Source organism: Noviherbaspirillum sp. FW303-A3 (assembly GCF_058788695.1).
This window is the reverse complement of sequence record NZ_JBYTAZ010000001.1, coordinates 3,962,843-4,018,603: the sequence shown is the minus strand read 5'-3', so window position 1 is coordinate 4,018,603 and position 55,761 is coordinate 3,962,843. Positions and strand designations below refer to the sequence as shown.

Genomic DNA, 55,761 nt, shown 5'->3' with positions numbered 1-55,761 from the left:
TCGGACATGAATCGTTTTACCTGTGCGGCCACGACCGCGGCGGCCGCGTGTCGCACCGGCTTGCGCTCGACCACAAGGCGGCGGTCAGGAAACTGATGATCCTGGATATCTGTCCGACGCGCACCATGTACGAGGCGACCGACAAAACCTTTGCGACGCTCTATTACCACTGGTTCTTCATGATCCAGCCGGCCCCGGTTCCGGAAACGCTGATCGGCAACAGCGGCGCCTTTCTGCTCGAAGCCTCGCTCGCCAACTGGGGGTCCAACGGCGAGAAATTCATCGACGACGCGACGATGGCCGAGTACCGCCGCTGCTTCTGCCGCCCGGATGCGATCCATGCCGCGTGCGAAGACTATCGCGCCGCGGCCAGCATCGACCTTGAACATGACCGCGACCATGAGACCAACCGGATCGCATGCCCGGTCCATGTGCTATGGGGCGAGCATGGCGTGGTGGGACGGCTGTTCAAGCCGCTGGAAGACTGGCAGGTGAAATGCGAGCTGCCGGTGACGGGGAAGGCGGTGCCGGGCGGGCATTTCATCCCCGAGCAGGTGCCGGACCTGCTGCTGGAAGAAATGCTCGCGTTCTTTGCGTGAGGCCCGGCCTGAGGATTACTTCCGGAAGGCGTTGATGGCGTCGCGCGTCTCGATGGCGACGCGGCGCGCTGCCTTCGCAAAATCCTCGCCCGCCTGTTCATCGGCCTTCGCGTACAGGATCGCGCGCGAGGAATTGATCATCATGCCGGTGCCGGCCACCGTCCTGCCGGCCTTCACCGTCGCCTCCACATCCCCGCCCTGCGCGCCGACGCCCGGCACCAGGAGCGGCATGTCGCCGACGATATGGCGCACCTGCGCCAGCTCGTTCGGGAAGGTCGCGCCGACCACCAGGCCGCACTGGCCGTTGGTGTTCCACTTGTCCGCAACCAGTTGCGCGACATGCTGGTAGACGGGTTTGCCATCGGCAGTCAGGAATTGCAGGTCGGAGCCGCCGGGATTGGACGTGCGGCACAGGACGATCACGCCACGGTCTTTCCATTCGAGATACGGTGCCACGGAATCGAAGCCCATGTACGGGTTGACCGTCACGGCGTCCGCGCCGTAACGCTCATACGCTTCGCGCGCATATTGCTCGGCGGTGGCACCGATGTCGCCGCGCTTGGCATCGAGCACGATGGGAATCTGCGGATAAGTCTTGCGCAGGTAATCGCAGATCGCTTCCAGCTGGTCTTCTGCACGCAACGCCGCGAAATACGCAATCTGGGGCTTGAAGGCGCAGGCGGTGTCCGCCGTTGCGTCGATGATCGCCTTGCAGAAGACATAAATGGCGTCCGGTTGCTGCTTGAGATGCGCGGGGAACTTCGCCACGTCCGGATCGAGGCCGACGCACAGCAGGGAATTGTTGGCCGTCCACGCGGCGGAAAGTTTGTCGATGAAGGTCACGGTAACCCTTGGGGGAGAACAGTTGGCACAAAGCGCATTGTAACGCGCCATGCTATCGTTTCGGCATGACTTCCCTTTCCCGCAAGGACTGGATCCTTCTCGTCCTGCTGACCCTGTGCTGGGGCATCAACTGGCCGATCATGAAGTTCGGCGTGCAGGATTTCCCGCCGCTGACCTTCCGTACCGTGAGCATGATCGGCGGTCTTCCCGTGCTCTGGCTCGCTGCGCGGGTCCAGGGTGCGCCGCTCGCGATCCCGCAGGGCAAGCTTACGCAGATCATGCGGCTGGCTGTACCGAACATGCTGATCTGGCACGTATTCATGATTCTCGGCGTCAAAATGCTTTCGTCCGGACGTGCCGCCATCCTTGGTTATACGATGCCGGTATGGGCGGTGCTCTGCGGCCTTGCATTCTTTGGCGAACGCCCTTCACGTTCTGCCTGGGTCGGTATTGGCTGCGCGCTGGCGGGGGCTCTGCTCCTGCTGTCGAGCGAATTCGCCGCCCTCGCCGGCAATCCGCTCGGCACGGTATTTGCGCTCATCGCCGCTGCGGGCTGGGGATACGGTACGGTAGTAATGAAACGCAGCGCGCTCCCGATGCCGACGATTTCGCTGACCTTCTGGATGCTCGCGCTCACGACCGCCGTGATGGCCGTCGCTTCCTTTTTGCTGGAGCGGTCCGCCTGGCATCTTCCGGACGCAGGAACGACGGCGACAATTGTCTACAACGCCGTGATCATCTTCGGCTTTGCGCATGTCGTCTGGTTCCAGCTGGCACGCACGCTGCCCCCGATCGCCTCCAGCCTGTCGGTGATGATGATCCCGGTGCTCGGCGTCTTCTCCGGCGCGTGGCTGCTGGGCGAAACCCCGCACTGGCAGGATTACGCGGCCATGGGCCTGATCCTGGCGGCAATGAGCACAGTGCTGTTGAAACCGCGTTGAAAGACCATACATAATTGACAAGCTGGATTTTCCGTACGGACAAACAAGAAAAGGACATCGTCATGAAGACATGGATGAAATGGTTGACCGTCGCATTCCTCGCCTCGACGCTGAGCGCCTGCGGCTACAACGATTTCCAGGACAAGGATGAGCAGGTGAAGGCTGCCTGGGGCGAAGTCGTCAACCAGTACCAGCGCCGCGCCGATCTGATCCCCAACCTGGTCAACACCGTCAAGGGCTACGCATCGCACGAAAGGGAGACGCTGGAGTCGGTCACGCGCGCGCGCGCCGCGGCGACGAGTTTCCAGATCACGCCCGAAGTACTGAACAACCCGGAAGCGTTCAAGAAGTTCCAACAGGTGCAGGGCGAACTTTCCAGCGCCCTGTCGCGCCTGATGGCTGTCTCCGAGAACTATCCGCAATTGAAAGCGGATACCAGCTTCCGCGACCTGCAATCGCAGCTCGAAGGCACGGAAAACCGCATCACCGTCGCCCGCCAGCGTTACATCCAGTCAGTGCGCGAATACAACGTGCTGGCGCGCAGCTTCCCGACCAACCTCACGGCCATGATGTTCAACTACGAGGTCAAGCCTTCCTTCACCGTGGACAACGAGAAGGCCATCTCGAACGCACCGGCCGTCAACTTCGGCAAGTAGGCACATAGTCGCCATGACGATCTTCCGCCCTCTCCTCGCCCTGCTGCTGGCGATGATGCTGGCTTCGGCGCATGCGCAGGAGTTCGTGCCCGTTCCTCCACTGCAGAAGCGGGTGACGGACAAGGTCGGCATGCTGACGGAGAACCAGCGCGACGCGCTGGAGAACGTGCTGAAGGAATACGAGACACGCACCGGCAGCCAGGTCGCCATCCTCCTGATCAGCAAGACGGAACCGGAAGCGATCGAGCAGTACAGCATCCGCGTCTTCGACACCTGGAAACTGGGCCGCAAGGGCACCGACGACGGCGTGCTGCTCATCGTCGCGAAGAACAATCCACCCGCCCTGCGCCGCTTGCGCATCGAGGCCGGGCGCGGCGTGCAGGGCTCGCTGACCGATGCGCAGTCCAAGCGCATCCTGCAGGATGTGATTGCGCCGCATTTCCGGCAGAACGATTATTACGGCGGGCTGGCCGCCGGCGTCTCCGCCATCACAAGTTTGCTGGACAAGGAAAAATTCCCGGCGCCGGAAGGCAGTCCGGCCGCGGTTGAGGTAGAAGAAGAGGAATTCGACTACTCCCTCATCCTGTTCTTCGTCTTCATGATCCTGTTCATGATGCTGTCGCGCGCCCAGTCCCGCCGCTATGCGCGTCACAGGCACGGCTGGGGGCGCTCCGTTCCCGGCGTGATCCTTGGCGGCGGCTATGGCAGCGGCGGATTCGGCAGCTTTGGTGGTGGGGGCGTCGGCGGCGGAGGAGGCGGAGGCGGATTTTCGGGCGGCGGCGGCAGTGGCGACGGCGGCGGCGCATCGGGGAACTGGTAATGAACACTTTGTCTCGCTTCTTCAAGCATCTCACCACGACCACCGGGTTCGGCCGGCGCGCCTTTCCGGAAGAAACCCTCAAGGCGATCGAAGACGCCATTGCCGATGGCGAAAAGCGGCATCGCGCGGAAATACGCGTGATTGTCGAGCCGTCACTGGCGGCCCCGGCGGTGCTGGGCGGCCAGTCGCCGCGTGAGCGGGCGCGCGAGCTGTTTGCGCACTACGGCGTGTGGGACACGGAAGAAAACTGCGGCGTGCTGGTCTACATCAACCTGGCCGACCATCAGGTCGAGATCGTCGCCGACCGCGGCATCGGGCGTACGGTCGCCGCGCAGGACTGGCAGGCAATCTGCCGCACGATGACGCAAGGATTTGCCCGCGGCGATTATCACAACAGCACACTTGCGGCGCTGGCCCAGCTGAACGCGCTGCTGCAGGAGCACTACCCGGACGACGGCTCCACACGCAACCAGCTGGTCAACCGTCCGGTCATGCTCTGACCTTGCATCAGCCGCGCTCGTAGATCCACTGCAGGAGCGCGTCCTGCGCTTCGTTGCCGCGCAGGGCGTTGGGGTGGTTGATCATGCACACCACCGCGTAACGCCTGCCCGACGCCGCCAGCACGTAACCTGCAATCGCCCGGACTTCATTCAGCAATCCCGTCTTGATATGCGCCTTGCCGGCCACCGTCTGGGTTGTCAGCCGATTGCGCATCGTCCCGTCATAGCCGACAAGGGGCAGCGAGGCGATGAATTCCGGCATGACAGGCGAACGGAATGTCGTTGCCAGCATCTTGCCAAGGGTCGCCGGCGCAATACGCTCGGTGCGCGACAGACCGGAACCATTCTCGATGCTGAGCTCCGGCGCGGCGATGCCCTTCGCGGCCAGCCAGGCATGGACCACGGTGGCGCCCCGTTCGGTGTTGGCCTGTATCCCTGTCGTCTGCGCCGCCAGCGTCAGCAGCACCTGGCGCGCCATCACATTGTTGCTGAACTTGTTGATGTCCCGGATCACCTCGGACAGCGACGCGGAGTCCCATTCGGCAACGAGGCGCGCCGTGGGGGGCAGGAGTCCGCCGCGCGTTTCACCCTTCAGCGTCCCGTCGAGGTCCGCCCAGAAGCGCCGGAATGCGAGATCGAAGTACTTCGTGTGCGACATCAGGTAGGGATGGACATGCCAGGTACGCTCGCCGCAACTGGCCGGATAGATGCCGTTGAAGCGCGCGCTGTTGCTGTCGATGGCCGCATTGAGTTTCACGCGCCAGTCGCCGCAATCGCCATTGGACAACTGGGGTGCGTACAGGGGATAGGCTGCCAGCGGCGGATCGGCAGTCACCTGCACGGTACCCCTGGCCGAGTCCGGCACAAAGCGGAAGCTGATCGACTTGTAGTTCAGCAGCAAGGCGTCCGGTCCGACGTTGTAGGGTTTCAGCGGATCGCCGTCGAATTGTGCCGCGTCATAGGGCATGTCCTCGAAGATGGCGCGGTCGAGGATCACGTTGCCTCGGATTTCGCGTATGCCGCGCGACCGTATCCTGCGCAGGAACATCCAGAAATTCTCAAGCACCAGTTTCGGGTCGCCGCTGCCCTTGATGATCAGGTCGCCGTGGAGGACATCCCCGTTCTGCACGCCGTCGATGAACGCCTGCGTTTTCCAGCTGAAGGTCGGTCCGAGGATATCCAGTGCCGCGTTGCTGGTGACCAGCTTCATGGTCGAGGCCGGATTGAAGGCCAGCGTGTCGTTCATCGCCAGCGAGACTGTCCCGGTTGCCAATTCCTGCACATGCACGCCGACGGACGTCACCGGAATCTGCGCGCGCTGCAGGGCCTCCAGGACCGTAGGCGGCAATTCCTGCGCCTGCGCGGCAACAGCGGCGGCAAACAGAACGAAGGCAGCTTGGACTCTCTTCCGAATTCGCATACGATGGCAATATCAGGTCACGCACAATCGAATTCGATTATCCCACGCCAACGCCACAGCCATGCCGAAATCCGTACTCTCTCCCGAAGCCGCACAGTCCTTCGATCCGCTTGCGCTGGAAAACCAGTTCTGCTTTGCGCTCTATTCCGCCTCGCTGGCAATGACCAAGACCTACAAGCCTTTCCTCGACAAGCTCGGCCTTACCTATCCGCAATACCTGGTCATGCTGGTGCTGTGGCAGCAGGACGACGTGCTGGTCAAGAGCATCGGCGAGAAGCTGTTCCTCGATTCCGGCACGCTCACTCCCTTGCTGAAGCGGCTGGAAGCGTCCTCCCTGATCCAGCGCACCCGCGATGAAGCCGACGAACGCCAGGTGCGCATCACCCTGACCAAGGAAGGCCGCGCCCTGAAGAAGAAGGCGCAGTGCATCCCGCACGATGTCCTCTGCGCCAGCGGACAATCGCATGAAGTGCTGCAGAACCTGCGCACCCAACTCTCCGCGATTCGCGACGACCTCGCCAAGTCCAACGGCGTGTAGCAAGCAAAATTGGAGGCCTTGCTCCAAAATCGGCAATTAAATTGCACGCAATCTAATTGAGTGCTATATTTAATCCCGACATCACCCGTTCAAGCGATTACCCTTTCAAGGAGAACCACATGCAGATCCTGTACAAAGCACAAGCAACCGCCACCGGCGGCCGTGACGGCCGCGCTGTTTCCAGCGACAACAAGCTCGACGCCAAGCTGAGCACCCCTCGCGAGCTGGGCGGCGCCGGCGGCGAAGGCACCAATCCGGAACAACTGTTTGCAGCCGGCTATTCCGCCTGCTTCCTGTCGGCGCTGAAGTTCGTGTCGATGCACGCCAAAATCGCCCTGCCCGCCGATGCAGCGGTCACCGCGGAAGTCGGCATCGGCCCCAACGGCAACGGCGGTTTCGGCCTCGCCGCCGACCTCCGTGTCACACTGCCAGGCCTGGAGCGCGGTACCGCGCAAGCCCTCGTCAACAAGGCGCATGAAGTCTGCCCGTACTCCAACGCCACCCGCGGCAACATTGAAGTCAATGTGGCACTGACCTGATAGGACAGCATTCCTCCTAAAGCCCCGTTTCGCGGGGCTTTTTTCCTTTTGAAATTGCAAAAGAAACAATGCCGTCGCCCCTCCGTAGTCATATGCATATGCTTTTCCAGCATCTTCTACTCTTGAAAAAGCAAAACCTCGCCCATATACTTAGCACTCGTTAGGGGAGAGTGCTAACAACTTCCTCCTGGCTACACGATCTTCCACCTGCGGCACACGCCGCAAACAACTATAACTTATTGATTATTAAGGAGTTTGTATGAACCTTCGTCCATTGCACGATCGCGTCATCGTCAAGCGCCTCGACCAGGAAACCAAGACTGCGTCCGGCATCGTTCTCCCGGATGCAGCCGCTGAAAAGCCGGATCAGGGCAAAGTCCTGGCCGTCGGCAACGGCAAGATCCTGGAAGACGGCAAGGTCCGCGCGCTGGACGTGAAAGTCGGCGACGTCGTGCTGTTCGGCAAGTACTCCGGCCAGACCGTCAAGGTCGAAGGCGAGGAAGTGCTCGTCATGCGCGAAGAAGACATCATGGCGATCGTCCAGAAGTAATTCGACGCCAAAGCAATACAGAACCCCACTCAATAATTAAGGAGTAACGAATATGGCAGCTAAAGACGTAGTTTTCGGCGATGCCGCCCGTCACAAGATGGTTGAAGGCGTCAACATTCTCGCCAACGCAGTCAAGGTCACCCTGGGCCCGAAAGGCCGCAACGTTGTTCTGGAGCGCTCCTTCGGCGCCCCGACCGTCACCAAGGACGGCGTTTCCGTTGCCAAGGAAATCGAACTGAAAGACAAGCTCATGAACATGGGCGCGCAGATGGTGAAGGAAGTCGCATCCAAGACCTCCGACAACGCCGGCGACGGCACCACCACTGCAACCGTGCTGGCACAAGCCATCGTCCGCGAAGGCATGAAGTACGTTGCCGCCGGCATGAACCCGATGGACCTGAAGCGCGGCATCGACAAGGCTGTCGCTGCAACCGTCGAAGAACTGAAGAAGATCGCCAAGCCCTGCACGACTTCCAAGGAAATCGCCCAGGTCGGTTCGATCTCCGCAAACTCCGACGCATCCATCGGCGACCGCATCGCTGAAGCCATGGAAAAGGTCGGCAAGGAAGGCGTGATCACCGTTGAAGACGGCAAGTCCCTGAACGACGAACTCGACATCGTCGAAGGCATGCAGTTCGACCGCGGCTACCTGTCCCCGTACTTCATCAACAACCCGGAAAAGCAAGTCGCCATCCTGGAAAACCCGTTCGTCCTGCTGTTCGACAAGAAGATTTCGAACATCCGTGACCTGCTGCCGGTCCTGGAACAAGTCGCCAAGGCTGGCCGTCCGCTGCTGATCATCGCCGAAGACATCGAAGGCGAAGCACTGGCAACCCTGGTTGTGAACAACATCCGCGGCATCCTGAAGACCTGCGCCGTCAAGGCTCCGGGCTTCGGCGACCGTCGCAAGGCCATGCTGGAAGACATCGCGATCCTGACCGGCGGTCAAGTGATCGCGGAAGAAGTCGGCCTGACCCTGGAAAAGGCAACCCTGAACGACCTCGGCCAAGCCAAGCGCGTCGAAATCGGCAAGGAAAACACCACGCTGATCGACGGTGCCGGCCAGGCTGCTGCGATCGAAGCACGCGTCAAGCAGATCCGCGTCCAGATCGAAGAAGCAACCTCCGACTACGATCGTGAAAAGCTGCAAGAGCGCGTTGCCAAGCTGGCAGGCGGCGTTGCAGTGATCAAGGTTGGCGCTGCTACCGAAGTCGAAATGAAGGAAAAGAAGGCACGTGTCGAAGACGCGCTGCACGCAACCCGTGCCGCCGTTGAAGAAGGCATCGTTCCTGGCGGTGGCGTGGCCCTGCTGCGCGCTCGCGCCAACATCAGCCTGAAGGGCGACAACGCCGACCAGGAAGCCGGCATCAAGATCGTCCTGCGCGCCATGGAAGAGCCGCTGCGCATGATCGTCACCAACGCCGGCGAAGAAGCATCCGTCGTCGTGAACAAGGTCATCGAAGGCAAGGGTAACTTCGGTTACAACGCTGCCAACGGCACCTATGGCGACATGGTCGAAATGGGCGTTCTGGATCCGGCCAAGGTCACCCGCTCGGCACTGCAGAACGCAGCGTCGATCGCCGGCCTGATGCTGACCACCGACTGCACGGTCTCCGAGCTGGTCGAAGACAAGCCGGCCGCTGGCCCGGCTGGCATGGGCGGCATGGGTGGCATGGGCGGCATGGACATGATGTAATTGCCGACCTGTGGAAGGCAGCGATGCCTTCCGCGCTGTCCGTCATACAAAAAAGCCCGCAGGACATTGTCTTGCGGGCTTTTTGCTTTCCTTAGATCGTCTTATTTCGACCAGGCCGGTTTGCGCTTGTCGATGAATGCCTGCACGCCTTCCAGCGCCGCTTCATCCATCATGTTGCATGCCATGGTCTGGCCCGCAAGCTGGTAAGCCGCGCCAATGCCCATTTCAATCTGCTTGTAAAAAAGCTGCTTTCCCGTCGCGATCGCGACAGCTGGCTTGGCGAGGATACTGCCGGCAAGCTTGCCGATTTCTGCATCCAGTTCTTCCGCGGCAACAACGCGATTGACGAGACCGCGTTCACGCGCCGTTTCGGCATCGATGAACTCTCCAGTCAGCAGCATTTCCATCGCCTGCTTGCGCGACACATTTCGGGACAACCCTACCGACGGCGTCGAGCAGAACAATCCGTAATTCACACCGGACACCGCGAACTTCGCATCTTTCGACGCCACAGCAAGATCACACATCGCAACAAGCTGACACCCGGCGGCCGTCGCGATGCCCTGCACCCGTGCGATCACCGGCTGCGGCATCTGCTGAACGGTCAGCATCATCTTGCTGCACTGGTTGAACAGCGTCTTGTAATACGCCTCCGACGGCTGCGCGCGCATCTGCTTCAGGTCATGCCCGGCGCAGAAAGCTTTTCCGGCAGCGGCGAGCACGACGACGCGAATCTCGCCGTCGGCCTTCACCGCATCCAGCTCCGCCTGCAACGCAACCAGCATTTCTTCGGACAGGGGATTGAACTTGTCGCCGCGGTTCAGCGTCAGCGTCGCCACGCCGCCCAAGACGGATTTCAGAACATAGGGGTCACTCATCGTCACTTTCCTCTTCCGGTTCCGGGGGTAATCCAAGGGAAGGCGGCGGCTGGTAAGTCGCCAGCAGCTCGGTGCGGCTCGACGGCGTCTCAAGGCTGATACGGCCAAGCGCGCCGCTGCGGTAATCGATGAGCAACGTATGCGCCGCCTTCTCGAAATCAAGCTCGCCGCCCTTCATGCGGAATGCGCGCCGCTTGGCGATGCCTTCGATGACGGCGACGCCGTCAATGCCATCCGTCGGGAATCCGTAGCGCGTGCTGACGAGCTGCGGATAGCGCACGAGCAGCAGGTCCGCGAGGAAAGTCGCCACCTCTTCTTCAATCAACGCATTGACGCCCACCGCATGGCTTGCCGCCAGCATGAGGCCGTCGGTGGGATGCTCGATCTTCGGCCACAGCATGCCGGGCGTATCGACCAGCACCATGTTGTTGCCAAGGTAGAGACGCTGCTGCGCCTTGGTCACTGCCGGTTCGTCGCCCACTGCGGCGACGCGCTTCTTCAGCAGGGCATTCATCAGGGTCGACTTGCCGACGTTGGGGATGCCCATGATCATCATGCGCAGCGGCTTCAATGCCGTGCCCCGATGCGGCGCAAGACGCATCGCCAGGCCGGGCACCTTGGCCACGTCCGCCGGCTTCTTGCAGCTCAGGGCGACGGCGTACACGTCCTTCTGCTTGCCGAAATGCTCCAGCCATGCCTTGGTCGCCGCAGGGTCGGCAAGGTCGGCCTTGTTGAGGATTTTCAGGCAGGGACGCTGGCGAAACTTGCGAAGCTGTTCGATCATCGGATTGCTGCTGGCTACGGGCAAGCGCGCATCCAGCACTTCGATGACGAGGTCGGTCTTTTCCATGGACTCCGCCGCCTTTTTGCGGGCGGCGTTCATGTGACCGGGGAACCATTGAATGGACATGCGTGGATCTGGTTGGTGGGGCAAGCCGCTATTTTACCTGCTGGCCGCCCTCTCCCGCCTCACACAGGCCCTAGTCGAGATCGGCGAGCACCTTGATATGGGCGACGACGCTGCGTGCCAGGGCCGACAGGTTATACCCGCCTTCGAGGCAGCTGACGATGCGGCCGTTGGCGTACTCGCGGGCAACCGACACGATTTCCTTTGTCATCCATGCATAGTCGGCTTCCACCAGGCCCATCTGACCGATGTCGTCCTCGCGGTGGGCGTCGAACCCGGCGGAGATGAAGATCATTTCAGGCTTGTGTGCACGCAGCGCCGGCATCCATTTGTCCACCACCAGGCGGCGCACCTCGTCGCCCTTGGTGTAGGCCGGGACCGGAACGTTGACCATATGGTCCGACTCGTGCAACGCGGTATAGGGATAGAACGGATGCTGGAAGAAGCTGACCATCAACACGCGCGGGTCATTGAGGAAGGCTTCTTCGGTGCCGTTGCCGTGATGGACGTCGAAGTCGACGATGGCCACGCGCTGCAGCCCGTGCACATCGAGCGCATGCTTGGCGGCGATGGCGACATTGCCGAAAAGGCAAAATCCCATCGGTTCCGACGGACGGGCATGATGCCCCGGCGGACGGATGGAACAGAACGCGTTTTCAATCTCCCCGGCAATCACGGCATCGGTCGCCGCGATGGCCGCACCCGCAGCACGCAATGCCGCCTTCCAGCTGTGGGGATTGAGCATGGTGTCGGCGTCGATCGGGTAATACCCCGAGCCGATGCCTTGCAGCGATTCAACGTTCTCGCGCACACGGGCGATGGCCTCGCGCGTATGCACGCGTTCGATGGCGGCCACGTCCGCTTCGGGCGCTTCTCGGTAGTCAAGGCAATCGTTGATGCGGCTGGCGATGATCTGGTCTTCGATCGCCTGCAGCCGTGCCGGGCACTCCGGATGCCATTGCCCCATCTCATGGCGTTTGCAATCGGGGTGGGAGTAGAAGCCGGTGGTCATGTGTCAGGGATGCGCAGGCGAAGGTGTCTCGAATGAATTCCGGCCGTCATCGCCGCACGAGCGGCAAAGAGGCAAGATGACTTATAGTGTAGCGAAGAAAATAATGTAATACAGTTCTTTTGTTGCGGCCGGCTTTTTGCCGATTGCGGATGCTCAACCAGGCGGCACAAGACCGCACTCCCCCATTCACGGAAGATTCATGTTCGACAAACTCCATGCCGTTGCCAAGCAGGTCAGCCAGGTCGTCGTCGGTAAAGATACGCAGATCCGCCAGTCACTGGCATGCATGCTTGCGGGCGGACACTTGCTGATCGAGGACGTCCCCGGCGTGGGCAAGACGACGCTGGCGCACGCGCTGGCGATTTCGCTCGGGCTGAAGTTCAACCGCTTGCAGTTCACGAGCGACCTGCTGCCGGCCGATGTCGTAGGCATTTCGATCTTCAATCGCGAAAAGAACGGTTTCGTTTTCCACCCCGGCCCGGTCTTCACACAGGTACTGCTGGCGGACGAAATCAACCGCGCCACGCCGAAGACGCAATCTGCTTTGCTCGAGGCCATGGAAGAGCGGCAAGTCACCGCCGACGGCGTCACCCGCGACCTCCCCAGTCCATACTTCGTGATCGCAACACAGAACCCGACCCACCAGATCGGCACCTTCCAGTTGCCGGAATCGCAGCTGGACCGCTTCCTGATGTGCCTCTCGCTGGGCTATCCCGATGCCGCGGCGGAACGTGCATTGCTGATGGGCGAAGACCGCCGCACCATGCTGAAGTCGTTGCCGACGGCGATGCATCCCGAAGAACTGATTGCCGCGCAGGCCGCATTGAAAAGCGTGCATGCCTCCAGCGCCCTGGTGGATTACGTGCAGGCACTGGCCCAGGCGTCGCGCCAAAGCGGCCTGTTTGCCGAAGGCATGAGTCCGCGCGCCACCATTGCGCTGCTGCACGCGGCGCGCGCCTGGGCCGCGCTCGAAGGCCGCAACCATATCATTCCGGAGGATGTCCAGGCTGTGCTGGTCCCGGTCGTCGCGCATCGTCTGCGTCCGCTGAAATCCGGCGGCAGTTCCGCGCTGGGCAGCCGCGACCTCGTCCTGCAACTGATGAAATCCGTTCCGGTGTGAAGAAGAAACTGTCCCTGTACGCGAGGCTTGAACATGCCATCCGCGGAAAGCTGAACAAATGGCTGTTCCGCCTGAAGGATGCCGAACCCGGCGAAGTGTTCCTGCACCAGCGCAGGGTCTACATCGTGCCGACCCACCCGGGCCTGCTGTTCTGCGTGATGCTGGTCGCGATGTTCCTCGGGTCGGTCAACTACAACCTTAGTCTCGGCTTCGGCTTCACTTTCCTGATTGCCGGGTGCGCCTTGATCGACATGCACCTGACCTTTCGCAATCTTGCGCACCTGCACCTGAAAGCCGGCCGTGCCGCCCCGGTCTTTGCCGGTGAGGAAGCGCAGTTCGAGCTGCACCTGGTCAACCGGCGCAAACACGACCGTTACGCCATCTGGCTCGACTTCGTCAACGATGACCGGCCCGAGCTGGCACAACCGGCCGACGTTCCCGCAAACGCCACATCGCGCGTGCTCCTGTCCACGCCGGCGACCCGGCGCGGCTGGCTGAAGGCGCCGCGCGTGCGACTGCAGACGCGCTTTCCGCTGGGATTGCTGCGTGCGTGGAGCTACTGGCACCCGGATGCAAAAGCGCTTGTCTATCCGCGCCCCGAAGATGACGCCCCGCCGCTCCCGTATGCAGGCATGGAAATGAATGATGGACAAGGCCTTGCCGGCCAGGACGATTTCGCCGGCATACGCGGCTACCAGGCAGGCGATTCGTTGAAGCGCCTTGCATGGCGCCATATCGCGCGTATGGACGTGGAGACCGGCGGTTCGCTGGTCACGAAACACTTCGAAGGCGGAGCGGCGACAGAAATCGCGATCGATTTCGACGCACTGCCGCCGGGAATGGACAGCGAACAAAAGCTCTCGCGCATGACGCGGTGGGTGATCGAGGCCGAGGCCCGCGGACTGGCCTACGCGTTCCGCTTAGGGAGTGTCTCGCTACCCACCGCACACGGACCGGCCCATCGCGACGCCTGCCTGCGCGCACTGGCCTTGCATGGGGATGCATCATGAAACTCCCTTTCTTTGGCGGCCCGGCATCGGCAGCGTTGGGCAACCGCCCCATGTCTCGCGACAAGGCCGACATCCTGCTGCTGTTGGGCGCATGCACGCTTGTGCTGCTTCCGCATGCGAGCCACCTGCCCATCTGGATCACGCCCGTGTGCGCCATGCTGCTCGCCTGGCGCGGATGGATCACCTTCCGCGGAAATCGCCTTCCGCCGCGCTGGCTCCTGCTGCCCGTCGCCGCGCTGGCAATGGCCGGCGTTTATCTCACCTACCGCACCTTCTTCGGCCGCGAAGCCGGCGTGTCGATGCTGGCGCTGCTGCTGACGCTGAAGCTGCTGGAAATGCACGCCAAGCGCGACCTGTTCGTTGCGCTGTTCCTGAGTTTCTTCCTGATCCTGTCGAGCTTTTTCTATTCGCAGTCGATCGGCACTGCATTGCTGACGCTGGCTGCCGTCGTTGCCATCCTGACGACCCAGGTTTCCTTCCAGTTCACGGGAGCCGTTCCGCCGCTGAAGCAACGATTGCGGATGGGCGCAACCATCCTCATGCTCGCAGCGCCGGTGACGCTGGTGCTGTTCCTGCTCTTTCCCCGCATACAGGGGCCATTGTGGGGCATGCCCGGCGATGCGCAGGCAGGACGTACCGGGATATCGGACACGATGGAGCCCGGCAACATCCAAAGCCTTGCACAATCGGATGAGATCGCATTCCGCGTCAAGTTTGCCGGCTCGCCTCCGCCCAAGGCGCAACTTTACTGGCGAGGCCCCGTATTGAGCGGATTCGACGGCCGGAAATGGTTCCCGCAGCGGCGACGCATGGCTGGCACGTCGTCAGTACGGGTGCAGGGCGATGCGTTGAATTACCAGGTCACGCTGGAGCCGCACGGCAAGAACTGGCTGTTCGCGCTCGACATTCCCCGCACAGTACCGCTGATAGAACTCAATCCCGCCCGGATCACGCAGGAGATGCAGCTGCTCACATCCCGGGCAGTGCATGAGCGGCTGCGCTATGACGCTGTTTCCCACCTTCAGTACGAACTGAACCCGAACGAATCGCCTGCGACGCTGCAGCAATGGCTTGAGCTTCCAGAAGGTTACAATCCGCGCGCACTGGACTTTGCCGCCGACCTGCGCCTGAAGTCGCAGACCAACGCAGACTTTGTCGCCGCCGTCCTCCGGCACTTCCGGACCGAAGCGTTCCGCTACACGCTGCAACCGCCGCTGCTGGGCAGGAACAGCGTCGATGAATTCCTTTTCACGACCCGCGCCGGCTTCTGCGAACATTACTCGTCAGCATTCGTCGTGCTCATGCGCGCGGCGGGCATTCCTGCGCGCGTCGTGACCGGCTACCAGGGGGGCGAACTGAATCCCGCGGATGGCTTCTTCGTCGTGCGGCAATCCGATGCCCATGCCTGGGCCGAGGTATGGCTGGAAAAACGCGGCTGGATTCGCATCGATCCCACTTCGGCGGTTGCGCCCGAGCGGGTCGAAGGCAATCTCGCGAGCGCGATTCCACGCCGGATCCTTGGCGGATTGATCACGCTCGATCCGTCGAACAATGCATTGCTGGCGCAGTTGCAAAAAATCCGGCAGAACTGGGACGCCGTTTCCAATGCATGGAACCAGTGGGTGCTCAACTACACGCCGCAGCAACAGAGGAATTTCATCCAGTCGCTCGGTTTCGAGGATGTCGACTGGCGCACCATGGTGACACTGCTGTTCGTATTCGGCTCGCTCGCCGTTGCGATTGTGGTTTTGCCATTGCTGCTGCATGAAAAGAAACGCGATCCCATCGAAGCGGTCTACGAATCGCTGTGCAGGCGGCTTGCCAAAAAGGGATTTCCGCGCGAACAGCATGAAGGACCGCGCAGTTACCGCGCACGATTGACATCGGCCGGCTCGCCCTTGCCACCGAATCAGAAAGCAGCCCTTGCGCGCTTCCTCGATCTCTATGAAACTGTGCGTTACGGCGCGACAGACCTCACGCGTCCCGCAGCCGTTGCCAGACTCAAATCCCTGTCCGCCGAATGTCGATAATGTTTTTCAAACCTGCCGCACCCGCTGTCCTGCTGTCCGCACTGCTCCTTGCCTTTTCCCTTCCGTCCGATTCACACGCGAAACAAACCGGAAAGCAGGCGCGCAAACCGGCTGTGCAGGGGGCAAAGCTGCGCAAGGTGTCGGTCAATCCGGATGAAGCTGGCGAATTCGCCAACTTCACGCAGTGGAAAGAGGTCGGCGAGTTCATCGACTTGATGGTGGAAAAGCATGGATTCGACCGCAGCGCGCTGGAGTCGACCTTCAAAAAAGTGCGCTACATCGACACAGCCATCCAGCTCGTCAAACCGGCGCCGCCCGGGCGTCCGAAGAACTGGCGTGCCTACCGGTCGCGCTTCATCGAACCGGTCCGCATCAATGCAGGTGTCGCCTTCTGGGAAGAACACCGCGATGCACTCGCCCGCGCCGAACAGCACTTCGGCGTTCCTGCCGAAATCATCGTGGGCATCATCGGCGTGGAAACCGTGTACGGCCGCAACACCGGCAACTTCCGCGTGCTCGATGCATTGACCACGCTTGCCTTCGATTACCCCGACACGCCGAATCGCGCCGCACGGATGAAATTCTTCCGTGGCGAAGTCGAGAACACGCTGCTGCTCGCCCGCGACACCGGCATCGATCCTTTCTCGCTGTTCGGCTCCTACGCCGGCGCGGTCGGCTGGCCGCAGTTCATGCCGGGCAGCATCCGGAAGTTCGCTGTCGACTTCGATGGCGACGGAAAGGTCGACCTGCGCACATCCCCGGTCGATGCAATTGGCAGCGTCGCCAATTTCCTCGTGCAGCATGGCTGGAAGTCGGGAGAACCGATCGCTTTCCCCGCCACGCTGGCGGCAGCGGAACAGGGACGCAGTTGGGAAATGTTCATCGGACAGAGCCTCGAAGCCAAATTCAGGCTCGATGAACTGAAGGCGGCGGGCGTCGTACCGACCATCGAGCCGCCCTCGGACATGCTGTTCGGCCTTGTCGATTTGCAGAATGGCGGCGAACCGACCGAGTACTGGCTCGGCGCCAATAATTTCTTCGCCATCACGCAATACAACCGAAGCTTCTTCTACGCCATGTCGGTCGTGGAACTGGGGCGCTCAGTGCGTGCTGCGCGCCCCAATTGCTCCGGCTGCGTGCGCTGAGTTCACTGCGCCTGCAGGGCGGCAATACGCGATTCGATCGGCGGGTGGCTGCTGAACAGCGATGCCAGCCCGCCGCCTGCGATACCGGACGCAGCCATGCTCTTGGGCAGTTCGCCCGCCGTCACACCGCCCAGCCTCTGCAGTGCCGCAATCATTGGACGCGGCGTTCCCAGGATCTGCGCCGCGCCGCGGTCCGCGCGGTATTCACGCTGCCTCGAAAAGTACATCACGATGATGCTGGCGAGAATACCGAACAGGATGTCGCACACGATCACGGTCACGGTATAGCCGATGCCGGGACCGGAGCTCTCTTCGTCATTCCTGCGCAGGAACTGGTCGACCGCATAGCCCACCACGCGCGCCAGGAAGGTGACGAAGGTGTTGACGACGCCCTGGATCAGGGTCAGCGTCACCATGTCGCCGTTGGCGATGTGTGCCACTTCATGCGCGAGCACTGCTTCGACTTCCTCGCGCGTCATGGACGTGAGCAGGCCAGTCGATACCGCAACCAGCGAGCTGTTCTTCGTCGCACCGGTGGCGAACGCATTCGGCTCGCCCTCATACACGGCGACTTCCGGCATGGCGATGCCCGCCTTCTGCGCCTGCGCGGCAACCGTATTCATCAGCCACAGTTCGGTGGAGTTGGACGGCTGCTCGATCACCTGCGCACCGGTCGACCATTTGGCGATCGGCTTCGACAGAAACAGGGAAATGAACGCACCGCCGAAACCCATCAGGCCCGCGAATACCAGCAGCGAACCGAGGTTGAGCCCGTTGGCGGTAAGGTATTTGTTCACGCCCAGCAGGCTGGCCGTCACGCTGAGAACCAGCATAATGGCCAAGTTGGTGGCAAGGAAAAGTATGACGCGCTTCATATGACGTTCCTCATTTCTTTGATGTTGTGATGTCCGAACCGGAATGCACCGGTTCGAGCGTGCAAGGATAGCAGCACGCAATGCCACGAAAAAGCGAAGTTTAATGAACGATTTGTTCCGGAAAACAGAACAAGAAGAGAAGGGCAAGCAGCAGGATTACGCCGCCCGCTTGCCGCTTTTCTCGCTGGCGGCGATCTCATGTACGGAGTCGGGTTTTCCTCCGCGCAGCCACCAGAACAGAACCGCCATCATGAACGGACCGACGAAAAGTCCGATCACCCCCAGGGTAGAGACGCCACCGAGCAGGCCGAAGAGCACCGCGAGGAATGGCAGGTTGACACGATGACCGATGAGCTTCGGCCGAACGAACTTGTCGACAAGGAAGAGCTCAAACGCGCCCCAGGAAAACAGGCCGAGCGCAGCGCCAGCATGACCCTGCCCGAGCAGCAGGAGCGATACCGAGGTAAACGACAACGGCGCGCCACCGGGAATCAGCGCGAGATAGCCGGTGATCACCCCGAGGATCGCGGGGGCCGGCGCCCCTGCAATGGCGTACGCGATGCCGAGCACGATCCCCTCAAGGACGGCCACAGAGCACAGCCCCAGCGCGGTGCCGCGCACGGATAGCGGAAGCAGGCGCTTGAGCGTGCTGTAGTACTTGGGGATAAGCCGTTCACCCGCATGATCCACGTACTTCACGACCGCCGGCCCCTCGAGGTAGAGGATGAACAACGTCAGTAGCGCGAGGAACAGATAGAGGGCATTGGCGAGAATGGTCGGTCCCAGCGTTCCGACGGTACTGGTGAGATAAGGAACAAGGTCGCCAGCCGTGCTTCGGATAAGCGTATTCAGGCCACCCGGAGCCGCAAGATGCGTCTGCCACCATTCGAGGGCAGGCTTGGCGACGAAAGGCAGGCGCGCCAGCCATTCGGGTGCCGGCACGCCGGCGCTGTTGATCTGGCCGATCAGTCGCTCGATCGTAGCCAGTTCATGGCTGAGCGTATTGAACAGGAAGATCGAGGGGGCGACAAAACTGACAATAATGGCCGCAAGCAAGGTAGTTGCGCTTGCGGCACGCGACCATCCCCGGCGCTGGAGCTGTTCATGAAGGGGCCAGGTAATGACAGCGAGCAATGCGGCCCATGCGAGCGAGCCAAGGAAATGTTTAAGCAGGAAGACGAGCGAAACCGCGAACGCCAGGGGAAGAATCAATGAGAGATAAGGCATGCCGCAATATTGGGAGAAACGGCAAGCGCCGTCAATGAATGGCTTGCACTTTCAGTTCGAGCGTGCCTTGAGCGCTTCCAGCTCGAGATGGACACTATTGTCGCCATCCGCGATCCAGATTTGCCCTTCCTGGACCGTGCACTGGAGTTGCATCGTGCGTTTTGCCATGCGCGCCAGTTCCGTCGTGGCGGTAGAAGGAAGATTGAACACTTGCAAGTTCCGGGCGCGGTCGAGCTTGCCGGCCATCTGGTTCCACCAGATATTGCTGGTATTGCTGTAGCTGTACACCGTGACTTGCCCAGCACGTCCGCAGGCCTTGAGAAGCCGGCGGTCGTCCGGCTGGCCGACCTCGATCCATTGTTCAATTGTGCCGGTAAGATCCTTCTGCCAAATATCCGGCTCATCGTCCGTGCTCAGCCCCTTCCCGAAGGCGAGCGCTTCGTTGGCATGGAGCGCGAAGGCCAGCAGCCTGACCATCATGCGCTCGTCCGTTTCAGACGGATGCCGGGCAATGGTCAGGGCATGGTCGCCGTAATAGTGGCGATCCATGTCGGCGACCTGCAGGTCAGCCTTGAATATCGTTGCCTTGAGTGCCATGTGTTGTCGTTGGATGTGCCTTGACCGGCAATATGAATGAGTTCGGCAATGTACAGGAAAGCGCTCGCGGGCGCTATCCATCAAACCCCGTCATAATCCCGCCATGCATACCTCTCCTCCCTCACCTGACGATGTCATCGCCGCTACCAGACGCTGGCTGGAAAAAGCCGTCATCGGACTGAACCTCTGCCCGTTTGCAAAAAGTGTCTACATCAAGAACCAGCTCCGCTTTGTGGTGAGCAGCGCGGACTCTGCGGAAGTATTGCAGGCAGACCTGGCGGCGGAACTGTTGAAGCTGAAGGAAACCGATGCAGCGGAAGTAGATACCATCCTGCTGATCCATCCTTACGTCCTGAACGACTTCCTCGATTTCAACGACTTTCTTGACGTCGTTGACATGACGGTTGACGCGCTTGGCTTGGAGGGTGAAATCCAGGTCGCGAATTTCCATCCCGGGTATCAATTTGCCGACGCGGGTCCGGACGACATCAGCAACTACACCAATCGCGCGCCCTACCCGACGCTGCACTTGCTTCGCGAAGCAAGCATCGATCGCGCAGTGGAGGCGTTCCCGGATGCTGCAGAAATCTTTGAAAGAAACATCGAGACAATGCAGCGGTTGGGCAAAAACGGTTGGGGCAAGTTATTCAATGATCAAACCCATGAGTGCCCAATTAACGATACGAAACAGAACTAACAGTGGAAGACCGGTTCAAACACCGAATTGCCGGTTAAGCATGCCTTCAGACGCTCGGGAAGCAGGACGGGAACGCATTGCGGCGGCTCAAAATGACCGAAGATACGGTTCGTTAGAATGGAATTGAACCGTTGCAATCCCAGTTCGCGGCAGTTGAGGAAAATCGGCGGAAAATGCGACACGGCTAGCAATATATTCCTGCAGATATTGATTCAGCGCATGTTCGCATTATTCTAATATTGCTTTTTTGAAATTTCTTTACTATATTGCATTTACGCAAGTAGTGTCTATCCGGCAATTGTGGTAGTGCTACCTATTGCACCCCGGTCCTGCAAGATGTGTCACAAAGTTGATACACTTTCCAGATATGCAAATTGTTTCTCTGTATAATCTGCTTGCAATCCGGAATTATTGCGACTTTGACTACTCATTCAGACAATGCCATGGACAACACGGATAACAACAAGCGCACCGGTACCCGTCTCGCCGACCAGGTGAATTACGACCCGAACAACCTGCTGGACGCGCTTATCGAAAAACTGAACCTGAAGAACGACGCTGCCCTGTCGCGCGCACTGGAAGTCGCGCCACCGGTCATCAGCAAGATTCGCCATCGCCGCTTGCCGGTTGGCGCTTCGCTGTTGATCCGCATGCACGAGGTCAGCGACCTGAGCATCAAGGAACTGCGCATCCTCATGGGTGACCGCCGCGACAAGTTCCGCATCAGCGACAAGCAATTCAAGCCGAAGGATGCACCGGCAGGATCTGTCGGTGCAGAGCAGATGGAATAAACCTGCTTGGTTCCCCGTCTGGCTTCAGGCGGGGAAAACGCCCGTCGACAGATAACGGTCGCCGCGATCACAGACAATAAACACGATTGTCGCGTTTTCCACTGTCTGCGAAATGCGCAGTGCGACTTCGCAAGCACCCGCTGCCGAAATTCCGCAGAAAATCCCCTCTTCCATCGCCATCCGGCGCGCCATCTGCTCGGCCGCTGCCTGGCTCACATACTCGAGCTGGTCCACGCAGGTCTTGTCGTAGATCTGAGGCATGTACGCTTCCGGCCATTTGCGGATGCCGGGAATCTGCGAACCTTCCTCGGGCTGGGCGCCAATGATGCGCACCGAAGGATTCTTCTCGCGAAGATAACGTGACACGCCAACGATGGTGCCGGTCGTCCCCATCGCGCTGACGAAGTGCGTGATCCGCCCTTCGGTATCGCGCCAGATTTCGGGACCGGTTCCTTCGTAGTGCGCGCGCGGATTGTCCGGGTTGGCAAACTGGTCGAGGATGATGCCCTTGCCTTCCTTCTGCATCTGCTGCGCGAGGTCGCGGGCGTATTCCATGCCACCCGTCTTCGGCGTCAGCACAATCTTCGCCCCGTACGCAGCCATGCTCTGGCGCCGCTCTTCACTCAGGTTCTCGGGCATCAGCAGTACCATCTTGTATCCACGCAACGCTGCCGCCATGGCGAGCGCAATACCGGTATTGCCGCTGGTTGCCTCGATCAGCGTGTCGCCCGGCTTGATTTCGCCACGCTCCTCCGCATGCATGATCATCGACAGGGCCGGCCTGTCCTTTACCGAGCCTGCCGGGTTATTGCCTTCCAGTTTTCCGAGGATAACGTTGTTGCGACGCGCAGCGTCCTCTCCGGGAATTCGCTTGAGCTGCACCAGCGGAGTATTGCCGATTGTGTCTTCGATCGTCAGGTAAGGCATGTTCTGTTGAGCTGCTTGATAAAAGCGTCATTTTACTCGGAGGTGCCTGCAGACGTACTGTCACCTCTGCACTTGCGGGACAATAAAAAAAACCCGCCTGCAGGGCGGGGTTCGGGCCACCAGCGGAACAAGCGTGCGTTACTTCTTCGCCTCGTCTTTCTTTGCATCCTTGCGACCTTCCTTGGCGGTTGCCTTGCCTTTTTTGTCGCCATTGTCGGCCCCGGCCTTCTGGCGAGCCTGACCGTTGACGGTGAGGCCTGCGTCCGACAGCTTGATCGCATTTTTTTCGCCAACACCTTTTACGCGTCCCTCGAGGTCACTCCAGTCCTTGAACTCGCCCCCCTTCTTGCGCTCGTCGAGGATTGTCTTCGACATCTTCGGGCCGATACCCTTGACACCATCCAGCGCTGCCTGGTCCGCCTTGTTGACGTCCACCTGCGCGAAAGCAAAACCGCTCGTCGCAACCATTACCGCAATCGAAAGCAAAAGTTTTCTCAGCATCTCGTTTCTCCGAATTTGAATAAAAGAACACCGGACACCCGATGTTGCCCAAATGATAACTATAAAGTTATCAAAAAGCCATTATTTGCATTCGAAAACAACATTCAGCCGAAGAGCTCTTCCTTGGTGACGGTAGCGGTGCCGAGCTTGCCGACGACAATTCCGCCCGCACGGTTAGCGATGGCCACCGCTTCGGGCAGGGATTTGCCTGCGCCAAGCATCGTGGCGAGAGTGGCGATCACGGTATCGCCGGCGCCCGACACATCGAACACTTCGCGCGCGACTGTCGGGGTATGGAGGACTTCCGATTCCGTGTACAGGGTCATCCCCTCCTCCGACCGCGTCAGCAGCAGCGCCTCCAGATCGAGGGAGCGGCGCAGGTTCTGCGCCTTCGCAGTAAGGTCCTCTTCCGTTTTCCAGGAACCGACAACGTGCCGCAGTTCGGACTTGTTGGGGGTCAGGATCGATGCGCCCTTGTAGCGCGTGAAATCCTCCCCCTTGGGATCGACCAGGATGCATTTGCCGAGGCGCCGGCCCGCTTCGATCATGTGCGTGACATTGACCAGGCTGCCTTTTGCGTAATCGGAAAGGACAATGACGTCGTATTGGGGAAGAAGCGTATTGAACTGTGTGAGCTTGTCGCGGAGGACCGACTCGCTTGGCGGCGCCTCGAAGTCGATACGCAGCAGTTGCTGCTGCCGGCCGATCACGCGCAGCTTGATGATGGTGGAAATCGCCGTGTCGCGGTTGAGAAAGCTGTCGATCTGCAGATCCGTGAGCAGTTTCTGCACTACGTCACCAGCTTCATCTTTACCGACCACACCGAGAAGGCCAGCCTGCGCACCAAGCGCGACGGCATTGCGTGCGACGTTTGCAGCGCCGCCCAGCCGCTCCTCTCGGCGTTCCACGCGCACGACCGGCACGGGCGCTTCAGGAGAAATGCGGCTCACCTCGCCGAACCAGTAGCGGTCCAGCATTACGTCGCCCACGACGAGGATGCGCGGGCTTTTCTGGGGAGGGGTCATGTCGTTCATGTCGGAGTCGGTTCTGCGTGCCCTGGCACGGTCACGCTAGTTCATTACATTGAGTTCTTCGGTGCGGCGCGGCGGGTAGGATTCCCATTGGCTGCACCCGGGGCATTGCCAGTAGAACTGGCGTGCCTTGAAACCGCAGTGGCTGCACTGATAACGCGCGAGTTTCTGCGTATAGCCGTGCACGAGGTTCTTGACGAGCGACAGTTCCGGCCGGACCTCCGGCGGTGCCTCCATCAGGCGCGCTTCGAGCAGCTTGTCGAGACCCAGTAAAGTCGGTGTCCGTCGCAGTTCGTCGCTGACTAGTTGGTTGGCCGCGTCCACGCCATCAAGTTCGAGGATCGCCTTGAACACCACTTCCAGCAAATCGATCGAAGACGCCTCCGCCAGATAGCTCTTCAGCAGGTTGAGGCCCTCCTGCGGGCGCCCGACGCTGCGATAGCCGTCCATCAGGCGCTGCGCAACGAGCGCGACATGCGGAACACTCTGCTGCTCGACGCGGCGCCATGCCATGAGCGCAGCTTCGGTGTCGCCCTTGGCAAGGTGCACGTCACCGATCAGGATGGCTGCACGTACGTTGCTGCGATCGGCGGCCAGCGCCTTTTCAAGCATGCCCAAGGCCGCATCAGGGTGCGTGTGCACCAGTTCGTCCTGCGCCAGTTCGCAATAGAACTGCGCAATTTCCTTTTGCTTTGCCCCTGCTCCGGATTCCTGCAGTGCGCGCGCCGCATCGATGGCGCGCAGCCACTCTTTCTCGCGCTGGTAGATTTCGAGCAGCGCCCGCCGTGCCTGGGCGCCGTACTGCGTGTCGGCCAGGCCGTTGAAGGTTTCTTCCGCGCGATCAAGCAGGCCGGCCTTCAGGTAATCCTGTCCGAGCTCATACTGCGACTGCAGTTTGTAATCCAGCGGCAGGTCGGGGCGTGCAAGCAGGTTCTGGTGCACGCGAATGGCACGCTCCATTTCACCGCGGCGGCGAAACAGGTTGCCGAGTGCGAAATGCAACTCAATGGTTTCCGGGTCGAGCTTGACGATTTCGATGAAGGCATCGATCGCCTTGTCCGGCTGCTCGTTCAGCAGGAAATTAAGGCCCTTGAAGTAGCCGCGCGGCAGGCTGCGCGATTCCGACACGAGCTGGTTGATATCGACGCGTGCCGCAATCCAGCCAAGGCCGAAAAAAATCGGGATGCCAAGCAGCCACCAGGTTTCGAATTCCATGCGTTCTTGTTCTTGTCAGGTTATTTGTTGACGACCGTGTCGGGTTGAGGGGGTTGCACGCGCGCCATCTGCTTGGCTTCGTTTTCCTTCTCCATGGCCGAAAGCGCCTTCTTCTGCTTCGAGAGATCGCGGCGATAGCGGAACAGGGTGGGAATCATGGCGAGAATGCCGAGCGCGGCGCCGCCTGCAAAGAACGAAAGCAGCAGCAAGACCAGTGGCCCGCGGATTTCGTAATCGAAGAAGAATCGCAGCGCAGCTTCCTGGGTATTCTTCAGTGCGAAGCCAAAGAAGACGATGAAGAGGATGGCCGCAACGATTCTGAACAGGATTTTCATGGCGCTGCGTCCTTATTGGTTTGAAAGGTCATGCATGTTGGCCGTAGCTCTACTGACAGGATGAAATTGTACGTGAAGTTTCAATGACAGCCAGCCTGCCGGGCGCCTCATGTTCCCGGACAGGAGCCGAAACCAAAAAAAACGGCATCCGAAGATGCCGTTTTGATTCCTGCAAATAACGTTCAGTCTTCCTTGATCGGCTGACCAACCATCGCGTCCACGCGTTCGCGCAATTCCTTGCCGGGCTTGAAGTGCGGCACCCGTTTTTCGGGAACCATCACCTTGTCGCCCGATTTCGGGTTGCGGCCGATGCGGGGGGGGCGGCTGTTCAGTGCAAAGCTCCCGAAGCCGCGAATCTCGATACGCTGGCCGTTGGACAGGGCCTCCGCCATCGCATCGAGAATGGTTTTCACCGCGTAATCCGCATCCTTTGCAACCAGTTGCGGATAACGCTCGGCCAAGCGGGCAATCAGCTCGGACTTAGTCATTGTCGGTTTCGACCTTATTGCTTGTTGTCGAGCTTGGCCTTCAGCAGTGCGCCCAGGCTGGTGGTGCCGGAAGCGGCGCTGGAGTCAGCGGACATCTTCTGCATGGCTTCCTGGGTTTCAGCGTTGTCCTTCGCCTTGATGGACAGCTGGATGCTGCGTGCCTTGCGATCGATGTTGATGACCATCGCTTCGACCTTGTCGCCAGCCTTCAGGTGCGTACCGGCATCTTCCACGCGGTCGCGGGAGATTTCGGATGCACGCAGGTAGCCTTCGACTTCGTCGGACAGCTGGACCACAGCGCCCTTCGGCTCGACCGACTTGACGGTACCGGTCACGACTGCGCCCTTGTCGTTCATTGCAACGAAGTTGTTGAACGGGTCGCCTTCCAGTTGCTTGACGCCCAGGGAAACGCGCTCGCGCTCGACGTCGATTGCCAGGACCACGGCTTCCAGTTCGTCGCCCTTCTTGAACTTGCGGACGGCTTCTTCGCCGGCTTCGGTCCAGGACAGGTCGGACAGGTGAACGAGACCATCGATGTTGCCGGTCAGGCCGATGAACACGCCGAAGTCGGTGATCGACTTGATCGCGCCCTTCACCTTGTCGCCCTTCTTGTGGTTCATGGCGAAGTCATCCCACGGATTCGGCTTGCACTGCTTCATGCCGAGGGAGATGCGACGACGCTCTTCGTCGATTTCCAGGACCATGACTTCGACTTCGTCGCCCAGCTGGACAACCTTGTTCGGCGCCACGTTCTTGTTGGTCCAGTCCATTTCGGAGACGTGCACCAGGCCTTCGATGCCCTGCTCGACTTCCACGAACGCACCGTAGTCGGTCAGGTTGGTAACCTTGCCGAACAGGCGGGTGCCTTGCGGATAACGACGGGACAGACCGGTCCACGGATCGTCGCCCAGTTGCTTGACGCCCAGGGAGACGCGGTTCTTCTCTTGATCGTACTTGAGGACCTTCGCGGTGATCTCTTGGCCGACGGACAGCACTTCCGACGGGTGACGCACACGGCGCCATGCCAGGTCGGTGATGTGCAGCAGGCCGTCGATGCCGCCGAGATCAACGAACGCGCCGTAGTCGGTGATGTTCTTGACGATACCGGTGACGACGGTGCCTTCCTTCAGGGTTTCCATCAGCTTGGCGCGCTCTTCACCCATCGACTCTTCGATGACGGCGCGGCGGGACAGCACAACGTTGTTGCGCTTGCGGTCCAGCTTGATGACCTTGAATTCCATGGTCTTGCCTTCGTACGGCGTGGTGTCCTTCACCGGGCGGGTGTCGACCAGCGAACCCGGGAGGAATGCACGAATGCCGTTGGTCAGGACAGTCAGGCCGCCCTTGACCTTGCCGTTGACGGTGCCGGTCACGATTTCGCCGGATTCCATCGCCTTCTCGAGCGCGAGCCAGGAAGCCAGACGCTTCGCCTTGTCGCGCGAGAGGATGGTGTCGCCAAAACCGTTTTCGAGCGATTCGATCGCAACGGTCACGAAGTCGCCAACCTGGACTTCGACTTCGCCGTTATCGTTCTTGAATTCTTCGATGGGGATGAAAGCTTCGGATTTCAGGCCCGCGTTCACGACCACGAAGTTGTAGTCGACACGGACGACTTCAGCGGAAATCACTTCACCGGAACGCATGTCCTGACGGGAAAGGGACTCCTCGAACAGGGCTGCAAAGCTTTCCATACCGGTAGATTGTTGTTGCGCAGTAGACATAAATGAGAAAAAGTTGGCCAGCGATGATCGCGTCTTTATCCGGTCATGCACTGGGTTAAGTTAATCAACACCCGACAAGGCCTTGCGCCAGGCCGGGCACCAATCGCACTACGAAAACAGCGTAATCGCTACGCGTGTTTTTTTACCGCCGCATACCATCTGAGCACCTGCTCGACGGCCTCGTCGGCAGTCATGTGCGAAGTATCCAGAATGTGTGCTCCTTCGGCGGGTTTCAAGGGGGCGATTGCGCGACTCGAATCGCGCGCATCCCGCTCCCTCAAATCCTTGAGAAGGTCTTCCATATTAGCAGGAAAACCCTTGTCAATCAATTGCTTATATCTTCTTTCCGCGCGTGCTTCCACACTTGCGGTGAGGAACACCTTGAGTACTGCATGGGGGAAAATTACGGTGCCCATGTCGCGCCCATCCGCCACCAACCCTGGCGCAACACGAAAACCCAGCTGCAAGCTCGCCAATGCGTGCCTTACCGTTGGCAAAGCAGCAATTTTCGATGCCGTATTGCCAACCTCTTCTGCCCGGATGGCCGAGGTAACGTTCTCGTTACCGAGCCAGATGTGCTCGCCGGCAAAGCGGCACGGTAGTTTTTCGGCAACTTTTGCCACCGCGTGCTCGTCGTTGAGCGCCACTTCATGCCGGAGGACACTGAGGGCCGTCAATCGGTATAGCGCGCCCGAATCAAGGTAATGGAAATGAAGTTGTTGTGCGACACGGTTGGCGACGGTGCCTTTTCCGGAAGCAGTCGGACCGTCAATTGTGATGACTGGAATGGAATGGGTTTGCATCTCGTATGGAGTTCGGGGACGTCCCGCATCATGTGCGGAATGTCCGGTCAGAGCAGCTTGTTCTGGGCGACTTTTGCGAATGCGTCGAAGTAATCCGGGAAGGTCTTGGCAACGCATTTGGGATCGTTGATCCGGATCGTATTGCCGCGCCTTGCCGCTCCGTCCAGCGACGCCAGTGAAAAACACATTGCCATCCGGTGGTCGTCGTACGTATCGATGGCCGCCGTGGCGATGGCCGCCGGCGGCGTCACGCGCAGGTAATCCGGCCCCTCTTCCACCACGGCTCCGACCTTGCGCAATTCGGTTGCCATCGCAGCAATACGGTCGGTTTCCTTCACGCGCCAGCTTCCGATGTTGCGCAGCATGCTCGGGCCGTCCGCGAACAGCGCGGCCACTGCGATCGTCATGGCAGCATCGGGAATGTGATTGAAGTCAGCATCGATCGCCTTCAGCACCCCGTTGGACTTTGCCTCGATCCAGTTGTCGCCCATCGTGATGCTCGCGCCCATCTGCTCCAGCGCCTCAACGAACCGGACGTCACCCTGGATACTGTTGCGGCCCACTCCTTCAACCCGGACAGGGCCGCCTGCAATGGCGCCAGCCGCGAGGAAATAGGATGCAGAAGAGGCATCGCCTTCGACATGAATCGAACCCGGGCTGAGGTACTTCTGCCCCGCGGCAACGGTAAATGACTGCCAGCCGTTCCGCTCCACGCTCACACCGAAGCGTTGCATCAGGTTGAGCGTGATTTCAATGTAGGGTTTGGAGATCAGTTCTCCAACGACCTCAATCGTGACCGGCTGCTCGATGGCCATCAATGGCGAAGCCATCAGCAATGCGGTCAGGAACTGGCTCGACACATTTCCCTTGACCTGCATGCGATGGGCGTGGATGTGGCCGCGCCGGATATGCAGGGGCGGGTAGCCCGGTTGTCCTGTGTATTCGATCTGCGTGCCGACGGCGTTCAGTGCATCGACGAGATCGCCGATAGGGCGCTCATGCATACGCGAAACGCCGTGGAGCGCATAGTCCCCGCCGATGACCGCGAGCGCCGCAGTAAGCGGCCGAATGGCGGTCCCCGCGTTGCCCATGAACAAATCCGCCTGATGTACCGGCAGGACGCCGCTGACGCCGTGGACAATGTAATCCTGCGTCTCGCCGACCTGCTCCCATTTCACGCCCAGCTTCTGCAGGGCCATCAGCATGACATGGGTGTCGTCCGATGCAAGAAGGTCGAAGATTTTCGTCGTTCCCTGAGCCAACGCAGCAAGCAGCAGGATGCGATTGGAGATGCTTTTCGACCCGGGGAGGCGAACGGTGCCTTGCGCATGCATCGCCGGCTGCAGGTCGAGGTGATGGGGATAATGCTTCATTAGTCGCCGCCTTGTTTGTTCTGTTGTTCGGCAGCCTCGATCGTCCTGATCCAGTTCTGCCTTGCGCGTTGCGCATTCGCATAGACCGCTTCGATCGCCTTGCCGTTTCGCTCCGCGAGCAATTCGCGCAAATGAGCGAGTTGCGCCATGTAGGCATCCAGCTCGCCCAGCAGCGCCGCTTGGTTGGCCAGGGAAATATCGCGCCACATCTCGGGCGAAGAGCCGGCAATACGGGTAAAGTCGCGGAAACCGCTCGCGGCATACTGGAACAGCAAGTCCGCATGCGGCTTCTTCGCCACATCGTCGACCAGCGCATAAGCGAGCAAATGGGGCAAGTGGCTGACCGCCGCAAAAACGCGGTCATGCTCCTCCGGCGTCAGCCGATGAATGATTGCACCGCACTGTTCCCATGCATGGGCCACGAGTGCAACATCGCGCTCCGCATTCTCCGGCAAACGCGTGATGACGGTCTTCTTGCCGACATACAAATCGACGATCGCCGCATCCGGACCGTTCTGTTCGCGTCCGGCAATAGGATGTCCCGGCACGAACTGGGCAATCTTTCCGCCAAGCGCCTTGCGTGCTGCCTCGACCACATCACCCTTGGTACTGCCGGCATCGGTAACGACAGTACCGGGTTGCAGATGCGGCGCGATGGAAGCGAGGATGGTCTCGGTTTGCGCGACAGGTGCTGCCACCAGGATGAGGTCGGCATCTCGTACAGCTTCCTCGATGGAGTTGCTTGCGACGTCGACGATCCCCAATTCCTTGGCACGTGCAAGCGATGAAGCACTCCGTCCCACGCCGATCACCTGCCGGACGGCGCCTGCCTTCTTCAGTGCAAGCGCGAACGAGCCGCCGATGAGACCAACGCCAAAGATGGAAATTTTGTTGAACACGAGTGCGCCCACCCTGCTTGATCAGGCCAGCACTTGCTTGAGTGCCGCGATGAATGCCTCGTTTTCCTCCGGCAGACCGATCGATACCCGAATCCACTGCGGCAATCCATAATTGCCGACCGGACGCACGATGATGCCGCGCTTGAGCAGTGCAAGGTTCACACGCGCGCCGGCGCCATCGTCATTGCCGACCCTGAACAGCACGAAATTGCCATACGACGGCACATATTCGATGTCCATCGCGTCGAATGCCTTCGTCAACTGGCGGTAGCCATCGGCATTGAGCCTTGCGCTCTTTTGCAGGAAGCCGGCATCAGTCAACGCCGCTACGGCAGCAGCCTGTGCCATGGAGTTGACGTTGAACGGCTGACGAATGCGATTGAGCAGGTCCGTGATCGACGGCTGCGCGATGCCGAAACCGATGCGCAATCCAGCCAGGCCATACGCCTTCGACATGGTGCGCGACACCAGCAGGTTCGGGTATTGCCTGACCCACTCCACCGAGTCGTACTGCAGTTCCGGTGCGAGGTATTCGTTGTATGCCTCGTCCAGCACGACAACGACGTCCTGCGGGACTTTCTTCAGGAAGGCCTCGATTTCGGCCGCCGGAATGAAGGTGCCGGTAGGATTGTTGGGATTGGCAATGAACACCAGCTTCGTATCCGAAGTAATGGCATTTGCCATCGCCTCCAGGTCATGTCCGTAATTCTTTGCAGCGACGACGATCGCGCGTCCGCCGACAGCCTGCGTCGCCAGCGCATACACGGCGAACGAATACTGTGCATAGATTACGGACTGGCCAGGCTGCACAAAGGCATGCGCTGCCAGTTCGAGGATATCGTTGCTGCCGTTGCCCAGCGTGATCCATTCCTGCGGTACGCCGTACTTTGATGTGATCGCCTGCTTCAGATCGAAGCCGTTCGAGTCTGGATAGCGGCCGATGTCAGCCACGGCCTTGAGCATCGCCTGCTTCGCCGATTCCGGCATGCCGAGCGGATTTTCATTCGATGCGAGCTTGATGATCCTGGCTTCGTCGAGGCCGAACTCGCGGGCAACTTCAGCGATGGGCTTGCCGCCCTGGTAGGGGGCAATGGCGCGAACGTAATCGGGTCCGAATTGGAGTGACATAACGGTTTCCTGAACAGGTGCCGCACCAGGCACGACGCCAGACTGCGCGCGCCCGGGAACGGCAGGACAAATTACAAACTAAACGGATACGAGCCCAGCACCTTGAAGAAAGGCGCGTTCTGCTTCAGCTCTGCCATGGCCTTTGCGACCCTCTCATCTTGCGCGTGACCTTCCACGTCGACGTAGAAGTAATACTCCCAGGTACCCATGCGCGCCGGGCGCGATTCGAATCGCGTCATCGACACGCCGTGGGTGGCGAGCGGCGCAAGCATGTTGTAGACGGCGCCGGCCTTGTTCGGCACCGCCAAAACGAGCGAGGTCTGGTCCTTGCCGCTGGGCGCCGGTTGCAGGCGGCCGACGACGGCAAAGCGTGTGCGGTTGTGCGGGTCATCCTGCACGTGTGCCTTGACGACACCGAGGTTGTAACGCTGCCCGGCGATCTCGCCGGCGATGGCGGCTGCAGTCGGATCTTCGCTGGCAATGCGTGCCGCCTCGCCGTTGGACGCAACTGCCTGCCGTTCGATGTTCGGGTAATTGAGGTTCAGCCACACCTGGCACTGCGCGAGAGCCTGCGAATGCGCGCAGATACGGGTAATGCCATCCATCGTGCCGCTCTTGGTCATCAGGCTGTGATGCACGGGGATGGAAAGTTCGCCGCTGATGGACAGTGTCGTCTGCAGCATCAAGTCGAGCGTGCGATTGATCGCACCTTCGGAAGAATTCTCGATCGGAACCACGCCGAAATCCGCTGTGCCCGCCTCGGCGGCACGGAACACTTCGTCGATGGAACTGCACGGCACGCCTTCGACCGCATGGCCGAACTGCTGGTACACCGCCTGCTCGCTAAAGGTGCCGGCGGGGCCAAGGTAGGCCACGGTCACGCGGCGCTCCAGGGCGCGGCACGAGGACATGATCTCGCGGAAGATGGTCTGGACGTCGTGGCCGTCGAGCGGACCCGGATTATTATCGGCAACCTTCCGCAGGACCTGCGCTTCGCGTTCGGGACGGAACACCGGCGCATTGGTTTCAGCCTTTACATGACCGACTTCTTGCGCAACACGCGCACGACGGTTGAGCAGATCAAGAATTTGCGCGTCGATCGCATCGATCTGCTCGCGAAGGGGTTTAAGTTTGTCGTCGCTCATCATCTTGAGGTAATCCCGGCGCGAAGCAAAAACTGCATGGTGCAATTCCCGCCGCCGGAAGGACATTATCCGTGCTTCTTCTCGAATTCCTTGAGGTAATCAACGAGCGCCTGCACGCCCTCCATCGGCATCGCATTGTAGATCGATGCACGCATGCCGCCCACGGACTTGTGGCCCTTGAGTTGCAGCAGGTTGCGCTCCTTCGCGCCCGCCAGGAAAGCCTCGTTCAGGGACTCATCCTTCAGGAAAAACGGCACGTTCATGCGGGAGCGGCAATCCTTTGCAATGTGATTGCTGTAGAAATCGGTCGAATCAAGATAGTCGTACAACAGCGCAGCTTTCACAATATTGCGTTGTTCCATCGCCGCAACGCCGCCCTGCTTCTTGAGCCACTGGAACACCAGGCCGGCAATATAGATCCCGTAGGTCGGCGGCGTGTTGTACATCGAATTGTTTTCGGCGACGAGTTTCCAGTCGAATGCCGACGGGCAAATCGACAGCGCATGTCCGATCAGGTCGTCGCGCACGATGGCGATGGTCAGGCCCGCGGGGCCGATATTTTTTTGCGCGCCGCCGAAGATCACGCCGTATTTCGACACATCGATCATGCGTGAAAGGATGTGCGACGACATGTCCGCCACCAGCGGCACATCACCGACATCGGGCGTGTACTGGAATTCAACGCCGTCGATCGTTTCGTTGGTGCAGATGTGAACGTAGGCCGCATCCTTCGACAACTTCCACAAATCGCGCGGCGGAATGAACGCAAACCTCGCGCTTTCGGAAGTGGCCGCAACGTTGACGTTGCAATACTTTTTCGCTTCCTTGATCGACTTGCCCGACCAGGAACCCGTGTGGATGAAGTCGGCCGCAGCCGGCTGCGATTTCCTGCCGAGCAGGTTCATCGGCACGATGGCGTTTTCGCCGATGCCGCCGCCCTGCAGGAACAGGATGCGATAGTTCGACGGAATGGACAGCAGCTCGCGCAAGTCACGCTCTGCCGCTTCATAGATCGAAATAAACTCCTTGCCGCGATGACTCATTTCCATCACCGACATGCCGCTGCCGTGCCAGTCGAGCATTTCGTCGGCGGCCTGCTGCAGCACTTCCTGCGGCAGGACTGCCGGGCCGGCGGAGAAGTTATAGACGCGCGTCATTACTCCTCCGTCCCCGCACCCTCAGCAGCGCCGTTCTCGGCGCCATTTTCTTCCTCGGCATCCGACTCGACGATACGCTGCAGGCCGCTCAGCTTGGTGCCGTCCTCGACCGCGATCAGTGTCACGCCCTGTGTTGCCCGGCCCATCTCGCGGATCTCGGCGACACGGGTGCGGATGAGCACGCCGCCGGTGGTGATGAGCATGATTTCATCGCTTGTATCGACCAGCGTTGCCGCGACGACCTTGCCGTTGCGCTCGCTGGTCTGGATCGCGATCATGCCCTTGGTGCCGCGGCCATGACGCGTGTACTCGGTGATCGGGGTCCGCTTGCCGAAGCCGTTTTCAGTCGCAGTCAACACTGATTGCTGTTCGTTTTCAGCAACCAGCAATGCGATGACCTGCTGTCCGTCTTCCAGGTTCATGCCGCGCACGCCGCGCGCCAGGCGTCCCATCGGACGCACGTCGTTTTCATCGAACCGGACCGCCTTGCCTGCATCGGAGAACAGCATCACGTCATGCTTGCCGTCGGTGAGCGCTGCGCCGATCAGGAAGTCGCCTTCGTCAAGGTCGACTGCAATAATGCCAGCCTTGCGTGGATTGCTGAACTCGGTCAGCGGCGTCTTCTTCACAGTACCCAGGCTGGTTGCCATGAACACGTAGTGATCTTCGGGGAAGGTACGATTCTCGCCGGAGAGCGGCAGCACGACGGTGATCTTCTCGCCGTCCTGCAGCGGGAACATGTTGACGATCGGCTTGCCGCGCGAATTGCGCGAACCCTGCGGCACTTCCCACACCTTCAGCCAGTACAGGCGGCCGCGATTCGAGAAGCAAAGAATGTAATCGTGCGTATTGGCGATGAAAAGCTGGTCGATCCAGTCGTCTTCCTTGGTCGCCATGGCCTGCTTGCCGCGTCCGCCGCGCTTCTGCGCGCGATATTCGGATACGGGCTGCGACTTCATGTAACCGGAATGCGAGAGCGTCACCACCATATCCTGCGGGGCGATCAGGTCTTCGGTTTCGAGATCGGTCGCGTTCAGTTCGATGGTGGAGCGGCGGGTGTCTTTCGCACCATCGCCATACTCGTTCTTGGCCGCGGTCAGCTCGTCGGAAATGATCGCGGTCACGCGTTCCGGCTTGGCAAGAATGTCGAGCAGGTCGGCAATCTGCGCCATCACTTCCTTGTACTCGTTGACGATCTTGTCCTGCTCGAGGCCGGTCAGGCGCTGCAGGCGCATCTGGAGGATTTCCTGCGCCTGATCATCCGAGAGCTTGTACAGGCCATCCGGCTGGATGCCGTAGTGCTTCGGCAGGTTTTCCGGACGGAAGGCATCGGCGCCCCCAGCATTTTCGCCTGCTGCACGGACAAGCATTTCACGCACGAGCGAGGAGTCCCATGCACGCGCCATCAACTCGGACTTCGCGATCGGAGGCGTGGGTGCCGCCTTGATGATCGCGATGAAGTCGTCGATATTCGCCAATGCGACGGCCAGGCCTTCCAGCACGTGGCCGCGCTCGCGCGCCTTGCGCAGTTCGAACACGGTACGGCGCGTCACCACTTCGCGGCGATGCGACAGGAAGCACTCCAGCATCTGCTTCAGGTTCAGCAGCTTCGGTTGGCCGTCTACCAGCGCGACCATGTTCATGCCGAAGGTATCCTGTAGCTGGGTCTGCTTGTACAGGTTGTTGAGCACCACTTCCGGCACTTCGCCGCGCTTGAGTTCGATCACGACACGCATGCCCGACTTGTCGGACTCGTCACGGATATCGGAAATGCCCTCCAGCTTCTTGTCGCGCACCAGTTCGGCGATACGCTCGAGCAGCGACTTCTTGTTCACCTGGTACGGCAGCTCGTCGACGATGATCGCTGTGCGGTTGTCCTTGCCGAATTCTTCGAAGTGCGTCTTCGCGCGCATCACCACACGGCCGCGGCCGGTGCGATAGCCGTCGCGCACGCCAGATACGCCGTAGATGATGCCGGCGGTCGGGAAATCGGGAGCCGGAATGAGCTCAATCAGTTCATCGATCGTGCACTCAGGGTTGCGCAGCACATGCAGCGAACCGTTGATGACTTCGGAAATGTTATGCGGCGGGATGTTGGTCGCCATGCCGACCGCGATACCCGACGAGCCGTTGATCAGCAGGTTGGGAATGCGTGTCGGCAGTACCGAAGGCTCCTTCTCCTTGCCGTCGTAGTTGGGAACGAAGTCGACCGTTTCCTTCTCGATGTCCGCCAGCAGCTCGCTGGAGATCCTGTCGAGGCGGCACTCGGTGTAACGCATCGCCGCGGCATTGTCGCCGTCGACCGAGCCGAAGTTACCCTGGCCGTCCACCAGCGTGTAACGCAGCGAAAAATCCTGCGCCATGCGAACGAGGGTGTCATAAATCGCCTGGTCGCCGTGGGGGTGGTATTTACCCATGACTTCACCGACCACGCGCGCGCACTTCACATAGGGGCGATTCCAGACATTGTTCGTCTCATGCATCGCATAGAGAACGCGACGGTGCACCGGCTTCAGGCCGTCGCGCACGTCCGGAAGCGCACGGCCCACGATCACGCTCATGGCGTAATCGAGGTAGCTCTTGCGCATCTCTTCTTCGAGGGAAATCGGGATAGTCTCTTTGGCGAATTGATCCATTGGCGAGTCGGCTTGTGTGTGCGGAGGTTCGGGATGCCGGCACCGCTGAAAAACCGCGATGCCAAACGTTGGATTTTAGCATGGCGGCCTTCGCCTCCTGCCCGAGTCGATTTCGAGCGCAGCATTCCTTGCTCCAATCGAAGGCGAATGCGGGAAAAATATGTTTAAATAAAATGTTTCATTGCGTTAACTGGCATTCTTATAATAAACATCACGGGAAAAACACTATGCTCAAACACCTCGCCCTCGCCGTCACTATTGGCCTTTCTGCATTTGCCGCAAATGCCCAAACCGACATCAAAGCCAACCCCGACAAGAGCGCTTACCTGCAGGATGGCCGCGGCGTCATCGCACGCAATCCGTTTGGCCTGTGCTGGCGGACCGGTTACTGGACTCCCGCCGACGCAGTCGCCGGCTGCGATGGCGAACTGGCCCCTCCGGTCGCCAAGCCGACGGCGCCTGCTATCGCTGCGCCCGCTCCGGCAGCAGCGCCTGCACCTGCAGCACCGAAGCGTTGCGATTTCGCCGTCACTCTGAGCGCAGATCAAACCTTCGATTTCAACAAGGCCACGCTGAATACCGCCGCGAAGAAGCGCATCGACGACGAAGCGATCGCCAAGCTCGGCAACTGCAGCAAAGTAGACATCGTTATGGTGACCGGCCATACGGACCGCCTCGGCACCCAACAGTACAACCAGAAACTGTCCGAGAAACGCGCCGACGCAGTCGCCGCCTATCTGAAGAGCAAGGGCGTCAGCGCCGAGATCGACACCCTGGGCGCAGGCAAGACCCAGTCGGTCAAGGCTTGCGATGACAAGCTGCCGCGCAAGCAACTGATTGAATGCCTCGCACCGAACCGCCGTGTCGCCATCGAAGTTCGCGGCCTCGCGAAGTAATTCATTTTTGGCAACCTCAAGCGGAATTTCCGAAAAATTGCCAGTCTAATCTGACCGTCCGTTGCAAAAACACAACGGACGGTCAAAATCGCCCACTGATTGATTTAGCAGTAATCGATGCCATGCGCTGCTATGGCAAAATGTAGTTAACTAAAGAGCATTGCAAGTGAACAACCTTGCAAAAAGATGATCTAATAGCTCGCCCATACAGGTTTAAAAACGTAGTATTTGTTGCGCAGTTCGTCTGCGGATATCTCAACCAAGAGGAAAAATATGAATAATTTGGCAAAACTCGTCTTTGCTGCGTCCGCAGTGGTTTCGTTCTCTGCATCTGCACAGCAGGACATCCAGGCTAAGACCCCGAATAGCGCGTACCTGCAAGACAGCCGTGGCGTGATCGCTCGCGATCCGTTTGGCCTGTGCTGGAGGACCGGTACTTGGACCCCAGCTGACGCAGTCGGCGGCTGCGACGGCGAAATCGCCAAGCCGGCCGCTCCGGCTCCGGCTGCCGCTCCGGCACCCGCCCCTGCTCCGGCACCCGCCCCTGCTCCGGTCGCTCCGATCTCCGAAAAGGTCACGTTCGCTGCTGACACCTTCTTCGACTTCGACAAGGCAGTGCTGAAGCCGGACGGCAAGGCAAAGCTGGACGACCTGTCCTCCAAGCTGAAGGGCATGAACCTGGAAGTCGTGATCGCCGTTGGCCACACTGACTCCGTCGGTTCCGACGCCTACAACCAGAAGCTGTCGGTCCGCCGCGCAGAAGCCGTCAAGGCATACCTGGTTTCCAAGGGTGTTGAGCCGAACCGTGTCTACACCGAAGGCAAGGGCGAGAAGCAACCGGTTGCCGACAACAAGTCCGCAGCTGGCCGCGCAAAGAACCGCCGCGTGGAAATCGAAGTCGTTGGTACCCGTACCCGATAAGCGATTTGCCTGAGGCAAAACCCCGCTTCGGCGGGGTTTTTTTATGCCTGCGCGTACAGGGAACGCTTCAAGGAAAACGCTGTTTAACAATCCAGCATCCTGTTCAGGCGGCACCACGCGCCGCAAACCGCCCTAATCCAGCTATCATTCAGCCTATGAACGCCGATCCCCTAGAACTTCAAAAATTCAGTGACCTCGCCCATCGTTGGTGGGATCCGACCTCGGAATTCCGCCCGCTGCACGAGATCAATCCGCTCCGCCTCGAATGGATCAATGCGCGCGCCCCGCTTGCGGGGAAAAACGTAGTCGACATCGGCTGCGGCGGCGGCATCCTTGCAGAATCGATGGCGAAGAAAGGTGCCAATGTGACCGGTATCGATCTGTCTGAAAAAGCACTGAAGGTCGCCGACCTGCACAGCCTTGAATCGGGCGTACAGGTCCGCTATGAACTGATCGCAGCCGAGCAGCTTGCCGCCCGCGAACCGGGCAGCTTCGATGTCGTAACGTGCATGGAAATGCTCGAGCATGTCCCGGACCCGTCAGCGGTCGTCCAGGCCTGTGCCACCCTGGTCAAGCCGGGCGGGCACATTTTCTTTTCCACCATCAACCGCAATCCCAAGGCTTACCTGTTCGCGGTGATCGGTGCCGAATATGTACTGCGCATGCTGCCCAAGGGGACGCACGACTATGCCAAGTTCATCACGCCGGCCGAACTTTCGCAGTACGTGAGGAACGCCGGCCTGCAGGTCGACGGATTGAAAGGCATGACCTACAACCCGCTGACCAAGATCTACTCCCTGAACCAGGACACGGACGTCAACTACCTCGTTGCGTGCACCCGTCCCGCTTGACCCGCCTGCAAATACGGCGTTCGTGTTGATGCTTGCATGAACGCCACCGCATCTCGATTGCCATGACACTTCCCCAGCCCCGCGCCGTCCTGTTCGACCTCGATGGCACGCTCGCCGACACCGCACCTGATCTCGCCGCCGCGATGAACAAGGTGCGAACCGACCGCGGACTGACACCAACTCCGTACGAACAGCTGCGCCCGGTAGCGTCTGCTGGCGCTCGCGGCCTGATCGGCGCATCTTTCGGGCTAAAGCCGGGCGACGACGGCTACGAAGAACTGCGCATCGCCTTCCTCGACACCTATGAAGCGGCGATTGCCGTCCACACCTCGCTCTTTGACGGCATGCATGCCTTGCTGGAGGGACTGCAGGCGCGCAACCTCGCATGGGGTATCGTCACGAACAAGGCCGCACGCTTCACTGACCTGCTCGTCCCCCGTATCGGACTGGGCCATGCCGGCTGCGTCATTTCCGGCGATACCACACCACATTCAAAGCCGCATCCCGCACCATTGCTCGAAGCCGCCCGGCGTCTTGGGATTCCTCCCGGAGAATGCTGGTACGTTGGCGACGACCTGCGCGACATCCAAGCTGGCCGCGCCGCCGGCATGGCAACTGTCGCCGCTGCATGGGGCTATTGCGGCGATGCCGAACCGGCGACCTGGGAAGCCAATGCGATGGCCTTGATGCCGCTCGATGTACTGGAACTTCTCTCGAAGGCGCGTTGAACTTTTCCGGTAGCGCACTATCTACGTTGGCTCGCTGGCGGACATCCCCAGTATCGCGTGAGGGAGGCCGGATTTATTTCGTCGCACCACTTGAATTCACCCAGGACGACGCCATCTGGTGAGATACAATAGCAGTACTGTTTTGGGGACGACCTGGTTTCGACGTGGGTTACAAAGCAGCGCAGGGCATACCGAGGGCTGGTCACCTCGTAAATCCAACCGGAAATGAAATAACTGCTAACGACGAACGTTACGCTCTGGCCGCTTAATAACCGGCTAGCCCTACACCACCTCTTCCCTGGGGTGGGCTGGTAACAGCACGTAGGGTCATTCACAGGGAATCGCTTCAAGCCGGGTCACTTGGCTTGAAGTTAAATCCAAGGTGACTCGCCTGATCGCAGCGTGCGCGTCCGCGTCGCTCAGGTTAAATCAAATGGCAGCGCTAAGTATGTAGAACTGTCTGTAGAGGGCTTGCGGACGCGGGTTCGATTCCCGCCGTCTCCACCAATTCGATGTTTTTAAGTAGTCCAAAGTAGTCCGAGAATCAGCCTGAAGCCCGCGTCCTGCGGGCTTTTTGCTATCTGGCATTTCGAATAAGAACCAATACCGTCCAACGAAATAAGGGGCACAGGAGGGTCTATCTGGTGGTATGTGAACACCCTATGCTCAGCCGGATCCCGGCACTTTTCTTGGAATTTAGTGCGAGATCTTCAGGATACGATTGTTGGGGTAGTCGGACACATACAGGCCCTTGTCAGGACCAAATATGAATCCTGTGCCAGAACTTGGGCCGATGCTGAAACCTGACCCGATAACGGTGCTCTTTCCTTGCTTGTTGATACGCAAGAGATTGCTACCGGACAAGACGTAGAGAGCTTGCCCGAATCCATCTTCTCCTGGGCCGAATTCGAGGTAGGTATCCAGCCCAGCGAGGCCAGATGCGAAAGTGCCAGCCGCTGTGCCGTTTGCGTTATAGATGCGGACAGTTCCATCCGCGAGGGCGACGAAGATCTGGTTATCATCGTTGATGGCGATGGAGCCGGGGCGCGACGGGGTTGTGAACAGGACTTGAGGGGAATCGCCAGTTTGTGCGTTCCCGGTGAGAGACAGGACTTGCGGGTTGTCGTCGGAGAAGATGAGACGGCCATTCCTGTCGAACTTCATGTCGTCCACGTCACTGAAGCCGCTAGAAAAAAGGATGGTCGACACCTGATTAGGGTGGATGGCGGCAAGGACGCCTCCGCCGCCGACGAGGGTAGAGTTGGGTATACCGCTGAGATTTCCGATAGTATCCACGAGCACAGCGTCCGGATCACTTTGGCTGCCGCCGAACTCAGATGCTATTCCTCCGTCTGGAGGGATGCGGTGAATGCGCGCTCCCGGTTGCCGACCGACATAGAGAGTGCCGTCTTGCGCGAAGGACAACTTCATGGGTTCTGGGACACTGGCATATACCGCAATCTTGAATCCTCTTGAAACGGTCGGCAATGCGTCCACAACGTGGACCTTTGCCATAATTACCTTGTCTGCACTGGTCGCGGGAATGGATCCATCCCCGCCGCCGCATGCAGCAAGCAATAAGCCCGTAAGGATGAGAGATAGTTTATTCTTCGACATATCAGGGTGCCTCGAAGATAAATGACTCCCTGACGTATTATTTTTATCAAGCCAGATTAGTTGTGAGCTGAATCGGTTGAATTGATATCCTTCAAAGCGAAGGGGCTTGCGATAGCCGTAATGACGACGATTCAGGAGGGATTTAGGGGTACAGTGTGCAGAATAAGAATTAAAAGCCTCAAATCTGTACGTTACGGACCTCAATGTGAATGATGCCGTCCCACCAATTCGATGTTCTGCAGCGTTTCACACCGCTGCAAATCAGTTAAAAAGCCGCAATACCATTTTGGTTTGCGGCTTTTTTGTTTTTTGCGCCCATCTCTCCGCATCTTGCAGCCTTTTGGCAATTTTAGATCTATCGCCAATTCTCTTTTCTCCTCCCGCCCTTCCTCATTCCACATCATTTTCATTCACCAATAGTCACCGTCGGGAAAATTTACACCCCTTGTCATTCGCCAACTTTTACAAAAGGATTATTTATTTTTTATCAATAAGTTATCCAATTGGCATCTATATTGCTTTTATTGCAATGCTTCACGCGTATCCAACGGGAAGTAATCAAAACTTACAGGAGAAATTCATGACGATGAAAGTTAAGGGAATGGCGGCGGCACTGGTTGCTGCAGCCAGCCTTCTGGCAGTTGCGGCACCGAGCCACGCTGCCGCAGTCATCCCCAATGGGACGGTTACCCTTGGTGTCGACGATCTGGGACAGTTGAACGTACCGGGTGCACCTTCCAGTGGCGGGACGTCTTATGTCGGCCTGCGTTATAACGCCACAGGCAACGAAGCCACGGCTCCCGGCTGCCTTTGCGAAGGCTGGGGTGTCGGTCTCGTTTCAAGCGGAATCAGCGGTTATGCCAACAATGCGGCAGGCACCTCGGGCCTCAGCCTGGTGAGCTTTGCATCGACAGCAACGACGGCAACGTCTATCACTCGCGTTGGCTCGTCTCTGGAAATCACCCACTACTACCACCCGAGTTCCACTGCCAACCTCTATCAGGTTGACGTCAGCATCAAGAACATCTCGGGCAGCACAATCACTGCTGGCGATCTCGTATATCGCCGCGTGATGGACTGGGACGTAGAGCCGACCCCCTTTGACGAGTATGTCACGATCAACGGTGTCCCTCTCGCTCTTGGCCTGGCGAACGGCAACAACATCCGCGGAACCGGCGATAACGGCTTCGCCAGCTCCAATCCGCTGTCAGGCGGATCGCGCAGCCTCTACTGCGCGCAAGATGCGAATTTCTCGGACTGCGGCCCCGGCGATCACGGCGCGCTGTTCGACTTCGAATTCGAAAGCCTGGCTGATGGCGCCACCCGCCTCTTCACGACCTTCTATGGTGCAGCAGGCAACGAAAGCGATGCGTTGTCTGCGCTCGCCAGCGTCGGTGCCGGCCTGTACTCGCTCGGCCAGACCCGCACTGATCCGAACGGCGGCACGCCGAACACCTTTATCTTCGGCTTTGGCTCCGATGGTGGCATCCTGACGCCGCCCCGGAACGTTCCGGAACCCGGCTCGATGGCGCTGCTTGGACTCGGCTTTGCCGGCCTTGCGGCTTTCCGCCGGAAGCAAAAACGCGCTGCATAATACAGTCGCGTCGTTTCGCACCTGCCTCCGTCACGCGATGACGGAGGCAGGTGTCATCCAACCTCCACGAACGAGTTTGTCATGCGCATACATGCATCGCTTTCCGCAGTCCTGCTAGTCGTCTGCACACTTCCCGCACTCGCATTGCCGCTCACTCCCTCGGCCAAATCTGCGCCGGCATCAGCCAGTGCTCGGTCCGAGTACGACCAAGGCTTGCAAGCGCTCAATGACAAGAAGCTGGATATCGCCGAATCGCTGTTCTTGAAAGCGGCTGATAAGGAGAAAAGTGCTCCGGGACCGCTGCTGGGACTTGCGGAAGTTGCACGCTTGCGCAAGAACGATGCCGATGTCGAAAAATGGGTGCGCAAGGCAGCGGAAGTCGCACCGCACAGCGCCGAAAGCCAGCTTGCCATGGGGCGCCTGCTGTACGCACGCCGCGACTTTGGAGGCGCCGAGAAATTCCTGCTCAAGGCGGCCGAGGCCGATCCAAAGCTGCTGGCTCCCTTGCTCGATCTGGGTGAACTTCATCTGAATGCCACCAACCAATCCAGCCGCGCGGTTGAAATGTTCGAGAAAGCGGTGAAGCTGAATCCGCAGCATGGCGGCGCTCACTTTGGCCTGGGCCATGCCTACATGCAAACGAGGAATCTTGCCCGTGCAACCACGAGCTTCAAGGAAGCCGTGCGCCTGAGTCCCGACAATCCGCTCGCGCTGATTGGTTTGAGCCAGGCGCAAGCGGCACAAGGAAAACTGGACGATGCGATCGCATCGCTTCAGTCTGCCAAAAAGCTGGCACCGAGCCTCCATGCCGTTCCTCTTCAGCTCGGCATGGTCTACCAGCAAGCGAAGCGGTGGACAGAGGCTTATGCTGCCTACAATGAAGCTATCAAGCTGAATGGTGAGCTTCCAATCGCCTACAACAATCTTGCGTGGATGGCCGTGGAACGCCGCGAGCGGCTGACGGAGGCTGTGCAATGGGCCCAGAAGGCAGTTGAACTCGCACCACGGAATCCTGACTTTATGGACACACTGGCCTGGGCAAAACGCGCGCAGGGCGATTTGAAGGGTGCAATCGCCTTGCTCGAATCCATTACCGAGTCCCAGCAAGCCTCACCTTTCGCGCTGTACCACTTGGGGATCGCAAGGTCAGAAGCTGGCCAGAAGAAAGAGGCGCTTGCAGTATTCAGGCGTGTGATCACCACCAATCCGCAGTTCGCCCAAGCGGAGGATGTCGCGCTTCGCATCAGGCAACTTGAAGCGCGCTGATACCGGCCAGCTTCTCACTGACGCCGCTGCAAGGCGCGAATCGCTTGCAGCGTTGCGCCGGCCGTCTCATGCCATGGACCGCCCAGGGAAACCGCCTTTTCCGCAGTCTCGGCGGCACGCACCAGATCTCCCATTTCCGCAAGTACGTTGGCAAGATTGTTGAGCACAGCCGCATCATCGGGCCGTGCTTCGCTCGCTCTGCGGAATGCTGCTTCCGACGCCTTCAGGTCGCGTAGTTCATAGGCGACATTTCCCAAACCCGCCTGCAACGTAAAATTTCGTGGCCACCGGCGCAAAGCCTGCTCGTAGGCTTTGCGCGCTCGCGCTGCGTCCGTCGACTGTTCGTAGGTAACCAAAGCAGTGACGATGGCCTCTTCATCCAACGAGACAGGCAGCCGATCGGGCGCGAGCGCAACCATTCCCCAGTAACCGCTGCGTTTCCAGGTGTGTTCAAAGGTGCTCATGGACATGGCTAAGCGTTCCGTCGTCCCTGATCGGAGAATGATCTCCTCGTCATCAAGCGCATAACCAATCGCAACGGCGTAGTGCCATAACGGTGCCAGCGGAAGACTGAGATTTTGCAGCACGATGACCGGATGCCCGGCGGCGAGCTCGGCCAGCAATGCATCCATGCGTGGTGGAATCACGGCGCCGATGGCGCCGTTGCGCCGGGCCGTGGCCAGCATTTCCGGCTGCAGGCTGCCCTCCCTCTGCGGGACGTATACCTGGGGCACGAGCGCATCAGGCGCGATCGGAATCCCGGATGCATTGAGCACCATGCCCAAGGCCGCCGGACCGCATTGGAAACGCTCCTGCGCGTGGAAGGGAACTGCCGTCAACTCAATGCGCCGGGGCAAACCATGTGCACCGCCATCCAGCAGCGAGAGCGTCTGCGTTGCACACCCTGCCAGCAGCATCATCATGAGTGCGAATGCGGCACCCCGGAGCGCCTTGCTACCGGCTTTCCAGTCGCGCATCTATCTCCGCGACCGCGTGAACGGGAATACCTTGGTCAGGCCAAGAATGTCGGTGACCAGAAGGACGACGAAGATCAGCACCAGCGCACCAACAATGTCCCCGCCTGCCGGCAGACTGTCGATCTGCGATGCGAGGGTCGCCGCTTCCTCATCGGTCAATGCTGCAACCCGCGCCTGCGCATCATCCCGGCCCACCCCCATGCGTTCCAGATGCGCAATCACTTCGGGTCGGTCAAGCGCGGCGTTAATCCTTGCATGGTCGCCGCGCGCAGCATTGGCTGCGTGAATCTGCTCGGTGCTGATCATGGCTGCCTGCACTGTCTGCGTGAAACCGACAAAGGTGAAGGCGGCAAGCAATGCGCCGACAAAGGTGCGCTTCACTGATTGCATCATGCTCTCCTCGTGGTGAGTAACAGTCTCTACGTTATCAGGGCCAAGGCATTGGAGTGACGTCGCGGAACTGGCGATCGTCGTTGCCGTATGCCGGGCGTGACAACTCTTCGTGATCATCTGCGTCGCCGAGCTTCCGTCCGGCGATCTGGCTGATCTCCCGACGCGACTCGGTAAAGTCGGACGGCAGGAGTGGAAACTCCGGTTTCGGCCAATTTGCGGATGCCCACTGGACGAACTCGTCGAAGCGGCGGGTGAGTTCAGCGGCGTACTGGTCGCATTCTTCCTTGCTTGCCATACAGGTTGCTCCATGGGCGGCAAGCGCCCAGTAAATGGTTGGGTTTCAGGACCGGTTAACGGTCGACTCGGTGCCGGAGGTCATGCGGCGGGGATCCTTGAGTTCATCGTCAGCGACGTCGCTTGGCGGTTGCCTCGGCTGCACATTTTTCCCGACATCCATATCGCCACCAAAAAAGTTAGACGAATGCCACCCATGATGGTTCTGACATGTTGAATGTACATGCCAAACAGTCCCTGAAAGAACTATCGGGATGCCGTTTCATCATATGGACAGGTCCCGGGCAGGCAGTCCGGGGTAGACGCACAGGAGAGAGGCATGGGACAGCAAGTGAAACACTTGATGGACGAAGCTGATATCGGCAGCGGCGACAAATCATTGGGGCAACGCGACGTGGAGCGGGACGAACAATCACTGGGCGTCGGGGATAGCGAGGCGCCGCAAGGCCGGATGCTCCAGAGCGGAACGCATCTGGCGCGGATCGTCGCGCTTCCGCAGCCAGACGGGACTTTTGAGGCACAGGTGTATGTCCGCCTCACTCGTGAACCGGAAGTTGCCGAGACCTACATTCCGGCCGGAACGTTTCCGACCGAGGCGGAGGCGTGGGCAGCGGCCGAGGAACGCGCCAAGCGCGCCTTTAACGAGCAAGAATTCTAGATTTTTGCAGTAAGCGGGCAGTTCTGCGTTGCTGTCGCATTGGTGCCGGCCACAATGGCGGCGGGCCGGTCCTTGTGGTATGTTAAGTTTCCTGTTTGCAATCGGAAATTCGGTACCATGGCCGATATTCCGTGCAGGAGCCCAGACACCATTCGGCAGCTCAATGAACAGCACGCGCAATGCTCCACGGCCTGTCGGCCTGCTCAGGAAACCCGACTTCCTGAAACAAAACATCCTCTCCATTGCCGTATGGCCGGTGCTGTGCCTGCTTCTCGGCATCCTCATGTGGCTTTTCGTCCTCGCAAAGTCCGCCGAAGACCATCGCAACGAGGAAAGGGGTGCGATGCAGGAAGCACGCACGCTGGCAACCGCCTATGCGCAGTACCTCACCCGCTCCGTCGAACAGATCGATCATCTCACGCTGCTTGTCAAGTATGAATGGGAAAACTCCCTGCTCAGCCTGGAGGCCCTTGCCGAACAAGGCCTATTCCCGATCGACCGTTATGCGCTGGTGACCGTCATCGGGCCGGAGGGCAGGCCGATCACCGGCAACCGTCCCCTTGGTCAGTTGCCGCCCCTGGTCACTGACCGCGAGTATTTCATTTTTCATCGCGACAACCGCTCACGGGAACTGCGCATCAATATCCCCAGCACCGGCCGCATTTCCGGCAGGAAGGTGCTCCAGTTCACGCGCCGGCTCGAGAAGGCAGACGGCAGCTTCGACGGTGTGGTGCTGGTATCGGTGGAGCCGCTTTCGTTCTCCTCTTTCTACGATGGCTCCGGACTGGGAAAATCAGGCCTGCTGGCCGTGATAGGAACGGATGGCGTTCTTCGCATGTCGACCATCGGCGACATCGGCCGGAAGACGGCAACCTATGACGGCAATGCGCTGCGGACGATTCCCGCACTGGACAAGCTGGACGGCAGCAGCGGCCTGCTTTCGGCGGACTGGTTCGCGGACTCCCGCGCCCGCTTTGCGTCGATGGTGGCGCTTGACGCCTACCCTCTGATCGCGATGGTGGGGCTCTCCGAAGAAGAACGTTTCGCCCCCTACTGGCAGGCGCGCAGAAGCAACATGACGATGGCCGCGGCCGGTACCCTGTTCCTTTTCCTGTTTGCTGTTGTTGCCACGCTGCTGTCTGCGCGCCTGGCGTGGCGCAAGCACCAGGAAGCGGAGGTGCAGGAAGCCTACCGGCTGGCAACCGAAGGCGGTAACGAAGGCTTTTACATGCTGCGCGCCATGCGCGATAAGTCCGGCACCATCGTCGATTTCGAAGTCGTGGACTGCAACGTGCGCGGCGCCTCGTTCTACGGACTCACGCGCGAACAGTTCGTGGGCGCCAAGTCCTCCGTGCTCAACAGCGCGGAATACTTTCCCATATTGATGCAGACCTACTGCAGCGCAATTGAGTCCGGTTATTACGAAGATGAAATCAAGGTGCCTCCCGGCAGCCCGATCAAGATCGAATGGGTGCACCGCCGCCTTGTGCGCTCGGGGACCGGGCTGGCGATCACTTTCCGCGACATCTCGCAGTTCAAGGCGCATGAGCGCGAGTTGTCCCGCATGGCCAACGAGGATGCGCTCACCGCCCTGCCCAACCGGAACTGGCTGTCGAAATACCTGCCCCAGGCGCTGGAGCACGCACACACATCCGGCAACATGCTCGCGCTGCTGTTCGTCGACCTGGACAATTTCAAGAACGTGAACGACTCGCTGGGCCATTCGGCGGGCGACGAATTGCTGCATGCCGCGGCATTGCGACTGAAGTCGGTCGTGCGTCCGACAGACCATGTGGTGCGCCTCGGGGGCGACGAGTTCACCGTGATCCTCGAGCCGGTGGAACAGGAAGACGATGCCGCCGCCGTCGCGGCACGCATTGCGGATGCCTTCCATCATCCGTTCGACCTTGCGCGCGGCAAGAATTTCGTCAGCGCATCCATCGGCGTGAGCCTTTTCCCACATGACGGCCAGGATGCGGAGACACTGCTCAAGCACGCGGATATCGCCATGTACCAGGCCAAGTCTGAGGGCAAGGGACAGTTCTACTTTTACGAAACCAGCCTGTCGGAAATGCTCAAGGCCAGGCTGGACATGGAGCGAGCCCTGCAGCAAGCACTGCTGCAGGACCAGTTTGTCCTGCATTACCAGCCGCGCGTGAGTGTGACGACGGGTGAACTGCAGGCCATGGAAGCGCTGGTGCGCTGGCAGCATCCCGAGCTCGGACTGGTGCCGCCGCTGGCCTTTATTCCCCTGGCGGAAGAGACGGGCCTCATCCTCAAGCTCGGCGAAATCGTGATGGAACAGGCATGCGCCCAGCTTGCGCGCTGGATGGCACTGGGCCTCCCCGTGGTGCCGGTATCGATCAACGTCTCCCCCTACCAGTTCAACCACGGCAACGTGCGCGAAACGATTGCCGCCTGTCTTGCCCGGCACAACGTCCATCCCGGACTGTTGGAAATCGAAATCACCGAATCGATGATGATCGGCGAGCAGGAAGAAGTCGCTTCCGAACTCTCGGGCCTGCGCGCACTCGGCATCAAGCTCTTCGTCGACGATTTCGGCACCGGATATTCATCGCTGTCGCAACTGCAACGGCTGGACATGGACGGCCTGAAGATCGACCGTGCCTTTACCGCCCAGTTGAGCAAGAGTGCCGAGGGCGAAGTATTCTTCCGCGCGATCATGTCGATGGCGCATGCCTTGGGAATGAGCGTGGTGGCTGAAGGCGTGGAAACGGCAGAGCAATTGCACGTCCTGCAGTCGCTCTCCTGCGACGAAATCCAGGGGTACTACATCTCCCGGCCTGTCCCTGCAGGCGATGCGCAAGTCCTGATGCAGCGCCGCCACCTCTGGCCGGTTCCTGACCCGGCGGCTTTGCCCGCTGCCTGATCCCCTACAATACGCGGTTTGATCGACGGCAAACCCAACGTGAGCGGAATGGCAGCACGCATGCGCAGGCATCTCTTTCTTCCATGCATACTCGCATCCCTGCTCGCAGCCTGCCAATCCGACCGGCGGGCACGCGAAGAACAGGCGAAGGCAGTCCTGCTTCCGGACAAGGGCGTCAACCTCTATGCAGCCGGTGATATCGCGTCATGCCAAACCTTCCGCCCGGAAGACAGCGGTGCCGCGAAGACGGCAGCGATCGTTTCCGCTGGCCTGGCATCGGACAAGGACGCCGTCATCCTGACGCTTGGCGACAACACCTACCCTGTCGGCCGACTGAGCGAGTTCGAAGAATGTTATGGCCCGACATGGGGAAGGTTCAAGCAGCGCACCCATCCGTCGCCCGGCAACCATGAGTACTACACGCCGCACGCGGTCGGCTACTACACTTATTTCGGCGAAGCGGCCGGCCCTGCCCGGCGCGGGTACTACAGCTTTACCCATGGAAGCTGGCGCATCATCTCGCTCAACAGCTACCTCAAGCCGGCCGAACACAATACGCAGATCGCGTGGCTGAAGGAAGAACTGGCACGCAACCCGGCGAAATGCACGCTGGCCTTCTGGCACCATCCCCTGTACAGCTCCGGCGGGCACGGCAGCGACAAGCGCATGCAGGACGCATGGGCAATCCTCCATGCAGCGGGGGCTGAAGTTGTACTGGCATCGCACGACCACAATTACGAACGCTTCGCACCGCAGGATGCGGAAGGACAACGTGACGACGAGCGCGGCATCCGGCAATTTGTGGTCGGTACGGGAGGGGCAAAACTCACACCGATGCGCTTGCGCCGCTTCCACAGCGAAGTGTCGGACAATTCCACCCATGGCGTGCTGAAACTGGTATTGAAGCAAGCCGGGTACGAATGGGAATTTCTTCCCGTCGAGAAAGACGGCTTCACGGATCGAGGCGCGGCCCTGTGCCATTGAACCGGGCACAACATGGCGCCGCGCATGTCATACCCGGAAAGACATTCAACCTGATACCCAGGGACCGACATGAAGACAAAAAATCCAGGTTCGCTCCGGCTGTTCTACGCACTCTGGCCGGATGACGCCACTTCCTCCAGGCTGCAGCAGTTGCAGGCGCCGATGCATGGAAGAAGAATTCCCTACTCCAACCTGCACATGACGCTGGTCTTCCTCGGGCAGCAGCCCGCCGCGCTGCTGCCCGAACTGAAGGATGTCCTTGCCCGCATATCGCGAACCGACCTGACGCTGATGCTGGATCGCGTCGGCTACTTTCAGCGCAACCGCATCGCCTGGGTGGGGCCGGCGCACACACCCGACGCCCTGACGTCGCTGCACGACGCGCTGGTGCAGGATCTGCTGGACCGGAAGGTCGCGTTCAACGGCCAGCACAGTTACCGGCCGCATGTCACGCTGGCGCGCGACGCTGCCCTGCCGCCCGACCTCGCCTTCGATCCGGTCGAATGGCATGTCACACAGGTCGCACTGGTGCAATCGACGACGACAGCGGAAGGATCGATCTATCGGATCCTCGCGTCGCGCGCGATTGACAAGGATGGCTGGGTGCCGGACGAAGGCCGGCAGGAAGGAATCGACGCGCCGCGCGCGTAATTAGATCGGTTCTGACGCGAGCTTGCGCAGCACCTGCGAGGCCGCCACCAAGCCGAAGGATGCCGTCACCACCATCGCCGAGCCGAAGCCCGCGCAATTGAGGCCGGTGATGCCTGTATTGTCATCCGCATCGACTTCGCAGCTTTCGCCGCTTTCCGGGAAACGCAGCGGCTCCGTGGAAAACACGGCGTCGATGCCGAACTTGTTCTTCGTCCCACGCGGGAATCCGTGCAGCGCGCGCAGGCGCTTGCGCACCTTGGCCAGCAGCGGTTCCTGCTCGGTGCGCGACAGGTCGCGGATCTCGATCTTCGTCGGATCGGTCTGGCCGCCCGCACCACCGATGGTGATCAGCCGGATGCCCTTGTCACGGCAATACGCAATCAATGCCGTCTTTGCCTTGACGCTGTCGATGGCGTCGATCACGTAATCGTAGCCGCCGGTGCCGATCATCTCGTCGAGGTTTTCCGGCGTGATGAAATCTTCAATCTCGCGGACGACGCAATAGGGATTGATCTGCGCAATCCGCTCGGCCAGCGCAGTGACCTTGGCCTTGCCGATCGTGTCGGTCAGCGCATGGATCTGGCGGTTGACGTTCGACTCGGCGACATTGTCGAGGTCGATCATCGTGATGCGGCCGATAGCGCTTCTTGCCAATGCTTCCACAATCCAGGAGCCGACGCCTCCCACGCCGATCACGCAGATGTGCGCAGAGCGGAAACGCGCCAGCGCCGCATCGCCGTACAGGCGCGCGATGCCGCCGAAACGACGCTCGAAATCGATCTCGTTGTCAGAGGAGAAATTCGGTGAAGAAAGGGAGATGACTGCGTTCATCCCTCCATTTTAACGGACGGAAACGCACTGTGTTTTTATCCGGAATTATTTTTCCCGGTTTATTGCGGCAGTGCCAGTATTAGCGGTATTGTTGAACCGTGTTGCCCTCCGTACCGCTGCTCCACCTGATCCTTGTTGCCCTGACAGCGCATATCGCGCTGGCGGGTTCGCGCATCACGACGTCGTTGTATGCGCTGTCCATGCATGCGTCCGAATTCACCGTCGGCATCCTCATTGCACTTTTTTCGCTCTTCCCGATGCTGTGCGCCGTCCCGGCCGGGAGGCTGATCGACCGGATCGGCATCCTGCGCCCGATGATGGCGGGAAGCATCGCCATGGCGACCGGATGCGCGCTGCCGGGAATGATCGGCGGCATGCCTGTGCTCTTCCTCGCCACGATGCTGATCGGCACCGGGTTCATGGTGATCCAGGTCGCCGCGCAGCACACCGTCGGCGCCGTCAGTTCGCAGGAAATGCGCGCCACGAACTACAGCTGGCTGGCACTCGGGTTTTCCATCTCCGGCTTCACGGGGCCTGTGCTTGCCGGATTGATCATCGACGACGCGCCCTACTACGCCGCCTATCTCGTGTTCGGCTGCTTTGCCTCGGGCGCATTCACCCTGGTCCTGTTTGGCAAGCTTTCTGACATGCGTGTGCCCACCACACAGGAGCAGGCTGCAACGGGAACGGCGTTCGAGCTGCTCCGCCTGCGCGAGATGCGGCACATCTTCATCGTGGGCATGCTGCTGTCTTCCGCATGGGACCTCTTCACCTTCGTGCTGCCGATTCATGGTGCACGTTCCGGATTCGCGGCATCGACCATCGGCCTCATCCTCGGATGCTTCTCGGCAGCGACTTTCATGGTCCGGCTGGCCATGCCCCTGATCGCGCGCCGCCTGAACGAATGGCAGGTGCTCGCCGGGGCGCTGGTGCTTGCCGCCCTCTGCTATGCCGTCTTTCCTTTCATGCGCCAGCCGCTGTCGCTGATGGTCGTGGCATCGATCCTCGGACTGGCGGTGGGATCCGCCCAACCGAACATGCTGGCACTTTTGCATCATGTCGCCCCGGCCGGACGCGCCGGCGAGGCAGTCGGCATTCGCGTCACCATCGGTAATGCATGCCAGGTATTCCTGCCGCTGGCTTTCGGCGGTGCAGGCGCCGCGCTTGGCCTGACGGCGGTATTCTGGGGCATGACAGCCATGATCGGGGCGGGTCTTCCGATTGCGTGGCGCAAAACCGTCCTTTCCAAAACAGAATAGGTGCTTTTGCGATTTCGCAAAAATTGATTCATGACAAGGCAAAATACCGGCACGGAAGTAAGGTAGTCATACCGTGGCGGATGTGTGGCCGTTGCTGTTGATGATTATCAAAAATGCAACGACTTGTCATTCACTTCGTGCAGCATTCAACACAATATGAACAGGAAAGATGATGTCGATAGCGGATCTACGTAAGGACTACAGTCGCGCAAGCTTGACGGAGGCGGATGTGAATCCGAATCCGGTCGATCAGTTTTCGAAATGGCTGCATGAGGCGATTGCTGCCCAAGTGCCGGAGGCGAACGCGATGACCGTGTCCACCGCTACAGCGGATGGACGCCCCTCCTCGCGCATCCTGCTGATCAAGGATGTCGACCAGCGGGGCTTTACGTTCTTTACGAACTACGAGAGCCGCAAGGGCCGCGAACTCGACAGCAACCCCTTCGCCTCGCTGCTGTTTTACTGGATCGAGCTGGAGCGCCAGGTGCGCATCGAAGGCCGCGTGGAACGCATCACCGACGCGGAGAACGATGCCTACTTCAACAGCCGTCCCGTGAAGAGCCGCCTCGGCGCCATCGCCTCGGCGCAAAGCCGCCCGGTGGCAAGCCGCGAAGTGCTGGAAGCGCGCGTGCAGGAAGTGGAAAAGCAGTACGGCGACCATCCGGTTCGCCCGCCCCAGTGGGGCGGCTACCGCCTGGTGCCGGACTATCTCGAATTCTGGCAGGGCCGCCCATCGCGCCTGCATGACCGGATTGCCTACCAGCGGCAGGCGGATGGAAGCTGGCAGTTGCAACGATTGCAGCCGTAACGATTCTTTTTCTTTGAGGTCTGGTTCGTGTGATCAATCCGTCGATGCGGAGGGGTGGACATGTTCTGGGAAAAACGACTGGGAAACTGGGTCGATGGCATCCGCAGCCGCACGGCGCTGCCGCTGCGGCTTGAGTTGTGGAATGGCCGGCGACTCGATTTCGGCCAGCAGGTGCCACAAGTCACCATCCGGGTGCCGCGCGCGTCGGCACTCACCTATCTCCTCACCCCCTCGCTGTTCAACCTCGGCAAGGCCTACGTCGAAGGCAAGATCGAAGTCGAAGGACGCGCGAGGGAAATCATCGCGGTCGGCAATGCGCTCGCCCGCTACTCGCTGCGCCCCGAAGGACGCTTCGCCCGCATCGCGCGCAGCATCCACCACACGCGCAAACGGGATGAAGAGGCGATCCGCTACCACTATGACGTCTCCAACGACTTTTACCGGGCGTGGCTGGACGAGAACATGGTGTACTCCTGCGCCTACTTTGAAAACGGCGATGAAGACCTGGGCAGTGCGCAGCTGAAGAAGATCGACCACATCCTCGCCAAGATCCGGGTACAGCCCGGCCAGACACTGCTTGATGTCGGATGCGGTTGGGGCGCCCTGGTGATCCGCGCCGCAGAGAAGTTCGGCGCGAAATGCGTCGGCGTCACCTTGTCACGCAACCAGTTCGACTTCGCCAGGGAACGCGTCAGGGCCGCCGGCCTCGATGATCGCGTCGAGATCCGCCTCGAAGACTATCGCGATGTCGGCGGGACATATGACCGCATTACCAGCGTCGGCATGTTCGAGCATGTCGGTGCGAAGCATCTGCCGGAATATTTTTCCAAGCTGTGCACGCTCCTGGCCGATGACGGGGTCATGATGAACCACGGCATTACCACCACCGATCCGGACAACGGGGAGACCGCGTTCGGCGGCGGCGAATTCATCGAACAGTATGTGTTCCCGCATGGCGAACTCGCGCACCTTGGCACGGTCCTGACGGCCATGCAGCGCGGCGGGCTGGAGGTGTTCGATGTCGAGAACCTGCGCCGCCATTACGCGCGGACCTGCGGCATATGGGCGGAAAATTTCGAAGACCGTGCAGAACGGATACGTCCACTGGTGGACGACCGCCGATTCCGGATCTGGCGTGTCTATCTGGCAGGCTGCGCCTACGCCTTCGCACAGGACTGGGTATCGCTTTACCAGGTGGTCTGCACCAAGGCGAACCGCGATGCTGCGGCCTTGCCCTGGTCGCGCCGGTACATCTATTCCTGATCCAGTCGGATCAGGGCGGCATATTCGCGCAGTTTCTCCATGCCCGGCTCCTTGCGCGGCCAGGTGAGATCGACACCGTCGTTGTCGTAGCGCGGCAATACGTGAAGGTGAAGGTGCGGCACCGTCTGCC

At 60.0% G+C, this 55,761-nt stretch carries 56 protein-coding genes and 1 other RNA gene (2 of these 57 only partly in view); 29 read left to right on the top strand and 28 right to left on the bottom strand.

The window, feature by feature from the left end; translation table 11 throughout:
- Window positions 1-599 carry the 3' portion of an alpha/beta fold hydrolase gene (locus tag AC3WOY_RS19350; protein WP_492429363.1) on the top strand. 277 nt of this gene lie to the left of the window's left edge, so 599 of the gene's 876 nt are visible here — the last part of the coding sequence; its start codon lies off the left edge, out of view; its stop codon occupies window positions 597-599.
- 15 nt (window positions 600-614) lie between these two features.
- On the opposite strand, the gene pyrF is transcribed toward AC3WOY_RS19350, so the two are convergent.
- Window positions 615-1,442: an orotidine-5'-phosphate decarboxylase gene (gene pyrF, locus AC3WOY_RS19345; RefSeq protein ID WP_492426691.1), complete on the bottom strand. Its 828-nt coding sequence runs from the start codon at window positions 1,440-1,442 to the stop codon at window positions 615-617.
- 65 nt (window positions 1,443-1,507) lie between these two features.
- Between pyrF and AC3WOY_RS19340 the strand changes: the two genes are divergently transcribed.
- The 4 genes from AC3WOY_RS19340 (at window position 1,508) to AC3WOY_RS19325 (ending at window position 4,359) form a co-directional block, all read left to right on the top strand.
- On the top strand, window positions 1,508-2,383 hold the full coding sequence (locus AC3WOY_RS19340; protein WP_492426689.1) for a DMT family transporter: 876 nt from the start codon (window positions 1,508-1,510) through the stop codon (window positions 2,381-2,383).
- Window positions 2,384-2,445: 62 nt separating this feature from the next.
- Complete coding sequence (locus AC3WOY_RS19335) at window positions 2,446-3,039, top strand: LemA family protein (protein ID WP_492426687.1); 594 nt, start codon at window positions 2,446-2,448, stop codon at window positions 3,037-3,039.
- Window positions 3,040-3,052: 13 nt separating this feature from the next.
- Complete coding sequence (locus AC3WOY_RS19330; protein ID WP_492426685.1) at window positions 3,053-3,859, top strand: TPM domain-containing protein; 807 nt, start codon at window positions 3,053-3,055, stop codon at window positions 3,857-3,859.
- Window positions 3,859-4,359: a TPM domain-containing protein gene (locus AC3WOY_RS19325; protein WP_492426683.1), complete on the top strand. Its 501-nt coding sequence runs from the start codon at window positions 3,859-3,861 to the stop codon at window positions 4,357-4,359. Before AC3WOY_RS19330 ends, AC3WOY_RS19325 begins: the two co-directional genes overlap by 1 nt.
- A 7-nt stretch (window positions 4,360-4,366) precedes the next feature.
- On the opposite strand, the gene dacB is transcribed toward AC3WOY_RS19325, so the two are convergent.
- Entirely contained in the window at window positions 4,367-5,707 is a 1,341-nt protein-coding gene (gene dacB / locus AC3WOY_RS19320) for a D-alanyl-D-alanine carboxypeptidase/D-alanyl-D-alanine endopeptidase (RefSeq protein ID WP_492426681.1), read from the bottom strand.
- Window positions 5,708-5,840: 133 nt separating this feature from the next.
- Between dacB and AC3WOY_RS19315 the strand changes: the two genes are divergently transcribed.
- The 4 genes from AC3WOY_RS19315 to groL all read left to right on the top strand — a co-directional run bounded on the left by AC3WOY_RS19315 (window position 5,841) and on the right by groL (window position 9,102).
- The gene (locus AC3WOY_RS19315; protein WP_492426679.1) at window positions 5,841-6,317 is read left to right on the top strand and encodes a MarR family winged helix-turn-helix transcriptional regulator; all 477 of its coding nucleotides are present in this window, start codon (window positions 5,841-5,843) and stop codon (window positions 6,315-6,317) included.
- A gap of 119 nt (window positions 6,318-6,436) precedes the next feature.
- Window positions 6,437-6,856 (top strand): organic hydroperoxide resistance protein, encoded by a 420-nt coding sequence (locus AC3WOY_RS19310; protein ID WP_492426677.1) that lies wholly within the window; start codon window positions 6,437-6,439, stop codon window positions 6,854-6,856.
- A 259-nt stretch (window positions 6,857-7,115) separates the two neighbouring features.
- Window positions 7,116-7,406: a co-chaperone GroES gene (gene groES, locus AC3WOY_RS19305; protein ID WP_088707318.1), complete on the top strand. Its 291-nt coding sequence runs from the start codon at window positions 7,116-7,118 to the stop codon at window positions 7,404-7,406.
- A 52-nt stretch (window positions 7,407-7,458) separates the two neighbouring features.
- Window positions 7,459-9,102 carry a chaperonin GroEL gene (groL, locus tag AC3WOY_RS19300; RefSeq protein ID WP_492426675.1) on the top strand — a complete coding sequence of 548 codons (1,644 nt, stop codon included), beginning with the start codon at window positions 7,459-7,461 and terminating at the stop codon, window positions 9,100-9,102.
- A gap of 101 nt (window positions 9,103-9,203) precedes the next feature.
- On the opposite strand, the gene AC3WOY_RS19295 is transcribed toward groL, so the two are convergent.
- The 3 genes from AC3WOY_RS19295 to AC3WOY_RS19285 all read right to left on the bottom strand — a co-directional run bounded on the left by AC3WOY_RS19295 (window position 9,204) and on the right by AC3WOY_RS19285 (window position 11,899).
- Window positions 9,204-9,980, bottom strand: coding sequence for an enoyl-CoA hydratase (locus AC3WOY_RS19295; protein WP_492426673.1), 777 nt, complete (start codon window positions 9,978-9,980; stop codon window positions 9,204-9,206).
- Window positions 9,973-10,890 carry a ribosome biogenesis GTPase YlqF gene (gene ylqF, locus AC3WOY_RS19290; protein ID WP_492426671.1) on the bottom strand — a complete coding sequence of 306 codons (918 nt, stop codon included), beginning with the start codon at window positions 10,888-10,890 and terminating at the stop codon, window positions 9,973-9,975. The genes AC3WOY_RS19295 and ylqF overlap by 8 nt, the downstream gene beginning before the upstream one ends.
- Window positions 10,891-10,960: 70 nt before the next feature.
- Window positions 10,961-11,899, bottom strand: coding sequence for a histone deacetylase family protein (locus AC3WOY_RS19285; protein ID WP_492426669.1), 939 nt, complete (start codon window positions 11,897-11,899; stop codon window positions 10,961-10,963).
- A gap of 199 nt (window positions 11,900-12,098) precedes the next feature.
- Here AC3WOY_RS19285 and AC3WOY_RS19280 point away from each other — a divergent pair, with 199 nt between their 5' ends.
- From AC3WOY_RS19280 to mltB, 4 genes are read left to right on the top strand one after another with little or no spacing between them, the layout of a single operon-like run.
- On the top strand, window positions 12,099-13,019 hold the full coding sequence (locus AC3WOY_RS19280; protein ID WP_492426667.1) for an AAA family ATPase: 921 nt from the start codon (window positions 12,099-12,101) through the stop codon (window positions 13,017-13,019).
- Window positions 13,016-14,029 (top strand): DUF58 domain-containing protein, encoded by a 1,014-nt coding sequence (locus tag AC3WOY_RS19275; RefSeq protein WP_492426665.1) that lies wholly within the window; start codon window positions 13,016-13,018, stop codon window positions 14,027-14,029. The genes AC3WOY_RS19280 and AC3WOY_RS19275 overlap by 4 nt, the downstream gene beginning before the upstream one ends.
- Complete coding sequence (locus tag AC3WOY_RS19270; protein WP_492426663.1) at window positions 14,026-16,059, top strand: transglutaminase TgpA family protein; 2,034 nt, start codon at window positions 14,026-14,028, stop codon at window positions 16,057-16,059. Before AC3WOY_RS19275 ends, AC3WOY_RS19270 begins: the two co-directional genes overlap by 4 nt.
- Entirely contained in the window at window positions 16,050-17,204 is a 1,155-nt protein-coding gene (mltB, locus tag AC3WOY_RS19265) for a lytic murein transglycosylase B (RefSeq protein ID WP_492426661.1), read from the top strand. Before AC3WOY_RS19270 ends, mltB begins: the two co-directional genes overlap by 10 nt.
- A gap of 2 nt (window positions 17,205-17,206) precedes the next feature.
- Here mltB and htpX read toward each other — a convergent pair whose 3' ends face one another.
- From htpX to AC3WOY_RS19250, 3 genes are all read right to left on the bottom strand, one after another.
- Window positions 17,207-18,079: a protease HtpX gene (gene htpX / locus AC3WOY_RS19260; RefSeq protein ID WP_492426659.1), complete on the bottom strand. Its 873-nt coding sequence runs from the start codon at window positions 18,077-18,079 to the stop codon at window positions 17,207-17,209.
- Window positions 18,080-18,235: 156 nt separating this feature from the next.
- Window positions 18,236-19,306: an AI-2E family transporter gene (locus AC3WOY_RS19255; protein ID WP_492426657.1), complete on the bottom strand. Its 1,071-nt coding sequence runs from the start codon at window positions 19,304-19,306 to the stop codon at window positions 18,236-18,238.
- Between the two features lie 51 nt (window positions 19,307-19,357).
- Window positions 19,358-19,903, bottom strand: a complete 546-nt coding sequence (locus tag AC3WOY_RS19250) for a YaeQ family protein (RefSeq protein WP_492426655.1) — start codon at window positions 19,901-19,903, stop codon at window positions 19,358-19,360.
- 103 nt (window positions 19,904-20,006) lie between these two features.
- Between AC3WOY_RS19250 and AC3WOY_RS19245 the strand changes: the two genes are divergently transcribed.
- Entirely contained in the window at window positions 20,007-20,600 is a 594-nt protein-coding gene (locus AC3WOY_RS19245) for a DUF1415 domain-containing protein (RefSeq protein ID WP_492426653.1), read from the top strand.
- A gap of 443 nt (window positions 20,601-21,043) precedes the next feature.
- Window positions 21,044-21,391 (top strand): hypothetical protein, encoded by a 348-nt coding sequence (locus AC3WOY_RS19240; RefSeq protein WP_492426651.1) that lies wholly within the window; start codon window positions 21,044-21,046, stop codon window positions 21,389-21,391.
- A gap of 24 nt (window positions 21,392-21,415) precedes the next feature.
- Here the strand turns inward: AC3WOY_RS19240 and cysM are convergent, their stop codons facing one another.
- The 14 genes from cysM to gyrA form a co-directional block, all read right to left on the bottom strand.
- Window positions 21,416-22,318 (bottom strand): cysteine synthase CysM, encoded by a 903-nt coding sequence (gene cysM, locus AC3WOY_RS19235; protein WP_492426649.1) that lies wholly within the window; start codon window positions 22,316-22,318, stop codon window positions 21,416-21,418.
- A 138-nt stretch (window positions 22,319-22,456) separates the two neighbouring features.
- Window positions 22,457-22,819, bottom strand: a complete 363-nt coding sequence (locus AC3WOY_RS19230) for a ComEA family DNA-binding protein (RefSeq protein WP_492426647.1) — start codon at window positions 22,817-22,819, stop codon at window positions 22,457-22,459.
- A 104-nt stretch (window positions 22,820-22,923) separates the two neighbouring features.
- Window positions 22,924-23,853 carry a D-glycero-beta-D-manno-heptose-7-phosphate kinase gene (gene rfaE1, locus AC3WOY_RS19225; RefSeq protein ID WP_492426645.1) on the bottom strand — a complete coding sequence of 310 codons (930 nt, stop codon included), beginning with the start codon at window positions 23,851-23,853 and terminating at the stop codon, window positions 22,924-22,926.
- Window positions 23,854-23,889: 36 nt separating this feature from the next.
- The gene (gene lapB, locus AC3WOY_RS19220; RefSeq protein WP_492426643.1) at window positions 23,890-25,065 is read right to left on the bottom strand and encodes a lipopolysaccharide assembly protein LapB; all 1,176 of its coding nucleotides are present in this window, start codon (window positions 25,063-25,065) and stop codon (window positions 23,890-23,892) included.
- Window positions 25,066-25,085: 20 nt separating this feature from the next.
- Window positions 25,086-25,400, bottom strand: a complete 315-nt coding sequence (locus AC3WOY_RS19215; RefSeq protein WP_492426641.1) for a LapA family protein — start codon at window positions 25,398-25,400, stop codon at window positions 25,086-25,088.
- 182 nt (window positions 25,401-25,582) lie between these two features.
- A complete protein-coding gene (locus AC3WOY_RS19210) occupies window positions 25,583-25,888 on the bottom strand; it encodes an integration host factor subunit beta (protein WP_088710132.1) in 306 nt (101 codons plus the stop codon).
- Window positions 25,889-25,902: 14 nt separating this feature from the next.
- Window positions 25,903-27,609 (bottom strand): 30S ribosomal protein S1, encoded by a 1,707-nt coding sequence (gene rpsA / locus AC3WOY_RS19205; protein ID WP_492426639.1) that lies wholly within the window; start codon window positions 27,607-27,609, stop codon window positions 25,903-25,905.
- Window positions 27,610-27,737: 128 nt separating this feature from the next.
- Window positions 27,738-28,412, bottom strand: coding sequence for a (d)CMP kinase (gene cmk, locus AC3WOY_RS19200; protein ID WP_492426637.1), 675 nt, complete (start codon window positions 28,410-28,412; stop codon window positions 27,738-27,740).
- 47 nt (window positions 28,413-28,459) lie between these two features.
- Complete coding sequence (gene aroA, locus AC3WOY_RS19195; protein WP_492426635.1) at window positions 28,460-29,785, bottom strand: 3-phosphoshikimate 1-carboxyvinyltransferase; 1,326 nt, start codon at window positions 29,783-29,785, stop codon at window positions 28,460-28,462.
- Window positions 29,785-30,684: a prephenate dehydrogenase gene (locus AC3WOY_RS19190; RefSeq protein WP_492426633.1), complete on the bottom strand. Its 900-nt coding sequence runs from the start codon at window positions 30,682-30,684 to the stop codon at window positions 29,785-29,787. Before AC3WOY_RS19190 ends, aroA begins: the two co-directional genes overlap by 1 nt.
- Window positions 30,685-30,705: 21 nt before the next feature.
- The gene (hisC, locus tag AC3WOY_RS19185; RefSeq protein ID WP_492426630.1) at window positions 30,706-31,812 is read right to left on the bottom strand and encodes a histidinol-phosphate transaminase; all 1,107 of its coding nucleotides are present in this window, start codon (window positions 31,810-31,812) and stop codon (window positions 30,706-30,708) included.
- A gap of 71 nt (window positions 31,813-31,883) precedes the next feature.
- Complete coding sequence (gene pheA / locus AC3WOY_RS19180) at window positions 31,884-32,957, bottom strand: prephenate dehydratase (RefSeq protein WP_492429362.1); 1,074 nt, start codon at window positions 32,955-32,957, stop codon at window positions 31,884-31,886.
- A 65-nt stretch (window positions 32,958-33,022) separates the two neighbouring features.
- Window positions 33,023-34,114 (bottom strand): 3-phosphoserine/phosphohydroxythreonine transaminase, encoded by a 1,092-nt coding sequence (serC, locus tag AC3WOY_RS19175; protein ID WP_492426628.1) that lies wholly within the window; start codon window positions 34,112-34,114, stop codon window positions 33,023-33,025.
- The gene (gyrA, locus tag AC3WOY_RS19170) at window positions 34,114-36,750 is read right to left on the bottom strand and encodes a DNA gyrase subunit A (protein WP_492426626.1); all 2,637 of its coding nucleotides are present in this window, start codon (window positions 36,748-36,750) and stop codon (window positions 34,114-34,116) included. The genes serC and gyrA overlap by 1 nt, the downstream gene beginning before the upstream one ends.
- 227 nt (window positions 36,751-36,977) lie before the next feature.
- Here gyrA and AC3WOY_RS19165 point away from each other — a divergent pair, with 227 nt between their 5' ends.
- The 5 genes from AC3WOY_RS19165 (at window position 36,978) to ssrA (ending at window position 40,653) form a co-directional block, all read left to right on the top strand.
- Window positions 36,978-37,646 carry an OmpA family protein gene (locus tag AC3WOY_RS19165; RefSeq protein ID WP_492426624.1) on the top strand — a complete coding sequence of 223 codons (669 nt, stop codon included), beginning with the start codon at window positions 36,978-36,980 and terminating at the stop codon, window positions 37,644-37,646.
- A gap of 273 nt (window positions 37,647-37,919) precedes the next feature.
- Window positions 37,920-38,567, top strand: a complete 648-nt coding sequence (gene ompA / locus AC3WOY_RS19160) for an outer membrane protein OmpA (protein ID WP_492426622.1) — start codon at window positions 37,920-37,922, stop codon at window positions 38,565-38,567.
- A 155-nt stretch (window positions 38,568-38,722) separates the two neighbouring features.
- On the top strand, window positions 38,723-39,418 hold the full coding sequence (ubiG, locus tag AC3WOY_RS19155) for a bifunctional 2-polyprenyl-6-hydroxyphenol methylase/3-demethylubiquinol 3-O-methyltransferase UbiG (protein WP_492426620.1): 696 nt from the start codon (window positions 38,723-38,725) through the stop codon (window positions 39,416-39,418).
- 62 nt (window positions 39,419-39,480) lie between these two features.
- Window positions 39,481-40,146 (top strand): HAD family hydrolase, encoded by a 666-nt coding sequence (locus AC3WOY_RS19150; protein ID WP_492426618.1) that lies wholly within the window; start codon window positions 39,481-39,483, stop codon window positions 40,144-40,146.
- 144 nt (window positions 40,147-40,290) lie between these two features.
- Window positions 40,291-40,653, top strand: a transfer-messenger RNA (tmRNA) gene (gene ssrA / locus AC3WOY_RS19145).
- Between the two features lie 189 nt (window positions 40,654-40,842).
- Here the strand turns inward: ssrA and AC3WOY_RS19140 are convergent.
- Window positions 40,843-41,763: an NHL repeat-containing protein gene (locus AC3WOY_RS19140; RefSeq protein WP_492426616.1), complete on the bottom strand. Its 921-nt coding sequence runs from the start codon at window positions 41,761-41,763 to the stop codon at window positions 40,843-40,845.
- Window positions 41,764-41,968: 205 nt separating this feature from the next.
- On the opposite strand from AC3WOY_RS19140, the gene AC3WOY_RS19135 reads away from it, so the two are divergent.
- Complete coding sequence (locus AC3WOY_RS19135) at window positions 41,969-43,357, top strand: PEP-CTERM sorting domain-containing protein (RefSeq protein WP_492426614.1); 1,389 nt, start codon at window positions 41,969-41,971, stop codon at window positions 43,355-43,357.
- A gap of 81 nt (window positions 43,358-43,438) precedes the next feature.
- On the top strand, window positions 43,439-44,623 hold the full coding sequence (locus tag AC3WOY_RS19130) for a tetratricopeptide repeat protein (RefSeq protein ID WP_492426612.1): 1,185 nt from the start codon (window positions 43,439-43,441) through the stop codon (window positions 44,621-44,623).
- A gap of 14 nt (window positions 44,624-44,637) precedes the next feature.
- Here the strand turns inward: AC3WOY_RS19130 and AC3WOY_RS19125 are convergent, their stop codons facing one another.
- Genes AC3WOY_RS19125 through AC3WOY_RS19115 form a run of 3 tightly spaced genes read right to left on the bottom strand, consistent with a single transcriptional unit; the run spans window position 44,638 to window position 46,288 of the window.
- Window positions 44,638-45,600 (bottom strand): PA2778 family cysteine peptidase, encoded by a 963-nt coding sequence (locus AC3WOY_RS19125; protein WP_492426610.1) that lies wholly within the window; start codon window positions 45,598-45,600, stop codon window positions 44,638-44,640.
- Window positions 45,601-45,993 (bottom strand): PA2779 family protein, encoded by a 393-nt coding sequence (locus AC3WOY_RS19120; protein ID WP_492426608.1) that lies wholly within the window; start codon window positions 45,991-45,993, stop codon window positions 45,601-45,603.
- A 34-nt stretch (window positions 45,994-46,027) separates the two neighbouring features.
- Entirely contained in the window at window positions 46,028-46,288 is a 261-nt protein-coding gene (locus AC3WOY_RS19115; RefSeq protein WP_492426606.1) for a hypothetical protein, read from the bottom strand.
- A 318-nt stretch (window positions 46,289-46,606) separates the two neighbouring features.
- On the opposite strand from AC3WOY_RS19115, the gene AC3WOY_RS19110 reads away from it, so the two are divergent.
- The 4 genes from AC3WOY_RS19110 (at window position 46,607) to thpR (ending at window position 51,470) form a co-directional block, all read left to right on the top strand.
- Entirely contained in the window at window positions 46,607-46,945 is a 339-nt protein-coding gene (locus tag AC3WOY_RS19110) for a hypothetical protein (RefSeq protein WP_492426604.1), read from the top strand.
- 163 nt (window positions 46,946-47,108) lie between these two features.
- Complete coding sequence (locus tag AC3WOY_RS19105) at window positions 47,109-49,835, top strand: bifunctional diguanylate cyclase/phosphodiesterase (RefSeq protein WP_492426602.1); 2,727 nt, start codon at window positions 47,109-47,111, stop codon at window positions 49,833-49,835.
- A gap of 48 nt (window positions 49,836-49,883) precedes the next feature.
- Entirely contained in the window at window positions 49,884-50,819 is a 936-nt protein-coding gene (locus AC3WOY_RS19100; protein ID WP_492426600.1) for a metallophosphoesterase family protein, read from the top strand.
- 69 nt (window positions 50,820-50,888) lie between these two features.
- A complete protein-coding gene (gene thpR, locus AC3WOY_RS19095) occupies window positions 50,889-51,470 on the top strand; it encodes an RNA 2',3'-cyclic phosphodiesterase (protein ID WP_492426598.1) in 582 nt (193 codons plus the stop codon).
- Here the strand turns inward: thpR and tcdA are convergent, their stop codons facing one another.
- Complete coding sequence (gene tcdA, locus AC3WOY_RS19090) at window positions 51,471-52,301, bottom strand: tRNA cyclic N6-threonylcarbamoyladenosine(37) synthase TcdA (protein WP_492426596.1); 831 nt, start codon at window positions 52,299-52,301, stop codon at window positions 51,471-51,473. It lies immediately after the preceding gene.
- Between the two features lie 101 nt (window positions 52,302-52,402).
- Here tcdA and AC3WOY_RS19085 point away from each other — a divergent pair, with 101 nt between their 5' ends.
- From AC3WOY_RS19085 to AC3WOY_RS19075, 3 genes are all read left to right on the top strand, one after another.
- A complete protein-coding gene (locus tag AC3WOY_RS19085; RefSeq protein ID WP_492426594.1) occupies window positions 52,403-53,560 on the top strand; it encodes an MFS transporter in 1,158 nt (385 codons plus the stop codon).
- 172 nt (window positions 53,561-53,732) lie between these two features.
- A complete protein-coding gene (pdxH, locus tag AC3WOY_RS19080) occupies window positions 53,733-54,368 on the top strand; it encodes a pyridoxamine 5'-phosphate oxidase (RefSeq protein ID WP_492429361.1) in 636 nt (211 codons plus the stop codon).
- Between the two features lie 60 nt (window positions 54,369-54,428).
- Entirely contained in the window at window positions 54,429-55,631 is a 1,203-nt protein-coding gene (locus AC3WOY_RS19075) for a class I SAM-dependent methyltransferase (protein ID WP_492426592.1), read from the top strand.
- Here the strand turns inward: AC3WOY_RS19075 and AC3WOY_RS19070 are convergent.
- On the bottom strand, window positions 55,622-55,761 hold the 3' end of the coding sequence (locus tag AC3WOY_RS19070; protein ID WP_492426590.1) for an HIT family protein. 271 nt of this gene lie beyond the right edge of the window; 140 of the gene's 411 nt are visible here — the last part of the coding sequence; the start codon falls outside the window, past its right edge — the gene reads right to left on this strand; the stop codon is at window positions 55,622-55,624. The two genes, AC3WOY_RS19075 and AC3WOY_RS19070, sit on opposite strands and share 10 nt — an antisense overlap.

Coding starts and splice junctions, on each gene's coding strand:
- mltB (WP_492426661.1), top strand. CDS start 16,050: ATGTCGATAATGTTTTTCAAACCTGCCGCACCCGCTGTCCTGCTGTCC.
- AC3WOY_RS19165 (WP_492426624.1), top strand. CDS start 36,978: ATGCTCAAACACCTCGCCCTCGCCGTCACTATTGGCCTTTCTGCATTT.
- pheA (WP_492429362.1), bottom strand. CDS start 32,957: ATGAGCGACGACAAACTTAAACCCCTTCGCGAGCAGATCGATGCGATC.
- AC3WOY_RS19240 (WP_492426651.1), top strand. CDS start 21,044: ATGGACAACACGGATAACAACAAGCGCACCGGTACCCGTCTCGCCGAC.
- gyrA (WP_492426626.1), bottom strand. CDS start 36,750: ATGGATCAATTCGCCAAAGAGACTATCCCGATTTCCCTCGAAGAAGAG.
- AC3WOY_RS19210 (WP_088710132.1), bottom strand. CDS start 25,888: ATGACTAAGTCCGAGCTGATTGCCCGCTTGGCCGAGCGTTATCCGCAA.
- thpR (WP_492426598.1), top strand. CDS start 50,889: ATGAAGACAAAAAATCCAGGTTCGCTCCGGCTGTTCTACGCACTCTGG.
- AC3WOY_RS19140 (WP_492426616.1), bottom strand. CDS start 41,763: ATGTCGAAGAATAAACTATCTCTCATCCTTACGGGCTTATTGCTTGCT.
- cmk (WP_492426637.1), bottom strand. CDS start 28,412: ATGCAAACCCATTCCATTCCAGTCATCACAATTGACGGTCCGACTGCT.
- cysM (WP_492426649.1), bottom strand. CDS start 22,318: ATGCCTTACCTGACGATCGAAGACACAATCGGCAATACTCCGCTGGTG.
- aroA (WP_492426635.1), bottom strand. CDS start 29,785: ATGAAGCATTATCCCCATCACCTCGACCTGCAGCCGGCGATGCATGCG.
- AC3WOY_RS19230 (WP_492426647.1), bottom strand. CDS start 22,819: ATGCTGAGAAAACTTTTGCTTTCGATTGCGGTAATGGTTGCGACGAGC.
- AC3WOY_RS19270 (WP_492426663.1), top strand. CDS start 14,026: ATGAAACTCCCTTTCTTTGGCGGCCCGGCATCGGCAGCGTTGGGCAAC.
- AC3WOY_RS19310 (WP_492426677.1), top strand. CDS start 6,437: ATGCAGATCCTGTACAAAGCACAAGCAACCGCCACCGGCGGCCGTGAC.
- ompA (WP_492426622.1), top strand. CDS start 37,920: ATGAATAATTTGGCAAAACTCGTCTTTGCTGCGTCCGCAGTGGTTTCG.
- rpsA (WP_492426639.1), bottom strand. CDS start 27,609: ATGTCTACTGCGCAACAACAATCTACCGGTATGGAAAGCTTTGCAGCC.
- AC3WOY_RS19115 (WP_492426606.1), bottom strand. CDS start 46,288: ATGGCAAGCAAGGAAGAATGCGACCAGTACGCCGCTGAACTCACCCGC.
- AC3WOY_RS19285 (WP_492426669.1), bottom strand. CDS start 11,899: ATGACCACCGGCTTCTACTCCCACCCCGATTGCAAACGCCATGAGATG.
- AC3WOY_RS19150 (WP_492426618.1), top strand. CDS start 39,481: ATGACACTTCCCCAGCCCCGCGCCGTCCTGTTCGACCTCGATGGCACG.
- lapB (WP_492426643.1), bottom strand. CDS start 25,065: ATGGAATTCGAAACCTGGTGGCTGCTTGGCATCCCGATTTTTTTCGGC.
- groL (WP_492426675.1), top strand. CDS start 7,459: ATGGCAGCTAAAGACGTAGTTTTCGGCGATGCCGCCCGTCACAAGATG.
- tcdA (WP_492426596.1), bottom strand. CDS start 52,301: ATGAACGCAGTCATCTCCCTTTCTTCACCGAATTTCTCCTCTGACAAC.
- AC3WOY_RS19110 (WP_492426604.1), top strand. CDS start 46,607: ATGGGACAGCAAGTGAAACACTTGATGGACGAAGCTGATATCGGCAGC.
- ubiG (WP_492426620.1), top strand. CDS start 38,723: ATGAACGCCGATCCCCTAGAACTTCAAAAATTCAGTGACCTCGCCCAT.
- serC (WP_492426628.1), bottom strand. CDS start 34,114: ATGACGCGCGTCTATAACTTCTCCGCCGGCCCGGCAGTCCTGCCGCAG.
- pdxH (WP_492429361.1), top strand. CDS start 53,733: ATGTCGATAGCGGATCTACGTAAGGACTACAGTCGCGCAAGCTTGACG.
- groES (WP_088707318.1), top strand. CDS start 7,116: ATGAACCTTCGTCCATTGCACGATCGCGTCATCGTCAAGCGCCTCGAC.
- AC3WOY_RS19120 (WP_492426608.1), bottom strand. CDS start 45,993: ATGATGCAATCAGTGAAGCGCACCTTTGTCGGCGCATTGCTTGCCGCC.
- AC3WOY_RS19330 (WP_492426685.1), top strand. CDS start 3,053: ATGACGATCTTCCGCCCTCTCCTCGCCCTGCTGCTGGCGATGATGCTG.
- AC3WOY_RS19255 (WP_492426657.1), bottom strand. CDS start 19,306: ATGCCTTATCTCTCATTGATTCTTCCCCTGGCGTTCGCGGTTTCGCTC.
- AC3WOY_RS19340 (WP_492426689.1), top strand. CDS start 1,508: ATGACTTCCCTTTCCCGCAAGGACTGGATCCTTCTCGTCCTGCTGACC.
- hisC (WP_492426630.1), bottom strand. CDS start 31,812: ATGTCACTCCAATTCGGACCCGATTACGTTCGCGCCATTGCCCCCTAC.
- AC3WOY_RS19315 (WP_492426679.1), top strand. CDS start 5,841: ATGCCGAAATCCGTACTCTCTCCCGAAGCCGCACAGTCCTTCGATCCG.
- AC3WOY_RS19280 (WP_492426667.1), top strand. CDS start 12,099: ATGTTCGACAAACTCCATGCCGTTGCCAAGCAGGTCAGCCAGGTCGTC.
- AC3WOY_RS19335 (WP_492426687.1), top strand. CDS start 2,446: ATGAAGACATGGATGAAATGGTTGACCGTCGCATTCCTCGCCTCGACG.
- AC3WOY_RS19245 (WP_492426653.1), top strand. CDS start 20,007: ATGCATACCTCTCCTCCCTCACCTGACGATGTCATCGCCGCTACCAGA.
- ylqF (WP_492426671.1), bottom strand. CDS start 10,890: ATGTCCATTCAATGGTTCCCCGGTCACATGAACGCCGCCCGCAAAAAG.
- AC3WOY_RS19325 (WP_492426683.1), top strand. CDS start 3,859: ATGAACACTTTGTCTCGCTTCTTCAAGCATCTCACCACGACCACCGGG.
- rfaE1 (WP_492426645.1), bottom strand. CDS start 23,853: ATGAACGACATGACCCCTCCCCAGAAAAGCCCGCGCATCCTCGTCGTG.
- AC3WOY_RS19130 (WP_492426612.1), top strand. CDS start 43,439: ATGCGCATACATGCATCGCTTTCCGCAGTCCTGCTAGTCGTCTGCACA.
- AC3WOY_RS19105 (WP_492426602.1), top strand. CDS start 47,109: ATGAACAGCACGCGCAATGCTCCACGGCCTGTCGGCCTGCTCAGGAAA.
- AC3WOY_RS19075 (WP_492426592.1), top strand. CDS start 54,429: ATGTTCTGGGAAAAACGACTGGGAAACTGGGTCGATGGCATCCGCAGC.
- AC3WOY_RS19215 (WP_492426641.1), bottom strand. CDS start 25,400: ATGAAAATCCTGTTCAGAATCGTTGCGGCCATCCTCTTCATCGTCTTC.
- AC3WOY_RS19295 (WP_492426673.1), bottom strand. CDS start 9,980: ATGAGTGACCCCTATGTTCTGAAATCCGTCTTGGGCGGCGTGGCGACG.
- AC3WOY_RS19100 (WP_492426600.1), top strand. CDS start 49,884: ATGGCAGCACGCATGCGCAGGCATCTCTTTCTTCCATGCATACTCGCA.
- htpX (WP_492426659.1), bottom strand. CDS start 18,079: ATGAAGCGCGTCATACTTTTCCTTGCCACCAACTTGGCCATTATGCTG.
- AC3WOY_RS19125 (WP_492426610.1), bottom strand. CDS start 45,600: ATGCGCGACTGGAAAGCCGGTAGCAAGGCGCTCCGGGGTGCCGCATTC.
- AC3WOY_RS19250 (WP_492426655.1), bottom strand. CDS start 19,903: ATGGCACTCAAGGCAACGATATTCAAGGCTGACCTGCAGGTCGCCGAC.